Raw genomic sequence first — 57,671 nt, forward strand, 5'->3', positions numbered from 1 at the left:
GCGCCGCCCTCCCAGCGGTCGATCGCGGTGTATGCCAGCTGCCTGGCGCTCTCCACCTCGGCGCGCAGCCGGGAGAGCCGGAAACTGACGTCCTGTCGGCTGCCGATCGGGGCGCCGAAACTGATCCGCTGGTCCAGCCGCTCCCTGGTGCGCTCCAGCAGCCGGTCGGCGATGGCCAGCGCGCGGCAGGCGGAGATGATCCGCTCCTGCTCGAACTGCCGTAGCTGGGTGACCAGTCCGAGCCCGTGGCCGCCGATCCGGTACTCCGTCGGTACGAAGACCCGGTCGAAGTCGACCGTGCCCGCCACCCCGGCCGCCCGCAGTCCGAGCGTCGGGGCACCGGCCGTCACCGTGACGCCCTCGCCGAACGGCACCATCAGCAGCACGTGGCCGAACGGTCCTCGCGCCTCCGGCAGCCGGGCCAGCACCGCGAACGCGTCCGCGTACAGGCCGCCGACCACCCAGCGCTTGCTGCCGGTGAGCAGGTAACCGCCGTCCACCGGCGTGGCGGTGGAGGTCACCGCGGCCACGTCGGAGCCCGCGCCCGGTTCGGAGACCGCGTGCGCCAGCACGTACTCCCCGGTGAGCGCCGGCCGGAGGAAGCGGTCCACCGCGGCCGGGGTGCCGCCCTCGGCGATCATCGGGGCCACCATGTCGTTGTGCACGGTGAGCGTCATCCCGACACTGTCCGAGGACAGGCCGCCCAGACACTCGGCGAACACCACGTGCTCCCAGGCACTGCCGCCGGCGCCGCCGTGCTCACGCGGGAAGCGCAGCCCGAGCCAGCCGCCCGCGCCGAGCCCGGCCAGTACCTCGCGGACCGGGAACCGGCCGGCCGCCTCCCAGCCCGGGATGTGCGGTTCGACCTCGGCGGCCAGGTGGGCGGCCAGGCCGGCCCGCAACTCCTCCTGGGCCGGGGTGAACCAGCCCGTTCTGACACCCTGCAGGACGGTCATCGGGCCCCCACGAGTTCACGCAGCCGGACGGTGTCCGGCTTGCCGGTCGACAGCGCGGGGAACTCGGGCACCAGCACGAACTCGCGCGGCACCATGTAGCGGGGCAGCGCCCCGGCCACGTGCGCGGCCAGCGCCGCCTGGTCCACAGCGGCCCCGGCCCGCAGCCGGACCACGCAGGCCAGCGCCAGGCCGTCCCGCCCGTCCGGGGCGGCGGCCACGAAGGCCTGGGCCACCGCTGGGTGGGACTCCACCGATCCGCGCACCTCGTTCAGGTTGATCCGGTAGCCCCGGATCTTCACCTCGTCGTCGGCCCGTCCGGCGAACGTGATCACACCGTCCGGTCCGCGCCGGCCCAGATCGCCGGTCCGGTAGTGCCGGACCCCGGCCACCTCCAGGAAGGCGGCCGCCTGCTCCTCCGGCCGGTTCAGGTAGCCGGTCATCAACTGGTCACCGGCGATCAGGAGTTCGCCGGGCCCGTGCTCGCTGACGGTGCCGTCCGGGGCCCGGAAGGCGACCGTGACGCCGGGCAGCGGCGTGCCGATCGGGTAGTGCGCGGTCCGACCGGGCTCGCGCTCGGCGATCGGCTGGGCCACCACCAGGCAGGTCGCCTCGGTGGGGCCGTAGCCGTTCACCACCCGGACCTGCTCGGCCGCGGCCAGCCAGGACTGCACGGTGGCCGGGTTGAGCACCTCGGCCCCGGTCATGATCCGGCGCAGCGAGCCCAGCCGACGGCCGGTCAGACCGTCGCCCTGCTGGGCCAGCAGGGTCAGCGTGGAGCCGACCGCCGCCAGGTGGGTGACCCGCTCCCGTTCGATCAGGTCAAGCAGCAGCGCGGGCAGCGGCAACGCCGGGCCCAGGTGCACGGTGGCGCCGTGCAGCAGCGGCAGCAGCAGATCGACCACCGAGACGTCGAAGTGCAGCGCCGAGGTGTTCAGGCAGACCGACTCGGGGCCGATCTCCAGCAGCGGCCCGACCCCCGCGAAGAACGCGTCCAGCGCCCGGTGCGGGATGCAGACGCCCTTCGGACGCCCGGTCGAGCCCGAGGTGTAGAGCACGTACGCCAGGTCCTCCGGGCCGACCTCGGCCGGTCGGTACGGCTCGTCGCCGTGCTGCTCCACCAGGTCCTCGACGGCCAGCAGCCGGACCGGTCCGAGCTCGGCGGTCAGCCGGGGCATCCTGCTCCTCGGCCCCAGCACCGCCGCCGGACCGGCGTCGCCGACCAGGCCGCGCCGCCGGGCCGCCGGGGCGGACGGGTCCAGCGGTACGTACGCCGCACCGGCCAGCAGCACGCCCAGCAGGGCGGTCACCGCCTCGGCCGACTTCTCGCCGTGTACGCCGACCAGGGCGCCCCGGCCGATCCCGCGCCGGTTCAGCCCGGCGGCGACGGCGGCCGCCTCCCGGTAGAGCTCGCGGTAGCCGAGCTGCCGCCCCGAGGTGACCAGGGCGGCCCGGTCTGGCGCCGCCTCGGCGTGCCCGGCCAGCGCCCGGAGCAGACTGCCGGTCACCTGGTGCCCCGGCGGACCACCAGGTCGATCAGTGCGCCGAGGCTCTCCAGGGCGTCCAGGTCGTCCGGCTCGGCGCCGAACTCGACGCCATGGTCGCTGCTCAGACGGACCGTCAGTTCGACAGCGTCCAGCGAGTCCATGTTCAGGGCCCGCATGAAGTTGTCGTCGGCGGCCAGCTCGGCGCCGACCTCGCGCTTCTTGATCACGCCGAGGGTGTGGATCAGGTTGTCCCGGACCGTGTCGGCCACGATGGTGCTCATGTGTTCGCCTTCGTTGTCTGAGTGAGCGGGATGGGAGGAGGGGTGTCCGCCGGGGGGCGGGTGCGGTGGGTGCCCTGGGAGAGGACCGTCCAGGCGACCGCGGCGGTGACCAGTGCGGTGCCCAACAGGGCGCCGGTGGGCAGGTGTTCGTCCAGCAGCAGCCATCCGAGCAGCACCGCGACGACCGGGTTGACGTACGCGTACGTGCCGGCCAGCCGCTGGTCGACCTTGGTCACCAGCCAGATGTAGGCCCAGAAGCCGACCAGCGAGCCGAGCAGCACCAGGTGCGCCCCAGCCAGCCAGAACGACACCGAGGTGAGCGCCTCCGGCCGGATCCGGGCCCACTCGCCGCCGACCGCCGAGGCGGCCAGCAGAGCGAGTCCGCCCGAGACCATCTGGACCGCCGAGCTGAGCGCGGGGCCCGCGGGCGGCCCGGCCGAGCGGTCCGGCCGGGCGGCCAGATGGCCGGCCAGCGCCCAGACCGCTGCGGCGCCCAGCACCTGGAGCGAGGGCAGCAACGGCCCGGGCTGGAAGCCGAGCAGCAGCGCCACTCCGCCCAACCCGCAGGCCACCACGGCGAGATCGGCCGTGGTCGGCCGCCCGCCGGTGGCCGCGCGCAGCACCAGCGTCCAGAGCGGCACGGTGGCGAAGCAGACACCCGCCGCCGCCGAGGGGAGCCGCTGCTCGGCCACGCTGACCAGGCCGTTGGCGCACAGGAAGTGCAGCACCCCGAGCAGGGCGAACCGCCCGGCCCGGCCGCGCAACCGCTCCCGGACGCCGTGCTCGTTCCTGACGCCGTGTTGCTTCCGGACGCCGTACTTGTTCCGCCGACGGGCGGCCCAGGCCACCGCCGTCAGCAGGATCGCCCCGGCGGCGGTGAACCGGACCCCGGCCGCGAACAGCGGGGGCGCGGCACCGACCATCACCCGGATGCCGAGGAACGTCGAGCCCCACAGCACCCACACCGCGAGCAGTGCGGCGATGACCTGGAACCGCCGGTGCGAGCTGGTCACCGGGACCAGGCCAGGCTGTGATCCAGGTACCTGGCCGAGGAGTTGAGCCGCCACAGGGCGCCCCGGGTCATCGCCCGGCGGGTGGCCGAATCGGCCGCCGCGGGCTTGACCACGTTGGCGAACCAGCCGCTGGCGTGGTGGGCGTCCACCCCGATGTGCAGGTCGTGGTAGACGATCGCGGCCGGCGGCAGGTCCAGCCGGCGCCAGGCGTGCAGCACCTGGGAGAACCGGTCGGGCACCAGCCACTCGGTCATCGCCAGGAAGCCGACCGCCTCCGGGAAGAGACTGCGGTAACGGCAGCACAGCACTGCCAGGTTGCCGCTGAGCAGCGCCTCGGCGGTCAGGCCGCCCTCCAGCTCGGCGTCGCTGATCCCGAACGAGTCGATGATCTTGCCGAACAGCAGGGTGTGCACCTGCAGCGGGTCGCCGTTGCCCATCTCGTCCCAGAAGTTGGTGGCGATCTCCAACTTGGCGCCACCGCTGGTCCCGAGCTGCATCAGGGCCAGCAGGTCGTCGAACCGGGAGTCGACCGCCGACTCCTGCACGATGTACCGGCGCAGGTCCGAGGGGTTCGCCTCGTTCCGGACGAACTCGTGGTAGTACGGGTGCTTGAACGCCCGGTGCGCGCGGGTGACTTCCTTCAGCCACGGCACGTAGCTCTCGGCGTCCTCGGGGGCCCCGGCCAGCACCTCCTCGTCCAGCCGGGCGTCCTCGGCGGCCATCGTGTCGAGCTCCAGCCGCCGGGTCACGGCGTGCAGCACGACCGAGCCCTCCGCCGAGGCGCCGCTGGGGAGTTGGAGGTGCAGGGCGTAGATCCGGGACAGCAGGTACTGCTGCGCGAAGAACGCGTCCTCGTCGCCGGCCTCCCGCAGGACGGCCAACGAGCGGATGGCGTCCAGCAGTTCGGCCTGGACGGCGGGCTCGCCGAAGGCCCGGTCCAGCTCCTCGGCACCCCGGGTCAGCCAGGGCAGGAACGACTCGACGAACTCACGGGACGGGCGGGCGCCGAATCCGGGGGCCGGCTCGGCCGCATCGACGGCGGTGACCGGCTGTTCGGCCGTTGCGGTGCTCATGGTTCTCCTCGGGTGTGGGATTCGGACGGACTCAGGCCGAGGGCTGCCGGGCCGCGCGGCGCAGGAAGTAGGCGATCAGGGCCACGCCCACCGCGGTCAGCGCGACGTCCACGCCGACCCCGAGCTGGATGCCGTCCAGCAGGGCCGCGGCGGAGCCGGTGTCCTGGTGACCGGAGGCGCCGAGCGCCACCATCGAGCTGAGCAGCGGGATGCCGAGGGTGAAGCCGATCTGCTGGGTGAGCGTGGTCAGGCCGGTGGCCAGGCCCTGCTCCTCGTTCGGCAGGCCGGAGGTGGCGGTCACGTTGAAGGCGACGATCGCGGTCACGTTGCCGTAGAAGCCGACCCCGAGCACCGCCAGGACCAGGGCGAACCAGCCCTTCTCCGCACCGAGGAAGAGCAGCGGCAGGTTGGCCACCGCCTGCACCAGCAGACCGCCGACCAGCACGTTCCGGCTGCCGAACCGGCCGATCAGCTTCGGCGCGCCGAGACCGGCCAGCACCGCGGCCACACCCGGCACCGCGAAGGCCAGGCCGGTGGCCATCGCCGAGTAGTGCAGCACCTCCTGGAGATACAGCGTCATCATGAAGACCACCGCGGTCTCCATGCCGAAGGCCAGGAAGCCGCCGATGTTGCCCCACTTGACCGAGGGACGGTTGAGGATCCGGACCGAGGCCAGCGGGGCGACCGCCTTGCGCTCGATCAGGTAGAAGGCGGTCAGCAGCAGCGCGGCGACGAGCAGCGAGCCGAGCGCGACCGGGTCGCCCCAGCCGGAGCTGCCGGCGGCGGTGAAGCCGTAGGTCAGCGCGAGCAGGCCACCGGTGACCGTGACGGCGCCGGGGATGTCCAGCTTCACCTGCTCCGGGGTCCGGCTCTCCTTGATCACGGCGGGCGCCACGAACAGCACCAGCAGCGCGATCGGCACGTTGAGCAGGAAGGCCCAGCGCCAGGTCAGCACATCGGTCAGGACGCCGCCGAGCAGCGCGCCGACGGTGAAACCACCGGACAGCAGCGCACCGTTGAGGCCGAGCGCCTTGTCGCGGAGCGCGCCCTCCGGGAAGGCGGTGGTGAGCAGCGAGAGCGCCGCCGGGGTGGCCATCGCGGTGGCCAGGCCCTGCAGCACCCGGGCCACGATGATCAGCTGCTGACTGTCCGTCAGGCCGCCGAGCAGCGAGGCGGCGGCCAGCAGGACCATCCCGCCGAGGAACAGCCGACGGCGGCCGAACAGGTCACCGAACCGGCCGAACAGCAGGGTGAAGCCGGCGGCCGGCAGCGCGAACGCGGTGGCCACCCACTGCAGGTTCGCCTTCGAGAAGGCCAGGTCGGCGCCGAGGTCCGGCAGGGCGACGTTGAGGATCGAGAAGTCGACCGTGAGCATGAACTGAGTGCCCAGCAGCAGGGCGAGGATCAGCTTGTGCTGACCCGACAACCGGGTCGGTGCCGGCGGCGGGTCTGCCACCAGGGGGGTTTCGGCCAGGACAGCCATCGGAGCGGGCTCGCTTTCTTGGAGTCAGTACGACTCCGAAAACGATGCCGGGCCCGGCCGGGCCGCCCCAGGGGTTCCGGGGTCAGCAAGCTGCAGGTGCGGTGGCAGCAACCTGGCAGACTTTGCACTAGTGCATATATGTGTTGCACCTAGTTCAATGGAAGGCTAGCGTTGTCGGCATGACCGCGAAGCTGCCCTCCCCCGTTGTCCTGACCGGCCGTCACGTCCGGCTGGAGCCGCTCACCCCCGCCCACGCCGCCGACCTCTTCGAGGCGGCCGGGGGCGACGAGGAGGTGTTCCGCTGGGTCCCGGTCCCGATCCCCGGCACCCCCGGCGAGATGGTCGCCAACGTCACCGACCGGATCGACGACCCGAGCTGCGACCCCTTCGCGGTCATCCAGCTGGGCACCGGCAAGGCGGTCGGCGTCACCTGCTACTTCGACGCCTCCGCCGGCGACGAGAGCCTGGAGATCGGCGGCACCTGGTACGGCCGCCAGGTCTGGCGGACCGCGATCAACACCGAGTCCAAGCTGCTGCTGCTTCGGCATGCCTTCGAGGAGCTCGGCATGGGCCGGGTCTGCTGGAAGACCGACCACCTCAACGAGCGCTCGCAGAACGCGATCAAGCGCCTCGGCGCCCGGTACGAGGGCACCTTCCGCCGCTCCCGCCAGCGCCGGGACGGCAGCTGGCGGGACAGCGTGTACTTCTCGATGCTCGCCGACGAGTGGCCCGTGGCCAAGGAACGGCTGAGCAACCGCCTCGCGGCGGGCTGACGGGGCAGGGGCCCTCCCGGTCCTACTCCATCCCGGCGAGCACCAGCGGCAGCCGGCTGACCCCGGCCGGGGTGATCCGGACCGGGACGCCCCAGTCCTGCTGGTGGACGTGGCAGGCGGGGTACTCGATCTCCGGGTCGTCGTCGCAGGAGGCGGCCATCGCCGAGACGTGCAGGACGCCCTCGGTGAGCTGGTCCGAGAGGACCAGCTCACGGGTGAGGTCGGAGTCGGCGCCCGCGCCGGAGAGCAGCAGCTCGGGCGGGGTGGAGCTGACCAGCAGGCGGGTGGACGGGCCGTAGCGCTCGTCCAGCTTCTGCCCGCTGGGGGCCTGGAAGACCACCTCCAGGCGGAGCGCGCCCGGCGCCACCTCGGTCGCGGCGCGCTGGGTACGGTGCGCGACCGCGTCCACCCGGACGGCCTCCTCGGGGAGCCGGAGCCTGGTCAGCCGGTGCCGGGCCGACTCCACCACCACGATGTCCTCGCCCACCAGCACCGCGCCGGAGGGCTCGCGGAGATCGGTGGCCAGCGTGCTGACCTCGCCCGTGGCCGGGTCGAAGCGGCGCAGCGCGTGGTTGTACGTGTCGGCGATCGCCACCGACCCGTCGGGCAGCACGGTCACCCCGAGCGGGTGCTGGAGCAGGGCCTGGTCGGCCGCGCCGTCCCGGTGCCCGAAGTCGAACAGACCGGTGCCGACCGCTGTGTGCACGGACTGTGTTTCACGTGAAACCCAACGGACCGCCGAGGTCTCCGAGTCGGCGACCCAGAGCCGCTCGCCGTCCGCCGAGACCGCGAGCCCGGACGGCTGGGCGAACCACGCCTCCGCGACCGGCCCGTCCACCAGGCCCTCGTTGGTGGTCCCGGCCGCGACCGCGACCGTCTCCGCCGCCGGGTCGTACGCCCAGAGCTGGTGCACCCCCGCCATCGCGATCCAGACCCGGCCGTCGAAGAACGCCACGTCCCACGGCGAGGAGAGGTCGACCCCGGCGGCCGGCCCCTCGGTCGGGGAACCCTGCCACCACTGCTTCCCGGTGCCCGCCAGCGTGCTGACCGAACCGTCCGCCAGCCGGACCGCGCGCAGCGCGTGGTTCACCGTGTCGGCCACCACCACGTCGTAGCCGAGCCCCTCGGGCGCCAGCGCCAAACCCTGCGGCTCGCTGAACCGGGGCGCCGTACCGTCCACGAACCCGCGCTCGCCGTCGCCGATCCGCCGCACCACCGTCTCGCCGTCCTCGGCCAGCTCCACCAGCGAGTGGTGCCCCGAGTCCGCGACCAGGTAGTGCCCGTCCGGCAGCCGGACCGCCTTGCCCGGGAACTTCAGGTCCCCCGCCACCGGCTCCGGCGCCACGTACGGGCCGTCGCCGCGCCGCAGCGTCCCCTTGGCGGTGTGCTCCGCCTCCAGCTCCTCGACCAGCTTGGCGATCGCGTGCGCATGCCCCTCACCGGCATGCTGAGCGACCACATACCCCTCCGGGTCGACCACCACCAGCGTCGGCCAGGCCCGCACGGCGTACTGCTTCCAGGTCACCAACTCCGGGTCGTCCAGCACCGGGTGGTGCACCTCGTACCGGGCCACCGCGTCCACCACGGCCTGGTGGTCGGCCTCGTGCACGAACTTGGGCGAGTGGACGCCGACGATCACCACCGTGTCACGGTGCTTCTCCTCCAGCTCCCGCAGCTCGTCCAGGACGTGGAGACAGTTGATGCAGCAGAAGGTCCAGAAGTCGAGGACGAGAATCTTGCCGCGGAAGTCCGCCAGCGACAGATCCTTGCCGCCGGTGTTGAGCCAGCCGCCCTTCCCCACCAGTTCGGGGGCGCGGACACGTGCACGAGTAGCCATGCCCCAATCAAACCTCACGGGCAGTGCCCGCATTCCGGTCGGGGAGCTTCAGCTGGTAGGGCGCGGCCTGCGCTGATGTTTGGCTGCCTTATAGGCGCCGACGGACTTTCGTGAGGAGCGCCAGACTCCATCGGAACCTTGTACGGCGTTCAGGCGGCCACGTTGTGCCGCTTGCCGGAGCGCCGCCAGGGAGAGCTCTTCGTCAACGAGGGCAGCGAGCGGCACCATTCTGGCCGGACCGGCCACGTTCGGGACGATGAAGCGGTTGAGGTTGTCCTCCATCGCCCTGGCGATGAGTTCTCCGAGGGCGCCGCAGTCTCCGGCGTCCGCCCTGCGCAACGCGGTCAGGTACGCCTCCCGCTGCCGCTTGAAGATGATGATCGGCGGGTACCCGAGCCGGACCAGGACGAGGTTCATGACGAGCCGGCCCGTTCGACCGTTGCCGTCGAGGAACGGATGGATCCTCTCGAACTGGTTGTGAATGCCTGCCAGTTCCTCGGGTAGCGGGCGCCCGAGATCCTCGCTTCTCTCGATCTTTTGGCCGAGCGTGCAGACATCACCCACCCACTGCTCGACCTGCGCCGGCACGAGCGGCCACCGTGGAGGCACCATCCCTTCGGCGAAAGCCGCGATGTCGTGCTCGCGGAAGTTGCCAGGCCCTTCGCGATCGCCAGCTTCCGGATGGGGGGCAACGTTCCAGACCGGCGTCATGGCGGCGTGGTGGATATGGCGGATCTCGCTGAGCGTGATGAGCCGGCCGTCGTGCCAGGCATCCGGCTCGAGGGCCTGGCCGTAGACCCATCGAGCCGCGTCGGCATAGCCCTGGACCTCGTTGTACTCGCGAAGCGGCTTCGCTCCGACCGCTCGCCCCTGGTCCAGGAGGGCCTGCACCTCGCGCAGGACCAGCGTGTTGCCCTCCAGTGCCGTGGAGTGGTGCGCCTCCTGGTGCCAGATGTCGTCCCAGATCTCGTGGGCTTCTCTGGGGCTGGGGAGCCCGCCGAAGCGCTCGTTGAGCTCTGTCAGCGCTCCGCTGAGTCGGTTGTAGACGGTGCTGCGGCTGGGCCTGCCTCGTCCGGCCACTGTCGTCCTCGTCCTTCCACAGAGTTGATACATGCCGTCAGGAGCAAATTGAACTTATCAACTCTGCAAGGCCCCGAGCGCGTTACGTGCCTTGTTCACTCTCTCGAGGGCAGTATTTCTCCCGGCGGGATCCGACACGACGTCAGGCGGTGCGAGATGAAGTACGTGGTCAGGGAGCGGCTGTTCTCGATCGGGGACGACTACTGGATCGAGGACGCGGACGGCGACAAGGCGTTCCTGGTGGATGCCAAGGTGATGCGGCTGCGGGACACCTTCGAGCTGAAGGACCGGCAGGGGCGGGTGGTCGCGGTGATCAAGGAGAAGGCGCTGACCGTCCGGGACGCGATGAAGATCGAGAACAGTGACGGGGACGTGGTGGCCACCGTTCGGAAGAAGCTGTTCACGCCGTTCCGGGACAAGTACCACGTGGAGCTGGCGGACGGCGGCGAGCTGGAGATCCACGGGAATCTGATCGACAAGGAGTACCGGGTCGAGGCGCACGGGGAGACCGTGGCCGAGATCTCCCGCAAGTGGTTCCGGCTCAGGGACACCTACGGGGTGAAGGTGGCCGACGCGGCGGACGCCGGGCTGCTGCTCGCCGTGTCGGTCTGCGTCGACCACCTGGTGGAGGAGGACTAGCGGATCAGGTGCGGCAGGAAGCGCGCGCCCTGGTGGGTGATCGGGCTGTCGTCGGTCTCGCGGATGCCGAGGCCGGCGGCCTCGCCGTCGACCACCCAGGTGCCGAGCACCGGGCGGTTGCCGTCGAAGTCCGGCAGTGGGCAGAGCTGCTGGTAGCAGAAGCCCTCGGCGCCGTACCGGTCCGGATCGCCGGCCCACTCGGCCAGCCGGGTCTGGCTGCCGTCCGGCTCGACGATCCGGACGCCCGCGCCCTCGCGGCCGAGCAGCGGCTTCATCGCGTACCCGGTCTGCACCAGCTCGCGCGGGCCGTCCAGGTAGGCGGGCAGCAGGTTGGGGTGGCCGGGGTTGAGCTCCCAGAGCACGGCGAGCAGGGCCTTGTTGGAGAGCAGCATCTTCCAGGCCGGTTCGATCCACAGCGTGTGGCCGGTGGAACCGCCCAGGTCGATCCCGCCGAGCAGCGCCGGGGCGAACTCCTCCTCCGTCAGCCACTCCCACGGGTAGAGCTTGAAGACCGAGCGGATGAAGCGCTGCTCCAGGTCGACGAAACGGCCGCTCAGCCCGTCCAGGCCGATGTCCTCCACGGCGATGCCGACGGTCTCCAACCCGGCCTGCTCGGCGGTCTCCTGGAGGTAGAGGGTGGTCATCCAGTCCTCGCCCTCGGAGTCGCCGCGCGAGTGCGCGAAGTGCACCGGGCCCGGCGGCAGCAGGTGCTTCTGCCGCTGCCAGGAGGCGACCAGCCGCTCGTGCAGCGAGTTCCACTGGTCGGCGCCGGGGAAACGCTGCTCCATCCAGAACCACTGCGGACCGGCCGCCTCGATCAGCGAGGTCGGGGTGTCCGCGTTGTACTCGAACAGCTTGGCCGGGCCGACCCCGTCGTACGCCAGGTCGAACCGCCCGTACAGCGAGGGCTGTTCGTCGCGGCGGCGCCAGGACTCGGCGATCACGGCGGTCAGCCGGGGGTCGGTCAGCCCGTAGTCGGCGTACCGCTCCGTCCGCACCACGTGCTCGACCGCCGCCAGGCAGAGCTCGTGCAGTTCCTCGACCACCTCCTCCAGCGCCTCGACCTCGGGCAGCGAGAACTCGTAGTACGCGCTCTCGTCCCAGTAGGCGTGCGGGCCACCCTGGTTGCAGGGGTCCTGGCAGACCGCGTAGATCAGCCCCTGGCTCTCCACGGTCGGCTGCCAGTCGGGGCGGGGGTCGATGGTGTGACGGCGCATCGGGGGGTCTCTCTTCCGGATCCCGTCGGATCAGCGGGCGGTGTTGGGGTGCGTGCCTCGGCGGTGCCGAGGAGGGAGTCCATGCGGAGCATCGGCGACCGACGAGAAGCCGTCGAGGTGCGTGCCCCGGCGCCGCCCGCCCGGCGGGATCCGGAAGAGAGGCCCCTCAGCCCCCGCCGGAGCCGGAGGAACCGCTGGGGCAGCCGAAGCCGCCGCGCTTGGTGTCGCCCTTGGCGAAGGTGCCACCGGCGGCGATGCCGGCGCCGGAGCCGCAGTAGTACCAGCGGCCGGCCGCGGTCTTGCCGTCGGAACAGGAGTGGTTGTCCAGCACCTTGAGAGTGCCCGGGTCGACACAGCGGCGCGGCGTGCTGTCATCGGACGAGCAGCTGGTCAGCGCGAGGGCCAGGGTGCCGACCATGCCCAGGGCGACGAAGCCCGAGCGTCTGCGCTCGGGTACCGGAGTGGAGGTCATGGCCGACGATGCTACTGGGAAGGTCCGGAAACCGATCCGATGGGATATCTTTTGGCCGGTCCCGGCCCGGGACACCGACTCGTTCCTCCCAGGGGGCTCACCGTGCACGACATCGTCAACGGGCTTGGCGCGGCTGCCGTATTCGGCGCCGTGGGTGTGGTCCTGCTGCTGCTCGGCGTCGGCCTGGTCGACGTCCTGACACCCGGCAAGCTCGGCCACCAGATCTGGGTGGAGCGCAACCGCAACGCCGCTCTGGTGCTCAGCTCCGCGCTGCTCGGGATCGGCGGGATCGTCTTCACCGCGATCATGTACACCTACGACGACTTCGGCAAGGGCCTGGCCGCGACGGCCACCTTCGGGCTGCTCGGGCTGGTGTTGATGGCGGTGGCCTTCTGGCTGCTGGACGTCGTCACCCCGGGCAAGCTCGGCGCCATCCTGGTCGACCCGGAGCCGCACCCTGCGGTCTGGGTCACCGCCAGCTGCAACCTCTCGGTGGCCGCGATCATCGCCGCCTCGATCGCCTGACCTGACCTCGCCCGACCTTGCCTGACCCTGCCTGACCGAGCGTCACGAAGGGGGCATCCACCACCCGGTGGGTGCCCCCTTCGGCGTCGTCAGCCCTCCAGGAACGCCTTGAGCGCCGCCGCCAGCAGGTACGGGTCGTCCGCGCCGCACAGCTCGCGGGCCGAGTGCATGGAGAGCGCCGCGATCCCGCAGTCCACCGTGGTGATGCCGAGCCGGGCCGCGGTGATCGGGCCGATCGTGGTGCCGCAGGGCATCGAGTTGTTGGAGACGAAGGTCTGCCACGGCACGCCGGCCTTCTCGCAGGCGGCGGCGAACACCGCGCGGCCGACCGCGTCGGTGGCGTAGCGGTTGTTGACGTTGACCTTGAGGATCGGGCCGCCGTTCGGCATCGGGTGGTGCCCGGGCTCGTGCCGCTCGCTGTAGTTGGGGTGCACCGCGTGCCCCATGTCGGAGGAGAGGCAGACCGTCCCGGCCAGCGCGCGGGCGCGGTCCTCGGGGGTGCCGCCGCGGGCGTAGACGCTGCGGTCCAGCACGTTGCCGAGCAGCGGGCCCTGGGCGCCGGTGTCGGACTCGCTGCCGGTTTCCTCGTGGTCGAACGCGGCCAGCACCGGAATGTACGGCAGCGCGCCGCCCGCGACGGCGGCCAGCGCGGCGGTGCCGGCGTGCACCGAGAGCAGGTTGTCGAGCCGGGGCCCGGCCAACAGCTCGCGGTCCCGGCCCAGGTAGGACGGGGGCTGGACGTCGTGCGTCATCAAGTCCCAGCCGGCGATGGCGTCGGCGGCCACGCCGGCCCGCTCGGCCACGTACTCGATCAGCGAGCCCTCGTTGACCGCGCCGATTCCCCAGATCGGCGTCAGGTGGCGCTGCTTGTCCAGCTTCAGGCCCTCGTTCACCTGGCGGTCCAGGTGGATCGCCAGCTGCGGCACCCGCAGCAGCGGCTCGTCGATCTGAACCAGCGTCACACTGCCGTCGCGCAGCGCCAGTCGGCCGGACAGGCCCAGGTCGCGGTCCAGCCAGGTGTTCAGCGGGACGCCGCCGTAGACCTCGACCGCGATCTGCCGCCAGCCGGCCGAGCCGGTGTCCGGCACCGGCTTGACCCGCAGGTTGGGCGAGTCGGTGTGGGTGCCGACCACTCGGAACGGCGTCTCCGGGCCTGCACCCTCGGGGACGTACCAGGCGATCAGCGCGCCGCCGCGGATGACGTACCGGCCACCGGCGGCCGCGTCCCAGGCCTCGGTCTCGGCCACTCGACGGAAGCCGACCTTCTCCAGCCGCTCGGCGGCGCTGGCCACCGCATGGAACGGTGACGGCGAGGTGCCGAGGAAGGTGATCAGGTCGTCGGTGTGCGTTCGGTCGAAGGAGGCCGGGCGGGCGGCGGTCGACATGCTGCTCCTGAGTTGAGGGAGGGCGGAAGCCGGATGGGGGACCGGTCTTCGACCCCGAGCATATGCCCGTACACGGACATGACGTTGTGAACTCAACAACGGTGACACAACGGTGAACCACCGGTGCCAAGCCACAGCTGGACCGCCCCGGGCCGAAGCGACGTTCGAGAGAGACACCGCGGGGCCCGGTCCTGGTGGACCGGGCCCCGCGGTGTTGAGGGTGTGTCAGGCGGTATTTCGGGCGGGCCTTAGAAGGCCTCCTCCGCGAGCTCCATGATCTCGTTGTCGACGCCCTCGGCGATCAGTCGCTGCGGGGTGACGGTCGGGAGCACGTTGCGGGCGAAGAAGCGGGCCCCGGCAACCTTGCCCTGGTAGAACGCGACGTCCTTGCCGGTGGCGCCCGCCTCCAGCTTGGCCAGCGCGACGGCGGCCTGACGGAGCAGCAGCCAGCCGACCACGACGTCGCCGGAGACCATCAGCAGGCGGGTGGTGTTGAGGCCCACCTTGTACATGTTCTTGACGTCCTGCTCGACCGAGGAGAGGTCCGCCAGCAGCTTGCCGACGATCGCCTCCAGGTCACCGGCCGCCTTGCCGAGCAGCTCGCGCTCGGTGGCCAGGGCGTCGCCGCCCTCGCCGGCCGCGAGGAACTTCTTGATCTGCTCGGAGACCACGGTGAGCGCCTGGCCACCGTCCTTGACGATCTTCCGGAAGAAGAAGTCCAGGCCCTGGATCGCGGTGGTGCCCTCGTACAGGGTGTCGATCTTGGCGTCCCGGATGTACTGCTCGATCGGGTACTCCTGCAGGAAGCCGGAGCCACCGAAGGTCTGCAGGGACTGGGCGAGCTGCTCGTAGGACTTCTCCGAGCCGTAGCCCTTGACGATCGGCAGCAGCAGGTCGTTCAGGCGCTCGGCGGCGTCGTCGTGCTCACCGCGCAGGCGGGCGGCCACCAGGTCGTCCTGGACCGAGGCGGTGTAGAGCACCAGGGCGCGCATGCCCTCGGCGTACGCCTTCTGGGTCATCAGCGAACGGCGGACGTCCGGGTGGTTGGTGATGGTGACGCGGGGGGCGGCCTTGTCCATGAAGTTGGAGATGTCGGCGCCCTGCACGCGCTCCTTGGCGTACTCCAGCGCGTTCAGGTAGCCGGTGGAGAGGGTGGCGATGGCCTTCGTGCCGACCATCATCCGGGCGAACTCGATGATCTTGAACATCTGGCGGATGCCGTCGACGCTCTCGCCCACCAGCCAGCCCTTGGCCGGGTGCTTGGCGCCGAAGGTCATCTCACAGGTGTTGGACGCCTTGAGACCCATCTTGTGCTCGACGTTGGTCGCGTAGGAACCGTTGCGCTCGCCGAGCTCGCCGGTCTCCCAGTCGAAGTCGAACTTCGGCACGATGTACAGGCCGAGGCCCTTGGTGCCCGGCTTGCCGCCCTCGGGGCGGGCCAGCACCAGGTGGATGATGTTCTCGGACATGTCGTGCTCGCCCGAGGTGATGAAGCGCTTCACACCCTCGATGTGCCAGGAGCCGTCCTCCTGCTTGATCGCCTTGGTGCGGCCGGCGCCGACGTCCGAACCGGCGTCCGGCTCGGTCAGCACCATGGTGGCGCCCCACTGGCGGTCGACCATCAGCTGGGCGACCTTCTGCTGCGCCTCGGTGCCCTCGTCGTAGACGACGCCGGCGAACGCCGGACCGGAGGAGTACATCCAGATCGCCGGGTTGGAGCCGAGGATCTGCTCCGCGTAGGCCCAGATCAGCGAGGACGGGGTGACCTGGCCACCGATGGCCTCCGGGATGCCCAGGCGCCACCACTCGGCGTCCATGTAGGCCTGGTAGCTCTTCTTGAAGGTCGCCGGGACCGGCGCCGTGTTGGTCTCCGGGTCGAAGACCGGCGGGTTGCGGTCGGCGTCGACGAAGGACGCGGCGAGGTCGTTCTCGGCGAGGCGTGCGATCTCGCCGAGGATGTTCTTCGCGGTCTCGACGTCCATGTCCGCGAACGGACCGGTGCCGTACACCTGGTCACGGCCGAACACCTCGAAGAGGTTGAACTCCACGTCACGCAGGTTGGACTTGTAGTGACCCATGACCGTTTCTCCGGTTCGTCGCTTCCGGGGTCCGCCGCCTTCGAGCGCCCCACTTACCCACCAGTAGGCACCATGATGCTACCCGTAAGTAACTTGTTCAAGCCCCTCGACGCGAAAGGGCTATGAACACGGTCACGTCCCCCGATAGCCTTGGCCTTGTGTACGGCTACGAGCAGACCGGGTATCAGGGCGATCCCTACCAGCAGCAGGCGCAGCAGCAGCACGCCCAGCAGCAGGGGATGAACGGCATGCCGGGCCCCGGCCAGTACGGCGAGCAGCCGCCACAGGCCGCCCCCCAGCAGTCTCTCTACCCCGAACCTTCGCCGCCATCCCTCGCGGACGCGGTACGCGCGTTCACCACCGGGTCGATGCCGGTCGAGGACTTCCAGGCGATCTTCATCACCTCGAAGGTGCACTGCCCGCGCGGCGACCGCCCGGGCTTCCTGGCCCTGCACAACACGCCGACACCCGTGATCCCGATGTTCAGCTCGCTCAAGGAGCTGCGCCGGTACGCGGGCAAGGACTCCAAGCACTTCAGCGTCACCGGCGCCGAGGTGCTCGACCTGCTGCCGACCGGCTACGGCTTCGCGCTGGACATGGAGGGCGAGCACCGGATGGTGTTCGACGCCAAGGCCGTGGAGCAGATGGTCGACTTCACCATGCGCCGGATGTACGGCTGAGATTCCCCGAACCACCAGTCCCGACCGGGCCGTCATCATGTGGTTCAATTTTCAACTTGCTTCTTGTTGAGAGTTGAACTACCTTTGCGGATGTAGGCCAGAGACCCCAGAAGGAGGCCGACATGCCCGCCGTGACCGTCGAGAACCCGTTGACCCTTCCGCGCGTCGCCACCCCGGACCCCGCGACCAACGTGTCGCGACCGGTCCTCGCGGTGGTCACCGCTCCCGAGGGCTTCGAGGGCGAGGGCTTCCCGGTCCGCCGGGCCTTCGCGAAGATCAACACCAAGTACCTCGACCCGTTCATCATGATGGACCAGATGGGCGAGGTGGACTACGCCGCAGGCGAGCCCAAGGGCACCCCCTGGCACCCGCACCGCGGGTTCGAGACGGTGACCTACCTGATCGACGGCGAGTTCATCCACAAGGACTCGCACGGCGGCGGCGGACACCTCGGCGGCGGCGACACCCAGTGGATGACGGCCGGCTCCGGCATCCTGCACATCGAGACCCCGCCCGAGTCGCTGGTCCTGACGGGTGGCCTGTTCCACGGCATCCAGCTCTGGGTCAACCTCCCGGCCGCCGACAAGATGACGCAGCCCCGGTACCAGGACATCCACGGCGGGCACGTCAAGCTGCTCACCTCGCCCGACGGCGGCTCGATCCTCCGGCTGATCGCCGGCGAGCTGGACGGCAGCGAGGGCCCCGGTGTCACCCACACCCCGATCACCCTGCTGCACGCCACCGTGACGCCGGGCGCCGAGATCACCATCCCCTGGCGCAAGGACTTCAACGCGCTGGCGTACGTCCTCAACGGCGACGGTACGGTCGGCGCGGAGCGGCGGCCGCTCCGGAGCGGCCAGGCCGCGGTCTTCGGCGAGGGCGACACCCTCACCATCTCGGCCGACGCCAAGCAGGACTCCCGGCACCCCAACCTGGACGTGATCATCCTGGGCGGGCAGCCGATCCGTGAGCCGGTGGCCCACTACGGGCCGTTCGTGATGAACAGTCACCGGGAGCTGGAGCAGGCCATGCGGGACTTCCAGTCCGGCGCTTTCGGTCAGCCGACGGACTGACTGGGCAGGGCGCTCAACCGTCTACTACCCAGGGGCTCGGGGAACTGCGAGGAGATCTAGCGCCGGGGTCACGTACGAAAGTGCCTGACCAGCTACGCGCGGATCACCTTTTCCGAGGTCGGCGTCGCAGTTCCCCGAGCCCCTGGTGGTGCACCTAGATCCGCGCGTACAGGGCCGAGGCGTCGTCGTGGGCCTTGCCGCGGGGCCAGCGTTCGCAGTGGGTGTCGGTGCGTTCGGTGGTGCGGACTTGGGCGATGAGTTCGGCGGGGCCGCGTTCGGCGAGCAGGTGGAGGGCGTCCGACCAGCTGCCGAGGCCGAAGCGTTCGGTGTAGCGGGCGGCACCGTCGCTGAGGGCGGCCACCGCCTGCAGGCCGGCGAGGCGGACGAAGCCGGTCTCGGCGTGGGCGGCGGCCCGGGGCGAGGCGGCGGCGATCCACGGCCCGTTGCCGGAGTTGCGGGCGGCCCGGACCGCCAGGGCGTACCGCATGTGCAGGTCGCGGCGCTCGGCGGAGCCCGGGACGGTGGACCAGATCTGACGGCGGAGCAGTTCGCCGGCCGGGAAGCGCTGGTTGTCACCGATCACCCGGAGCGGCCCGTCCTTGAGTTGCAGGACCAGCATCGAGTCACCGAGCACCAGGTACTCCAGCGAGCTGCCGTGCAGCCGGGCGGCGACCACCATCGCGGCGGGGGTGTTGGGGTGGGCCAGGTCGCAGCGGCCGCCGTGCAGGGCGGCGGTCTCGACGATGGAGTCGGCCAGGCACTCGGCGATCGAACGGTCAGGCCGGTCGGTCAGCCGGGCCAGCAGGTGCACGCCGAGCCGCCGGACGTACCAGGGGGTGCCGTGCCGGCAGCCCGATTCGAGGCCGTCCGGTGCACTCGAACCGTCCAGCAGCACCAAGGCCTCCGGGGAGGTCGCGGCGAAGTCCTCGCTCTGCTGCCCCGGCTTCTGCGGTTCGCTCGCCAGCTCTACCTGCATTCCGCCAGTGTGGCGGCGGAGCGAACGGGCGGACAGGGTTCGGGCGATGATCCCTCGGTGGGATGAGGGGAGTGGCTGTCGGGTGAATCTGGACATACCGTCAGATTTGTCTGCTTCCGCCCTCTCTCCCCGGAGCTCGCTGTGATGGTGCTGGAGTTCTTCGTCCTGGTGATCGCGACCCTCGGCTTCCCGACCGCCGCGCTGCTGTTCCTGATCGGCGGACCGCACTACCGGGACCAGCCACACTGAGGGCGAATGGTGGGACCGATCGGTCCCGGCATGACATGGTGAGACTGGCAACACTGGTCTTCTGGAGGTCAACCCATGAGCAGCGGCACACCCGAATCCGTCGATCCGCAGAGCGCGGAGCAGACTCCCGCCGCGCCCGACGACGTGAAGGCGAAGTTCCTGGCCGCCCTGGAGCGCAAGCAGGGCATCCGGACGGACGGCGCCGGTGGCGGCCCGGGCAGCGAGTCGAAGGTCCACGGCGCCCACGCGGCCGCCGGCGGCAAGCGCAACTTCCGTCGCAAGAGCGGCGGCTGACGGTTCATCAGTGAGGGGCGGCTCCCGGTCCGGGGGCCGCCCCTCACTCATGCCGCCGCAAGGAAGCCCAGCACGTGGTCCAGCACGGTGGGCTCGGCGAGGATCCGACTGTGCCCCAGCCCCCGGGTGGTGAGCAGCTGGAGCCGCTCGCCGTACGCGGCCCGGAACAGGTCGGCCTGGCCGGGGAGCACCACCCGGTCGTCCCGGTCGTGCACCGCCAGCATCGGGAAGTCGAAATCCTCCGGACGGTGCACCGGGTCGAAGTCGGCCCGGTCCCGGCCCACGGCCAGCACCTCGGCGACCCGGCGTTCCAGCTCACCACCGGCCCAACGGCCGAGCCCGAGCTGGGCCCGGAACGCCTTGACCAGGAAGCCGTACTCCGCCACCCCCGCGACCGTCACCACCCGGCCCGCCTTGACCCCCTCGCGCAGCGCCAGGAAGACCCCGGCCGCCCCGAGCGAGTGGGCCACCACCGCCTCGAACGGGCCGTACCGGTCGTGCAGCCGGCCGATCACCTCGCGGTAGTCGAGGATCGTGGTGGTCCGGCCGCCGGAGTCCCCGTGCCCGGGGGCGTCGAAGGCGACCGGGCTCAGGCCGAGCGCCTGCAGGCGGGGGATCATCGGCGCGAACCGGGAGGCCCGGGACCGCCAACCGTGCACCAGCAGTACGGGACGCTCACCGCTCCCCCACCGGTAGCTCGTCACCGACCGGCCGCCGACGGTCAGTTGCTCCGTCACCGCCCGGTCGTGCTGCTCCCGTTCGTCCGGTCTGATCCGGCTGCGGCGGATCGGGCAGTGGAACAGCGCGAAGGCGCCCCAGCCGGCTGCCCGGGGCGAGACCAGCGCGGTGGTGTCGAGCGCGGTACGGAGCAGGGTGGCGGACAGATCCATGGGCACTCCCCCGGCAGGGCTGCGGCCTGGGTGCGCAGCCGGTACAGGAGGAGATATTAGCACGACCGTTCGTGCAGTTTCTCTGCCCGCTTCCCGGCTACGGTGGCCAGGTTGACCCTCGACCTGGTCGAGCCCCCAGAGTCCTCGGCGTGGAGAACGTGATGCGCAGCATCGGAGAGATGGCCCGGCACAGCGGGCTCAGCGTGAGCGCGCTGCGGTTCTACGACGGCGCGGGCGTCTTCGGCCCGGCCTGGGTGGACCCGCAGAGCGGCTACCGCTGGTACGCCGAGGAGCAGGTCAGGGACGCCCGGCTGATCGCCCGGCTGCGGCGGGTCGGCATGCCGCTGCCGGACATCTCCCGGGTGCTGTCGGCCGACCCCGCCGTGGCCCGGCAGACCCTGGACACGCACCTGCGCCGCCTAGAGGACGGCCTGTCCGACGCGCGTCGCGAACTCTCCACGGTCCGCGCACTGCTCGACCAGAGGGAGAACCCGATGAACACCACCCGACTGACCACCCCCGCCCACGAGTTGGCCGCCGCCCTGGACGCCGTACGGTTCGCCGTGGGCAGCGACCCCGAGCAGCCCGCGCTCTGCGGCGTCCTGCTGGAACTCGCGGCGGACGGCCTCCGCCTGGTCGCCACCGACCGCTACCGGATGGCCGTCTCGCTCGCCCCGGCGGCCACCCTGGACGGCCCTCCGGTCAGCGCGATCGCGGCGACGGCCTTCGTGGACGAGGTCCGCGCTCTGCTGGACGGCGCCGACGACGCCCGTCTGACGGTCGACGGCGACCGGCTGACCCTCGCCGTGAGCGGGACCGATCGGGAGGTGACCGGTCGGCGGGTCGACCAGGACTTCCCGGACTACCGCCCGATGCTGCGCCTGGAGCCGACCCGCCGGCTCGCGGTCGACGCCGCCGAACTGCAGGCCGAACTGGCCGCCGGGACCAGCCGGAGCATGACGCGCAGTCAGGACGGCGTGCAGCACCAGGTCTCGGTCCTCACCGTGGGCGCCGACGGCACGCTCGGGGTCGCGGGCGACGATGGTGCGGCAGCGGACGAGGCGCTCCGGGTCGGGGTGAACCGGGAGTTCCTGCTGGAGGCGATCGCCGCGGGTCGCCGGGACCAGCTGACGCTGGAACTCGGGAGCGCCGTGGCCCCGTTGGCGATCCGCTACCCGGACCGGGAGGGGACGTTCTCGCTGCTGATGCCGACCGTGCTGAGCTGAACCCTCAGGCGCTGACGGAGCGGAGGGTGTGCGCGATCGCGGTGGCGGCGCGGACGTAGCGGGTGGGGTCGTCCAGCAGCAGGGCGTGCGCGTTGGACGTCTCCATCAGCCCGACCAGGGTGAAGGCCAGCTGCTCCGGGTCCACGTCCGGGACCAGCTCGCCGTTGGCACGGCCGGTCTGGATCAGGTCCACCAGCAGGCCCTCCCAGTCACGGGCGGCGACGGCCAGCGCATCCCGGATCGGCCCCGGCCTGGTGTTGAACTCGGCCGAGACGGACTGGAAGAAGCAGCCGCCCGGAAAGATCCTGTCCTGGGTGTACGCGAGCCAGCTCTCGCAGAGCAGCCGGAGCCGGGGCAGCCCGGGGGCGGCGTGCTCGGCGGGGACGATCACCGCGTCGTAGAAGATCCGGCGGGCGGCCCGGACGGTCGCGAGCTGCAGCTCCTCCTTCGAGCCGAAGGCGGCGAACACGCCGCTCTTGCTCAGCCCGAGGTCGGTGGCGAGCCGGCCGATCGACAGACTGCCGAGACCCTCGACCGAGGCGACCTCGACGGCTCGGCCGAGCACCGCCCGCCGGGTCTCGTTGCCCCGCTGGACCCGCCCGTCCGTCACTGCTCCGGTCACTGCGCACCTCCGGCTGCCCAGCATAGGCGGCGGCTGTCGGCAGCTGCTCCAGTGCTACGGCCTAGGGGCTCGGGGAACTGCGAGGAGATCTGGCGTTCGGGTCACTGCGAAAGTGCCTGACCATTTACGTACGGATCACCTTGCATGAGGTCGGCGTCGCAGTTCCCCGAGCCCCTGGATGGTGCAACTGAGCGTTCTGCAGAAGGACAGGAGTTGTTCGTCCCGGTCCGCCGGGGCGATCAGTTGAAGGCCGACGGGCAGGCCGTCCACGGTGCCGGCGGGGAGGCTGAGGGCGGGCCAGCCGGCGTGGCTCCAGGGGAGGGACATCACGGCGTCGCCGGTGCTCTCCAGGCCGAGCGGGGCCGGACCGGTGGCGGCGGGGGTGACCCACAGGTCGATGCCCTCCGCCGTGGTGAGTTCGGTGAGGCGGCGGCGGTAGCGGCTGCGGGCGCGCAGGGCGGCGGCGTACGTGGTGGGGTTGATCTCCTGGCCGTGCCGGATCGCCGAGGCGGTCTCGGGCCGGTAGAGGTTGGCGAAGCGGGGGAACAACTCGCGGTGCACCTGGGCGAGTTCGTACCGGCTGATCACCCGCATGTCCTCGGCCGGCTCGGCCGGACTCCACGGCAGCGTCACCTGGCGGGCCGTCAGCCCGAGCCGCTCGAAGACCTCCCGGCCGGCCGGCGAGACCGCCGCCAGGTAGTCGACCGGCACTCCGAGCACCGGTGGCCGGCCTGGCCCGGCGACCGGCTGCCAGCCGTCGCAGAGCACCGCTGCCGCTCGCTCGACCCCCGCCAGGTCCGGCGCGAAGATGCCGAGCGTGTCCAGACTGGGCGCGCTCGCGATCAGCCCGTCCGTCGGGATCCGGCCGTAGGTGGGGCGGAAGCCGACCACTCCGCAGTACGCCGCCGGGCGGATCACCGAGCCGATCGTCTGGGTGCCGATCGCCAGCGGCACCAGCCCGGCCGCGACGGCGGCGGCCGAGCCGCTGCTCGAACCGCCGGGGGTGTGGGCCGGGTTGTGCGGGTTCCGGGTCGGGCCGGGGGCGTTGAGGGCGAACTCGGCGGTCACCGTCTTGCCCGCGATCAGCGCGCCGACGGCCCGCAGCCGCCGCACCACGGTGGCCTCGGGGCCGGCCAGTACGCCCGGCGGCAGGGCCGACCCGGCGTGCGTGGGCAGCCCGTCCACCTGGATCACGTCCTTGATCCCGACCGGCACGCCGTACAGCGGCGGGTACTCCCCGCCGCTGTACCGCCGCTCCAGCTCCCCGGCCTCGGCGGCCAGCCGCAGGTAGCGGCCCGGCTCCGGGGTGAAGGCGTGCAGCAACGGGTCGATCCGGTCGATCCGGGCGCACAGCTCCTCGACCAGCTCCGTCGGCTTCGTGCCTGCGGGCTCCATCCCCGCGGGCTACGGCTGCTCGCGGTAGAGGTGTTCGCTCGGCAGGTAGGGCGCCTCGCGCAGGAACAGTGCCCCGCAGGTGTGGCAGTTGAGGTCCGGCTGCTCGGCCCACCGGGTCGGCTCCCGGGTCTCCCCGCCCGCCTCCAGCTCGTGCCCGCACATCGCGGTGATGGTCTCCCCCACCGTGATGTGCCAGCTCTTCACCCCGCCCGACTTGCCGTCGGGACCGTACTCGGCTCGCATCAGGTGATCCATGCCCCCATGCTCCGAAGGGCACGGAGCACCGGCAATTTCTGATCGCCCGTACGGGAGACCCGCGTCAGCTGACGTCCCACCAGACGGTGGTGTCGGCCTCGATCACCGCACCCCCGGCGCCGGACGAGGCGAGCAGCACCCGGCCGGGCGCCGTCAGCTCGATCGGCGAGCCGGTGACGTTTGCCGTGCAGACGAACGAGCCCGTGTCGCTGTCGCGGCGGAAGGCGATCAGCCCCTGCGGTGCGTCCAGCCAGCTGACCTCGGCCCCGGCACCGAGTGCGGGGTGCTGCCTGCGGACGGCCAGTGCGCTGCGGTAGAGCTCCAGGGTCGAGGTCGGGTCCCCGGTCTGCGCCTCGACGCTGAGCCCGGCCCACTCGGCGGGCTGCGGCAGCCAGCTCGGGCCGCCGGCCTCCGGGCCGAAGCCGTACGGCGCCTCGGTGCCCGACCAGGGGAGCGGGACGCGGCAGCCGTCGCGGAAGCCGTCCTGGCCGGCCTGGCGGAGGAAGGACGGGTCCTGGCGGACGGCGTCGGGCAGGTCGGTCACCTCGGGCAGGCCGAGCTCCTCGCCCTGGTAGACGTACGCGGAGCCGGGCAGCGCGAGCATCAGCATCGTGGCGGCGCGGGCCCGGCGCAGGCCGAGTTCGCGGTCGCCGGGAGTGCGGATCTGGGTGCCCAGGCCGGGCGGGTTGGCGAAGCGGGTGGCGTGCCGGGTGACGTCGTGGTTGGACAGCACCCAGGTGGGCGGGGCGCCGACCGAGCGCATCGCGTCCAGCGAGGTGTCGATCACCTCGCGCAGCGCGTCGGCCTCCCAGCCGGTGGACAGGTAGTGGAAGTTGAAGGCCTGGTGCAGCTCGTCCGGACGGACGTACCTGGCCGTGCTCGCGACGCTCGGGGTCCACGCCTCGGCGACGAAGATCCGCTCGCCGCCGTACTCGTCCGCCACCCGACGCCAGTCCCGGTAGATCTCGTGCACGCCGTCCTGGTCGAAGAACGGCAGCCGCTCCCCGTCGAGCAGGCGCAGCCGGCCCCGCTGCCCGTGGTCGGGCAGGCCCGGGGCCTTGACCATGCCGTGCGCGACGTCGATCCGGATGCCGTCGATGCCCCGGTCGAACCAGAACCGGATGATGGAGCGGAACTCGTCCTGGACGGCGGCGTGGTCCCAGTTGAAGTCGGGCTGCTCGGGGGCGAACAGGTGCAGGTACCAGTCGCCTTCGGTGCCGTCCGGGTCGGTGGTCCTGGTCCAGGCGGGGCCGCCGAAGATGGACTCCCAGTCGTTGGGCGGCAGTTCGCCGTTGACGCCCTTGCCGGGGCGGAAGTGGTAGCGCTCACGCAGCGGCGAGGCCGGGCCCTCGCGCAGCGCGCGCTGGAACCAGTCGTGCTGGTCGGAGGAGTGGTTGGGGACCAGATCGACGATGACCCGCAGGCCCTGCTCGTGCGCGTCCCGGATCAGCTCGTCCGCATCCGACAGGGTGCCGAACATCGGGTCCACCGCGCGGTAGTCGGACACGTCGTACCCGGCGTCGGCCTGCGGCGAGGCGTAGAAGGGCGAGAGCCAGACCGCGTCCACCCCGAGCGCCTTCAGGTACGGCAGCCGGCTGCGGACGCCCGGCAGGTCACCCATGCCGTCCCCGTTCGAGTCGGCGAAGCTGCGCGGGTACACCTGGTAGATCACCGCATCGCGCCACCACCGGGTGGCCGGCTTGGAACGGGGCGCGGGAATCGGAGCTTCCGACAGGGCGTCAACTGCGGTCTGGGGCACGGCGAACTCCTGAGGCTTGGGGTGGCCTTCAGGACCGTAGTGGCGTTCACGCCGGACTGGAATAGTTTGCAGAAACTTTCTGAAAGACTTTGCAGACTGCTCAGGACGCGGCCCGCAGCAGGGCGTCGTCCTGCCACTTGAGGACCTTGTCGAAGCTGACGATGGCTCCGCGCAGCGGGTGGTTGCGGAGCTGGACGTGATCGGTGAGGGCGTGGATCAGGAAGAGGCCGCGGCCGCTCTCGGCGGTGAGGTCGGGGAGGGTATCCAGGTCGATCGGGCGGGCTGTGGTGGGGCGGCCGGCCGGGAGGACGTGGGTGTCGTACGGGCCGGAGTGGTCACCGGTGCGGGGGCGGTGCGCGGTGAGGGCGGGGGCCGGGAGGGTGGCCCGGCCACGGCGGGTGCGACAGCGGCCCGGGGGGCGGATCGCGGGGCCGGCCTGGCGGCGCAGCGGGGGCAGGGTGAAGGGCCGGGAGACGGCGGCGGCCGGGGGGAGGCCGGGGCCGGTGTCGGTGACCTCGATCCGGAGCCGGTCGCCGGAGATCGACGCGGTGACCTGGAAGCCCTCGTCCGGGCGGGTGGAGGTGGCGTGCTCGACGGCGTTGGCGCAGGCCTCGGTGAGGGCGATGCCGAGGTCGAAGGCGACCTGCTGATCGACACCGGCGGAGTCCATCGCGCCGAGCAGGATGCGCCGGGCGAGCGGAACGCTGGCCGGGTCGCGCTTGAGGTGCAGAGTCCACCAGATGTCCACGGGAGGTCCCTCCTGGCTGCGGCTCCACATACAACTAGGTATCTCCGGCCGATTCCGTGGTGAACCGTGCAGAAGGCCAGGTACCGCCCGTTCGGCGGATGGACTGGTGCAGCAGGGTGTGCCCGAACGGCGCACGGCCCGGCGCGCACGCCGGACCCGAACGGGCCAATACGCGGTGCTTTTCCGCCCCTCCCCCAGCTGCCGGTGTAGGCGGTGAGAGGATGGCTCAGCCATGACCGACCACCGCCTCGCCCCGCCCCCGGGTGCCGCCGCAACGGGCCTCCGCGCCCCGGCCGCCGCCTGGGATCTGCGTCTTGCCCGGGCGGTGCTGTTCGCCCTGGTGTGCACGCTGATCGCGGCCGCCGGGCACGCCCTGGTGGGCAACGGCGAGGTCGGGCTGCCCGCACTGGCGATCGGGTTCGCGGCGGTCTGCGCACTGGCGGTGCTGCTCGGCGGGCGGGAGCGTTCGCTGCTCGCCATCGCCGGTGCGCTGAGTGCCGGTCAGCTCGGGCTGCACCTGGTCTTCCACTTCCTGTGCGGTGCCGCGATGCCGGGCATGCACCACGGCGGCGCGCTGACGCTGCCTCAGGTGGCGAGCCGGCTGGTCTGCGACGAGAGCGGTTCCGCCGCCCTGATCGACAACCCCGGTGGGCTGGTCAGCGCCGCCGGCCTCGACCCGGACGCGTACCCGGCGGCCGCGATGCCCGAGAGCGGCGGCTGGCTCGGGCTGACCGGTCCGATGCTGCTCGGCCACCTGGCCGCGGCCGTGCTGGCCGGCTGGTGGCTGCGCCGTGGCGAGGCCGCCCTGTGGCGGCTGCTGCGGCTGACGGCGGACGTGGCGAAGGAGTTCGCGGCCCCGCTGCGGACGGCCTTCGCGCTGGTCATCACCCTGCTGCTGGGCCCGGTGACGACCGGCCGGGGCCGCCCCGGCGCTCCCCGCGCGGGCGACTGGCGGCTGCCCGGCGCGGCCGCCCTGCGGCACAGCCTGCTCCGCCGTGGCCCGCCTGCGGCGGCGTACGCGCGCTGACCTGAGACCTCGTCGGGAGCGCGCGTACAGCCCTGGCTGTCCGTCACTCCCCTCTGCGTACGCGCGCCGCCGTTCCGGCCTGCCCGCGTGCCCGTCTCCCGTTGGAGCCCACTGCCATGCGAATCTCTCCTGCCCGTCGTCTCGCCGCTGCCGCCACCGTCGCCGCCGCGTCCGTGCTCGCGCTGGCCGCGCCCGCCTTCGCGCACGTCACCGTCCAGCCGGGCTCGGTCCAGCAGGGCGGCTACAGCGCCGTTGCCTTCCGGGTGCCGAACGAGAGCGACACCGCCTCGACGGTGAAGCTGGAGATCAACCTGCCGCTGGACCACCCGATGGCCTCGGTGCGCACCCAGCCGATCCCGGGCTGGACCGCCACCCTGGAGAAGTCCAAGCTCGACAAGCCGCTGAAGGCGCACGGCAAGGAGATCACCGAGGCGGTCTCCAAGATCACCTGGACCGCCGACGCCGGCGTCAAGGTCGGCCCCGGCCAGTACCAGGACTTCTCGGTCTCGCTCGGCGCGATGCCGGCCGACACCGAGAAGCTCACCTTCAAGGCGCTGCAGACCTACGACAACGGTGACGTGGTGCGCTGGATCGACGAGGCCAAGGAGGGCCAGGCCGAGCCCGCCAAGCCCGCCCCGGTGCTGACCCTGACCAAGGCCCCCGCCGCCGGTGCCGCCGACCACCACGCCGGTTCCGCCGACACCTCCAAGGACCAGGCCGCCGACCACGCCTCGATGAGCTCGGACGACTCCACCGCCCGCACCCTCGGTGTGGTCGGCATCGTGGTCGGCGTGATCGGCGCCGCGCTCGGTGTGGTCGGCCTGCGCCGCAAGAGCGGCAGCGCCTCCTGATTCCGGGCCGGTCCCGGCCGCCGCGAGCCACCCGGCGGCCGGGACCGGCCACAGCACGCTCCACGATCGGACCTTCGCAATGGCACGTACCCCTTCCCCCCGACTGCTCGGCGCCGCCGCCCTCGCGCTGACCGCCGCCCTCGCCCTGACCGCCTGCGGCTCCGGCGGCAGCAGCGCCGACGGCCCGGCCAAGGTCTCGAAGGAGGCCAGCAACTCCCCGTACCAAGCCACCGTGCTGGGCAAGCACTTCGAGAAGCCCGAGCTGACCCTCACCGACACCTCGGGGCAGACCTTCGACCTGCGCAAGCAGACCGCCGGGCGCCCCACCCTGCTGTTCTTCGGCTACACCAGCTGCCCGGACGTCTGCCCGACCACCATGGGCGACATCGGGGTGGCGATGGCGAAGCTCCCGGCGGAGGAGCAGAAGAAGATCGACGTGGTCTTCGTCTCCACCGACCCCGAGCGGGACACCCCGCAGGTGCTGCGCACCTGGCTGGACGCGATGGGCAAGAACTTCGTCGGGCTGACCGGCGACCTGAACCAGGTGAAGGCCGCCGCCAAGTCGCTCGGCGTCCTGGTCGAGGACCCGATCGTGAACAAGGACGGCAGCGTCACCTCCTCGCACGGCGCCCAGGTGCTGACCTTCCTGCCGCCGGACGACAAGGCGCACCTGCTCTACCTGAGCAGCACCTCGGTGCAGACCTTCGAGCACGACCTGCCGCTGCTGGCCAAGGGGGTCCCGGCATGAGTCCGTTCCGCCGCCGGGCCCTGCTCGGCGCCGGTCTGGCCGCCGCGCTGACCGTCGGCACGGTGCTGGTCGGCTGCGGCTCCGACAGCCCCGCCGCGGTGGCCAGGCTGAGCGTGGTCGACTCCTACATCCCGGTTCCGGCGAGCCCGGGCGGGATGGCCGCCGGGTATCTGACGGTCCGTAACTCCGGGGCGGGCGGTGACGAGCTGGTCGGCGTCCGCAGCCCAGGCGCCACGTCGGTCACCATGCACCGCTCCACCGAGCGGACCATGGAGGAGGTGTCGTCCTTCCCGGTGCCCGCCAACGGCGAGCTGCAGCTGTCCCGGGGCGGCAACCACCTCATGATCATGGGCTGGACGAAGGCACCCGCCGTCGGCGACCGGCTCGAACTCGAACTCACCTTCGCCAAGGGCGAGACCATCGCCGTCCAGGTGCCGGTCGAGTCCCTCACCTACCGACCCGGGAGCCAGTAGCTCATGTGGAAGAGGCTTGGTGTCCTGCTGACGGTCGTGGTCACGGCCGGGCTGCTGCTGATCGGCAGCGCCGGTACGGCGTCCGCACACGCGTCGCTGGTCTCCACCGACCCGGTGAACAACGCGGTGGTGGCCACCGCGCCGGCCGCCGTGACGCTGACCTTCAGCGAGGGCGTCTCGCTCTCTCCCGACTCGGTCCGGGTGCTCGGACCTGACGGCGCGTCGGTGGACTCCGGCGAGCCGGGCCACGTCGACGGCAAGGCCGCCACCGCCCGGGTCGAGCTCCGGAGCGGGATCGCCAACGGCACGTACACGGTGGCCTGGCGGGCCGTCTCGGAGGACTCGCACCCGATCGGCGGCGCCTTCACCTTCTCGGTCGGCGCCCCCTCCGCGACCACCGTCTCGGCCGCCGCGCTCCAGGACGTCAAGCCGGACGGCGTGGTCGCCTTCGCCTACGGCACCGGCCGGACCGTCGCGTACGCCGCCTTCGCGCTGCTGGCCGGGGCGGCCGCGTTCGTACTGATCTGCTGGCCCGCCGGGGCGGCGGTCCGGTCGGTGCAGCGGCTGCTGATGACCGGCTGGGTCGCGCTGCTGGTCTCCACGGTCGCGGTGCTGCTGCTGCGCGGCCCGTACGAGCGGGGCACCGGCATCGGGCAGGCGTTCGACCTCTCGCTGGTGCGCAGCACCCTGGACGAGCGGATCGGGACGGCGCTGTCGGTCCGGCTGCTGCTGCTCGCGGCGGCCGGGGTCTTCCTGTCGCTGCTGGTCGGGCAGTTGGGGCAGGCCAGGCCGGAGACCTTGCAGGACGGGAACGGTGAGCAGGACGAGTTGCGGCAGCTGGAGCAGCGGGCCGCCGACCGCCCGCTCCGGGACGCCCGGCTGGGCCTCGGCGTGGCCGGTCTGGTGCTGGCCGTCGCACTCTCCGCCACCTGGGCCGGGGCGGACCACGCCTCGGTCGGCGAGCAGGTCTGGCTGGCCCTGCCCGCCGCGATGGTGCACCTGCTGGCGATGGCACTCTGGCTGGGCGGGCTGACCACGCTGCTGCTCGCGCTGCGCAACGGGGTCGACGTCCGGACGGTCGAGCGGTTCTCCAAACTGGCATTCGGCGCCGTCGGGGTGCTGGTGCTGACCGGCGTCTACCAGGCCTGGCGCGGACTGGGCAGTTGGGGCGCACTGGTGGACACCGAGTACGGGCGGCTGCTGCTGCTCAAGACCGGCGCGGTGGTCGCGATGGTGGGCGTCGCCTGGTTCTCCCGGGGCTGGGTCGCCCGGCTGCGCTCGGGACCGCTCTCAGTGCCTGCGGCCGGTCCTGTGGAGACCGGGGTGTCCGAACCGGTGGCCGTCGGGGCCGACCCGGTACGGGCCGCGCAACTGGCCAGGCAGCAGGCGGCCCGGGACGAGGCGACGGTGCGTCAGGAACGCGACGGCACGCCCGCGCGGGCGGGGCTGCGCCGGTCCGTCCTGGTCGAGGCCGCGGTCGCGGTGGTCATCCTGGTGGTCACCACGATGCTGACCAACACCCCGCCCGGCAAGGTCGCCGAAGCGGTCGCGGGTGCCCCGGGCAGCGGCCCGGCCGGTGTACCGGGCGCGATCCCCAGCACGGTGCCGGGGAAGACCGTGGAGCTCAAGCTCCCGTACGACACCGGCGGCCGCACCCCGAACGCCAAGGGCACCGCCACCGTCGCCGTCAACCCGGCGGGCGTCGGGCTGAACAGCGTGCAGCTCACCCTGACCGACACCGCAGGGCAGCCGGTCGAGGTGCCCGAGGTGGAGCTCGCCTTCACCCTGCCGGACCGGGATCTCGGCCCGCTCCCGGCCACCCTCAAGGCCGAGGGCCCGGGCCACTGGTCCGGCACCGGCCAACTCCCGCTCGCGGGCAACTGGGTGGTGTCGGTGACCGTACGGTCCTCCGACATCGACCAGGTGACCGAGGTAAAACCGCTCAAGATCGGCTGACACCGTATGACCTCTCTCTCCGGACTGTCCCGCCGTGCCTTGTTGGGCAGCGCCGGGGCCGCCGGCCTGGCCGTCGGGGTGGCCGGTGGCGCGCTGGGGCAGCAGGCCCTGGCCGCCCCCGGGCCCGCCGACGACGGCGCCGCCGTGCTCGGCCTGGCCGCGATCCCGTTCCACGGACCCCGCCAGGCGGGCATCCTGCAACCCGCCCAGGCACGGGTGCAGTTGGCCGCCTTCGACCTGGCCGACGGGGCCGGCCGGGACGGGCTACGGAAGCTGATGCAGCAGTGGTCGGCGACGGCCGCGCGGCTGGCCCGGGGGGAGGAGGCTCCGTCGGCGGAGAACCAGATCGCACTGGACGCCGGGCCCTGTTCGCTGACCTTCACCTTCGGCTTCGGCGCCTCGCTGTTCGACCGGACCGGCCTGACGGACCGTCGCCCGGCTGGCCTCACCCCGCTGCCCGACTTCCCCGGGGACGCCATCGACCGGGCCCGCAGTGACGGCGACCTCTGGGTGCAGATCGGTTCCGACGACGCCCTGGTCGCCTTCCACGCCCTGCGGGTGCTCCAGCGGCAGGCCGCCGGACTGGCCACATTGCGCTGGCAGATGACCGGCTTCGGCCGGACCCCGGGCGCCACCCCGCACCCGATGACCGGCCGCAACCTGATGGGTCAGGTGGACGGCACCAACAACCCGAAGCCGGGCCAGGACGGCTTCGAGGAGAAGATCTTCACCGGCGGCGCCGGCTGGCTGAACGGCGGCACCTACGCGGTGGTCCGGCGGATCAGGATGCTGCTCGACAACTGGGAGAGCCTGCCGACGGACCGTCAGGAGCGGGTGATCGGGCGACGGAAGTCGGACGGCGCCCCGCTCTCGGGCGGGACGGAGACCACTGCCGTCGACCTTGCCGCCCGGGGTGCGGACGGCGCGCTCGCGGTGGCGGCCGATGCCCACATCCGAGTGGCGGCACCCGCTTCGAACGGCGGGGCGACGATGCTGCGGCGCGGGTTCTCGTACGCGGACGGCGCGTTGGCGGACGGGTCGCCGGACGCGGGGCTGCTCTTCGTCGCCTTCCAGGCCGACCCGATGACGGGGTTCGTGCCGGTGCAGCGGAAGCTGGCGCGCGGGGACGGACTGTCCCGGTTCCTCCGGCACGAGTCCAGCGGGCTCTACGCGGTGCCGCCGGGGGCGCCCGAGGGCGGCTACGTGGGGCAGACGCTGCTCGACTGATGCCCCGCCGTTGAGGGACTCGGCTCACTTCAGCACATGCTCGATGTAGTCCCGAGCCGTGCGGGGACGGGTGAGTGAAGCGGCCTGCCCCGCCCAGAGGTTGACGTAGTCGCTGCGGCCCTGGGCCGCGGCCGCTCGGCGGATCGGGAGCATCAGGGCGTTCTGCAGCGGGTAGGGCGGGACCTCGTGCTCGTGGGCGGCCAGGTCGCGGACCAGGCGGTTGGGGATGCCCCGGGCCGGGCGGCCGGAGAACAGGCGGGTCAGGACGGTGGTCCGGGCCTCGGGACTGCCCAGGGCGGCCTTGTGCACGGCACTGGCACCGGATTCGGCGGTGGCCAGGAAGCCGGTGCCGATCTGGACGGCAGCGGCGCCGAGCGTACGGGCGGCGGCCACCCCCCGGGCGTCCGCGATGCCGCCGGCGGCGACCACCGGAATCCGTACCGCGTCGGCCACTTGGGGCACCAGGGAGAAGGTGCCGACCAGCGACTCGGCGACGGGCCGGAGGAACGAACCCCGGTGGCCGCCCGCGTCCGAGCCGGAGGCGACCACCACGTCCAGACCGGCCGCCTCCAGAGCGACCGCCTCGTCCACGGTGGTGGCGGTGCCGATGGTGACGATCCCGGCCGCCCTGGCCCGGTCGAGCACCCACTGCGGGGGGATACCCATCACGAAGCTGACGGCGGGCGGTGCGGCGGCCAACAGGGCCTCGACCTGCTCAGCGAAGTCCGGTGCGGGCTCCGGGTGTTCGGGCAGGTCTGTGGTGAGCTCCGCCGGCAGCAGCCTCAACCGGCGGGCGTGCTGCGCGAGTTGGTCCTCGGTCAGGCGGAGTTCGGACTCGCCGGGCTGTGGCACCCAGAGGTTGACGGCGAAGGCACCCCGGGTGGCGGATCTCAACTCGGCCACCAGTGCGGTGATCTCGTCCGGCTGCAGGATGTGCGCACCGTACGAGCCGAGGCCGCCGGTGTCCGCGACGGCGGCGGCGAGCGCGACCGAGGAGAGACCGCCACCGAACGGGCCCTGGACGATCGGGTGGGTCAGGCCGAGCAGCCGACGCAGGCGGGGGTCGGCGTCCGGGTGGTCGATGGCGGGGTGCTCGGCGGCCGGGTGGTCGGCGGTGGTCATGCGGCCACCGCCGCGAGGGCGCGGGTGCCGGCCGCGTACCGGGCGGCGGTCTCGGCGACCCGGCGGCCGAGGTGTTCGGCGGTGGCCAGGTCGGCCTTGCCGGGGTGCTCCTCCGGACCGAGGTCGGACGGGGCCTGGGCCATCGCGCCGAGGAAGCCGCCGAGCCGGTTGAGGTCCTCGGGGGTGCCGGTGGAGCTGTACAGCCAGGCCGGCGGCAGGCCCAGGCTGACCCAGTTCATCCCGTGCTGGGCGGCGAACACCGCCATCGAGGTCAGGGTGTTGAGCTTGTCGCCGTTGACCCCGGCCGAGGTGGTGAAACCGGCCGCCAGCTTGCCGGACCAGCCCTGCTCGGCCCAGACCTTCCCGCTGGCCTCGGCGAAGGCCTGGAAGACGGCGGACGGGCTGCCCATGTAGGTGGGCGAGCCGAGCACGATCGCGTCGGCGGCGGCCAGCTCGGACCAGAGCCGGTCGTCCAGCCGGCTGAGGTCGAGCAGTGAGGCCCGGGCACCGGGGAGTGACTCGACGCCGGCGGCGACGGCCTCGGCCTGGCGGGCGGTGTGGCCGTAGCCGCTGTGGAAGGCGATCGCGACGGTGACGGCAGATTCGGACATGGCGGTTCCTCGGTTCTCTGAGCGGTGGTGCGGAGTGCTTGTCGAGGACACTAGACGACCGGTCAACTATCTGGCAATCAGTAGTTGACCGCTCGTATACTCCGAGCCATGGGACGCACGAGCACCGCACGGGACCGCCTGCTGGACGCCGCCTGCGAGCTACTGAAGAGCCGGGCCTACAGCAGCATCGGGGTGGCCGAGATCTGCACCAGGGCCGATGTCCGGAAGGGCAGCTTCTACCACTTCTTCGAGTCCAAGCAGGCCCTCACCCTGGCCGTGGTCGAAAGCCACTGGGCCGCCCAACGGGCCGACTGGATCGGCATGTTGACCGCCCCCGGGGTCACCCCGACAGCGCGACTGGAGCGGCTGTTCAGCAGCATGGCCGAGGTGCAGCGCGCCGCGCAGGCGGAGTTCGGCGCGGTCAGCGGATGCCTGCTGGCCAACCTGGCCCTGGAGCTCAGCACCCAGGAGCACGCGGTGCGGGAGCGGCTGGCGGAGATCTTCGAAGAGGAAATCGAGCTGGTGCACGGCGTGCTGACCGAGGCCGCGACCGCCGGGGAGATCCCGACCGCCACCAGGGCGAACGCCCGGGCGGCGGTGGCCCAGCTGGAGGGCATGGTGCTGTTCGCCAAGGTCACCGACGACCCGGCCGTCCTCGACGGGCTCTGGCCGCAGGTTGCCCAGCTGCTCGGAGCCAAGCCCGCCGTTGACCAGAGGACGGACGCTTCGGTGACCGGGTCGCGGACTGACTAAGGTGGGTTGGTCGGGCAGCACCAGATGCATTTCGTACGGAGGCGGCATGTCGGCCACCCGCTACACCTACCTCGGTCCCGCCGGAACGTTCACGGAGGCGGCGCTGCGTACGCTGCCGGAGGCCGCGACCCGGGAGCTGGTGCCGATGGCTTCGGTGCCGGCCGTACTGGACGCGGTTCGGGCGGGCGAGGCGAGCGGTGCGTTCGTGCCGGTCGAGAACTCCGTCGAGGGTGCCGTCACCGCCACCAGTGACGAACTCGCCACCGGCACGGCCCTGATGATCTACCGTGAGGTGCTGCTGCCGATCTCGTTCGCGCTGCTGGTGCGGCCCGGGACGGCACTGGACGACATCAAAACCGTCACCAGCCACCCGGTGGCCCAGCCCCAGGTGCGACGCTGGCTGGCCGCGAACCTGCCGGACGCCCGCTGGGAGTCGGCCGCCTCCAACGCGGACGGCGCGCGGCTGGTGCAGGAGGGCCGGTTCGACGGGGCGTTCGCCGGGGAGTTCGCGGCCCCGATCTACGGTCTCGAACCGCTGGTCACCGACATCCACGACGCGGCCAACGCGACCACCCGGTTCGTCCTGGTGGGGCGGCCGGGACGGGTGTCCTCGCCGACCGGGGCGGACAAGACCTCGATGGTGGTCTGGCTGCCGGACGACCACCCGGGCGCGCTGCTGGAGCTGCTCCAGGAGTTCGCGGTGCGCGGCATCAACCTGATGCGGATCGAGTCCCGGCCGACCGGCGAGGGGCTCGGCAACTACTGCTTCCTGATCGACTGCGAAGGGCACCTGAGCGAGCGCCGGGTGAGCGAGGCGCTGATGGGGCTGCGGCGGATGTGTCCGCAGGTGCGGTTCCTCGGCTCCTATCCCCGGGCGGACCAGGGTCAGCCGACCGCGCTGCGGCCCGGCACCTCGGACCAGGATTTCAGCCTCGCCGCGGACTGGCTCTCCCGGGCACTGGACGGGCGCGGCGAGGTCTGAGGCCACCCCGCTCGAAGATGATCTGAATCGGTCATTTCATGCCCGGAAATGCCAGTTCTCGACACGCCGGTAGCTTCACCCGGCCGGTCGACTGACCGTTCCGTACCGCCGCCCGCCGCAGTCGTCGGCGGGCGGACGGCTTCGTCCACAGTCCCCCGATCCATCCACAGGCGGGCCCAGGCCGAGTTATCCACAGTTATCCACAGGCTTGGGGACGAGTCGACAAACCGGCATATCCACTGGCCGGGCCGGTCAGATCATCCGCTTCTCCGTCAGAGCCGACTAATCGGACCAGAGTCATCCTTCCTCTGGCAAATCACCCGTCCGAGTGCGCGAATTCCCTCACCTGAGAGGAGGAATCGAGGTTTGAAACCTCAATTCCTTCGCAGATCACCGGCCCAGCCTGCACATCCCGGTCATCCACAGGCCCGGAGTCGAGCCTGTGGAAATCCGGCGCCCGGCGACCTCTGCACAGCAGTTATCCACAGGTTGACGGCAGTTATCCACAGGCTCAGCGGGCCAGCCACACCGCGCTGACCTGCGCCGGGGCGAATGGACGGGGGCAGGATGCCAGAGAAGCGGGCAGAAAGCGACATATACGACAGGAAGCTGCCACTCGAGCCCTTCCAGCCCCTCCGGCCCCAGCGGACCCGAACAGCGACAGCAAATCAGGTACCGGTCCGGCAGCCCTGCCCCGGTAGGCTTGCCACGTGATTGACCTTCGCCTGCTCCGTGAGAACCCCGACCGAGTGCGCGCCTCGCAGCGTGCCCGTGGTGAGGATGTCGACCTGGTCGACGCCCTCCTCTCCGCCGACGAACGGCGCCGCTCCTCGGGCAGTCGCTTCGACGAACTGCGCAACGAGCAGAGGACGCTCGGCAAGCAGATCCCCAAGGCCCAGGGCGACGAGAAGGCCGCGCTGCTCAAGCGCACCGGCGAACTCGCCACCCAGGTCAAGGCAGCCGAGGCCGAGCAGCGCGAGGCGACCGAGGAGGCCGATCGGCTGATCCGTCAGCTGGCCAACCTGATCGACCCCGCCGCCCCGGTCGGTGGCGAGGAGGACTTCGTCACGCTGGAGGAGATCGGCACCCCGCGCGACTTCGCGGCCGAGGGCTTCGAGCCCAAGGACCACGTCGAGCTGGGCAAGGTCCTCGGCGCGATCGACACCGAGCGCGGCGCCAAGGTGGCCGGCTCGCGCTCCTACTACCTGACCGGTGTCGGCGCGCTGCTGGAGCTCGCCCTGGTCAACATGGCGGTCGCGCAGGCGGTCGAGGCCGGCTTCACCCCGATGATCACCCCCGCCCTGGTCCGCCCGGCGGCCATGGACGGCACCGGCTTCCTCGGCCAGGCCGCGGAGAACGTCTACTTCCTCGAGGAAGAGGACCGCTACCTGGTCGGCACCAGCGAGGTCCCGCTCGCCGCGTACCACATGGACGAGATCATCGACGCGGACAAGCTGCCGCTGCGGTACGCCGGTTACTCGTCCTGCTTCCGCCGCGAGGCCGGCACCTACGGCAAGGACACCCGGGGCATCATCCGGGTGCACCAGTTCGAGAAGGTGGAGATGTTCGTCTTCACCACGCCCGAGGACGCCGAGGCCGAGCACCGTCGCCTGCTCCAGTGGGAGAAGGACTTCCTCAACGCGCTCGAACTCCCCTACCGGGTGATCGACGTCGCCTCCGGCGACCTTGGCTCCTCGGCGGTGCGGAAGTTCGACATCGAGGCCTGGATCCCGACCCAGGGCAAGTACCGCGAGGTCACCTCGACCTCGAACTGCACCGAGTTCCAGTCCCGCCGACTCGCCATCCGGCTGCGCGAGGAGGGCGGCAAGGTCCGTCCGCTGGCCACCCTGAACGGCACCCTGGTCGCCGTCCCGCGCATGATCGTGGCGATCCTGGAGAACCACCAGCTGGCCGACGGTTCGGTCGCCGTACCGGAGGCGCTGCGGCCCTTCCTGGGCGGACGAGCCGTCCTGGAACCGGTCAAGTGACCTCCGGGCCCTACCGGTTGGTCGCGACCGACCTGGACGGGACGCTGCTGAACTCGGCGGAGACCGTCACCCCGCGCACCCGCGCCGCGCTGGCCCAGGCCGTCGCGGCCGGGGCGCTGCACATCATCGTCACCGGCCGGTCCGCGGTCTGGGCCCGGCCGGTGTTCGACGAGATCGGCTACACCGGGCTGGCGGTCTGCGGGCAGGGCGCCCAGGTCTACGACGCCGGGGAGCACCGGCTGCTCACCTCGCTGACCCTGGACCGCCGGGCGGCGGCGGAGGCGATCGCCAAGATAGAGGCCGAAATCGGCACGCTGGCGATCGCGGCCAACCAGGACGGGCTGGACGGCGAGGTACTGGCCGGTCCCGGCTACCAGCTGCAGACCGGCTCGGGGCTGCCGATCCGTCAGGTCGGCACCGAGGAGCTGCTGGTGGCTCCGATCAGCAAGCTCTACGTGCAGCACCCCGGGCACGGCGACGACTCCCTGGCGGAGGTGGCCCAGCGGGTCGCCGGTGACCTGGTCGGCGTCACCATGGCCGGGGCCGGGATCGTGGAGCTGCTCCCGCTCGGCCTGACCAAGGCCACCGGGCTCGCGGTCGCGGCGCACCGGCTCGGCGTGAAGGGCTCCGAGACCATCGCGTTCGGGGACATGCCCAACGACGTGCCGATGTTCGGCTGGGCCGCACACGGGGTGGCGATGGCCAACGGGCACGAGCAACTGCTCGCGGTCGCGGACGAAGTGACGGTCGGCAACGACGAGGACGGCGTGGCCGTCGTGCTGGAGCGGCTCTTCCCTTAGCGGAGGCACACGCTGCGGCAGCCAGGGGCTCGGGGAACTGCGACACCGACCTCGGACAAGGTGATCCGTACGTAGGAGGTCAGGTACTTTCGCAGTTCCCCGAGCCGTAGATGCTCGGGCGCCTGCCTAGCCGCCCGCCGGGCCGTAGGAGACGTCGTCGCAGGCGGCGGTGTCGGCGGGGCGGGCGGCTTCGGCGATGCTGCTGGGGATGGCCGTCGGGGTGGTGGCGGGGGTGCCGGCGGCTCCGTGGGCGGCGGCGTAGTCCTTGCCGAGGACCAGGTTGATGCCCGCCCTGGTGGAGGACTCCAGGGTGGCGCCGGGGAAGAGGTCGGCGACGGTCTGGGCGGAGGCCTTCTGACCGGGGCCGTACTGGACCACGGTGGTGGCATGGGTCTGGGTGGAGGCGTTGCCGACCGTGCCGACGGTGAACTTGGACTCCTTGAGGGCGTTCACCGCCCCGGTGGTGAGCCCGGCCGTGGTGGTGCCGTTGTAGACCGAAACCTTGATCCCGGTGCCCTTGACGGGGGCCGGCGGGGCGGCCGGGGCCGAACTGACCGGCGCGGCCGGAGCCGAACTCGGCGCGGGGACAGCGACGTTGGCGTCCTGGCCGTCCAGCGTCCTGCCGGACTTGAGCGCCTGCCAGAGCACGTCGACGTCCGGCTTCACCAGGGCCACCCGGGAGCCGTCGAAGCGCCAGGGGGTGGTGATGAACTGGATGTTGTGCAGGTCGATGTTCTTCATCGACATCGCGAACGAGAGCAGCTTGGCGGCCGAACCGAGGCCCTCGTCCACGATCAGCGACTTGGTGGCCGCGTTGGCCAGCGGGAGCAGGGTGGTGGCGTCCATGCCCTTGCTCTTGACGTCCTTGATCAGGGCGGACAGGAAGGCCTGCTGACGCTTCATCCGGCCGATGTCGGAGCCGTCGCCCACGCCGTGCCGGAGCCGGACGTAGTCGAGCGCCTTCTGACCTGAGACGGTCTGCTCGCCCTTGGGGAAGATCTGCTTGCCCTTGTGGCCGAGATTGGGGTTGAGGTTTCCCTCGTAGATGGCGTTCGGCAGGCAGACGGTGACACCGCCGACCGCGCTGGTCATCGCGGCGAAGCCCTGGAAGTTGACCACGATGGTGTGGTCCACCCGGAGGCCGGTGAGTTTCTCCACGGTGTTCTGGGTGCAGGCTGGGTTGCCCGCATCGGTCTCGCCGACCGAGAAGGCGGAGTTGAACTGGATGCTCGTCTCCTCCTTGGTCCACTTCCCGTTCGGCAGCTTGCACTTGGGGCGGGCAACCATCGCGTCGCGGGGGAAGGAGACACCCACCGCGTGCTTCCGGTCGGCGTAGACGTGCAGCAGAATCGTGGTGTCCGAGCGGGCTCCGCCGTCCTCGCCGCCACCCAGGTCGGCGTTGCCGCCGGCCCGTGAGTCGGAGCCGATCAGCAGCACGTTGATCGGGGTGTTGCCGTTCGCGTCGGGAGCGGCCGCGTCCGGGCGGTCCGAGCTGAGGCCGTCGCTGTCGAAGGTGCTGATGTTGCCGTTCAGCTTCAGGTAGATCGCGCCGCCGGTGAGCACCACCAGAGCGAGCGCCCCGGTCGCCACCCAGGCCACGACCTTCTTCTGGTTGCGCTTCTTCCCGCCCGGACCCGCCGGCCCGCCTCTGGCGCCGCCCTTGCCCTTGGCGGCAGCCCTGTCGGCCGCCCGCCCGCCCGGCCTGGCAGGCGGCGGCACCTCGGCCCGGCCCTGCTGCTGCGCGCGCCGGGCCTCGGCGCGGCCGCCCTGCTGGCCCGGTACGGCCTGGCGGGGCTCCTGACGGGGTGTCGGCTGCGGCTGGTAGTCCCGGGGCTGCTGAGCGGCCGGCTGCTGCTCCTGGTACGGGTCGCGGTAGGGCGCGCCGTAGGAGACGTCGTCACGCCACCATTCGGCGTCGTGGTCCGACGACCCCGGCCTCTGGCCAGACATACGCACACCTTCCGCCGGCAGGCAGGGACAGCTCGATCGACAACGCTCCCGTGCGGTCTGTTGTCGGAAAGAACCGCATACAGCCCTTCGGAGCTTCTGCGGAGCATATAAAGGCAACATTGCGGAGTCACGGGCCGGGCTGCCCTCTTGGACGGGCAGCCCCCGGATCAGTCCTCGAAGATCTCCTCGAAGGACTCCTCGACGACCTCGTCCACGAACTCCTCCAGCACCAGGCCGCCGACCACGCCCACCGCCGCACCGGCCGCCAGGCGGCCGCCGTGCGAGCTGTGCGCCAGCGCCTGCTGGATCCAGTCGTCCACCACCGCGGTCAGGTCCTGCCCGGCCGAACTCCGGTCGAGTACATGATGGTTGATCACATCACTGCTGCGGCGGTCGAGTTCGAGCACCACCTCGACCCGGTCGGCGGCGGCCAGGAAGGTCAGCTCCAGTGCCTTGAACAGGTGCGCGTACTGCGGTCCGGCCAGGTACTCGATCTCCTGGTAGAACGGCAGGCTCTGCCCGGTGCCCCGGATCCGCCCGGACTCCAGGTCGGCGCTGTGGAAGCGGAAGCCGAGCGCCGCGAACGCCTCCAGCACCCCGCGCTGGAGCGGCAGCGGCTCGACCCCGAGCGGGTCGACGTCGCCCTTGTCCCGGGCCCCGCTGATCTCCACCTCGGTCCGGACGCCGAGCGACATGCCGTGCAGGTGCTGCCCGGCCACCACGGTCACCGGCGTCTCGTACGGCGCCGGGACCGCGAACGGGATCGAGCGCTGCTCACCGGCGGCCAGGGTCAGCGGCGGACTGACCGAGTAGCGGGCGAACGAGGCCAGGCCGTCGCTCTCGCCCTCCGAGTGCTCGATCTCCACCCGGGCCACCAGGGTCAGCGTGATACCGGAGATCTTCGCCTCCTGGCTGCCGCCCACCAGGTTGACCTGCCCCTGGATCAGCCCACCGGGCTGCACCGCCGGCGTCGCCAGGACGGTGTCGACGGTGGGCCCACCGACGCCGAGCGCACCGAGCAGCTTCTTGAACACCATGGGGCGGTACTCCAACTCCGGGAAAGGGAAAGGCGTACGGAGAAACGCAGGCTACGGCCCTGCGGTTCCCCACAGCCACGCCCGCCCCACGAAACGGCAGAGCGGGCCCCCGGCAGGATGCCGGGGGCCCGCTAGGGAACGTGACGGTCAGCAGCGACCGGTCAGTTGACGGAGCCCTCCGACTCCGACTCCGCCCATATGGGTCGCGCGACCGCGACGTAGCAGAACTGGATCACCAGCTGCACCACGAGGGGGATCCAAGAGATCGCCTGCAGGAAGAGCAGCGCACTCAGCGAGAGCCCGATCGCCAGCAGGACGCGCAGCGGAAGCCGGGGCCAGCTCGAAACCAGCAGGTTCGCGAAGGACACCACGATCAACGCCGGAACTCCCATGAAAAGCGACAGCGCCACCAGTGGCTGGAGCAGGCTCCCGTCCATGAAGGGCACCCAGTGGGTGGGAGCCACTGCTACCCAGACGACGGCGTTGATGGCGAGGTACTTGAGAATCTCCCTCAGGAATTTCACTGCTCAGCACGCTGCCATCGGGTTCTCGCACGGCCACGGCGAGACCCGGACGATGCGGATCACCTGGGGTCCGTTCTCCCGGCTCATGTCCGGCTCGATCTTGCTCAGCGGCGCATTACTCCGTTTACCGGAGTGCTGTGAGTAGAGAATCTCCCCTGGCTGCAGGCCGGTGATGACCGCGGCATGGTGGATCTCGCCCGGCTTACCACCCTTCGAGCCGTCAGCGTACTCCCAGAACATGAGGTCTCCCGGTGCCGCCTTGCTGACCGGAACTTCGTAACTTCCGGTGCTCTCGAGGAAATTGAAAAGGCCCCCTGCCACCGTCCAGGTCTTCGATCGCTTCTGCAGGCGGAGCTGGTCATCCGTGAGCCCGGAGATCCAGTCAGGAATCCAGTCCGACCCGTTCCACCACTGGTCAGGGGTGTCACTCGCGTGCCCGCGGAAGGCTGACTTTCCGTCCCACTTCCCCGGCATTCCGGCGGCCGCGAGTGCGTCGGAGACGAAGTTGGTGCAGTTGTCGCCCGTGGTCGTGTCGATCTCCTCATCCCCGTGCTTCTGCGCCCAGTCCACCAGCGTCTGGTAGTTCAGGTACCTGTTCGACCGGCCGGCATTGGTGTTGTCGGTGTTGACGTCCTCGAGGGTTCCTCCCCAGTTCATCGTGGTGTCGGCGAAGGTGGTGCCGCTGGCCGGCTCACCGATCCAGGCGTCGTCACTGTTCTCGAGGACCCGCAGCCCCGACGGGTCGCTCGCGTTGGTCGGGTTGTTGTTCGTGTAGGTGTAGCCCGTCAGCGACTGCGGGTCCTTGATGTTCAGGTCCGGGTCGACGCTGATGAACTTGCCGATCGTCGGGTCGTACTCGCGGGCCCCGATCTCGGTCAGTCCGCTCGCGGGGCTGAGCGGCATGTCCAGGAACCCGTGGTTGTCCGGCCAGGTGCCTCCGGTGGTGGTGCCGCGGAGGTTGCCGTACGGGTCCATGGAACGCCGGGCCAGCGCCAAGGTGGTGGTGTTGACCGACAGTTGCTGGCTGTTGTGCAGGTCGCCGACCAGGTAGCAGGTGCCTGCGGTGGTGCCGTCGGAGACCCCTACGGTCAGCGCCCCCAGGCTGTAGTAGCGCTTGGTGGTGACCACGCCGCCCGAGGTACGGGTGATCTCCTGACCGGGCAGGTACAGGGTGGTCGAGCCCGGATCGCGCCGGAGGAGTTCCTTGCCCTCCGGCGTGTAGATCCAGGAAGTCAGACCGCCCGGACCCGTCAGGGATGAGGGCTTACCCTCCTCGTTCCAGACGATGGTCTGACTGCCCGTCGGCAGGGCACGGGTGAGCGTGTGGCCGACGTTGTCGTACGTGTAGCCGGTCGGACCGGCCGCGCCACCTGTGGTCCCGGCCAGGCGGTGTCCGCCGGCGGTGTAGTTGTAGGTGGTGGTCACGTTCGACCCGCCAGCCCCCGGCAGCGTGTGGGCGACCTGGGACAGCCGGTCACCGGCCGCGTCGAAGGTCCACGTGGTCCAGTAGGGGTTGGGGCCGCCGATCACGGAGTTGCCCGCCGAGGTCGGGTCGTTGGTGCAGTCCGCCGCAGCCGTCCAGGCCGTGTTGAGGCGGCCCAGCGCGTCGTAGCGGAAGCACTGGTTGTCGACCGGCGCGGTGCCCTTCGGTCCCCGGGTGTCGGTGACGGAGGTGAGCTGGCCGGCCTCATTGTACTGGTACTCGGTGTCGTCCAGCTGCGGGACGGCCACCTGGGCGGTCAGGCTCGCCTTCTTGACCTTCAGGGTCTGCAGGTCGTAGGTGTACGACAGCTTGGCGTTGTTGGTGGACCCGCCGTACGTGACCTGGCTCGGCAGCCCGTACCCGGTCAGGGACTGGGAGGCCATCACCGAGGTGCCGTGCACCTTGACCGGGTTGCCGAGCTGGTCGTAGGTGTTGTTGATGATCTCGGCCGGCATGCCGGTCACCGGGGCCGGGGTGACGGTGAGCAGCAGGTTGGTGCTGCTGTAGCCGTACCGGGTGATGTAGGTCTTGTTGAGCCCGGTCTCGTAGGCCGGAACGACCGTCAGCTGGCTGATGGCGTTGCCGGCTCCGTCGTAACCGGTGGTGCCGGTGACGTAGTTGCCGTTCGTGGTGTAGCGGGTGGCGTTGGTGAGCTTGCCGGCCTGCAGGGTGTCGTAGAGCCAGGACGCCAGCTTGGTGCCGGAGGTCGAGCCCGAGTACAGGGCGGTCCGCCGGCCGAGCAGGTCGTACGTGTAGGCCAGGGTCTGCCCCCGCGAGTCCGTGCTGGAGCTGAGCTGGCCGGCGTTGTCGAAGGCCGAGCTGGAGCTGCCCGTGTCCGGGTCCTGCTGGCCGGTCCGCCGGCCCAGCGTGTCCAGGGTGAAACTCCAGCTGAAACCGCCGGACTGGAGCGAGGTCTGCCGCCCGAGCGCGTCGTAGCCGTACACGGTCGGTTGGAACGAACCACCCGACACCACACTGCCGTTGACGGTCGGGGCGCTGGTGTACTGGTCCAGCTCGATGTTGCGACCACGGGCGTCGGTGACGACGGTCTCGATAGTGCCACCCTGCGGCGGGATCGTCGTGGTGCGGTCACCGCCGTAGACCGTCTGGGAGGTCTTGGTGACCGCGCCGCTCCGGTAGGCCGTGGCCGTGGTGATCCGGCCCGAGCCGTCCAGCGTGTTGACCGTCCGGTCGTCCACGGAGTCGATGGCGACCTGCCGGACGATGCCGCTGGGTGCCTCGGAGATCAGGTAGTGGTTGTTGGTCGCGACCGTCCAGCCGTGGCCGTCGTAGAAGGTGTCGGTGACCTGGGAGCCGCCGTTCTCCGACGTCACCTGGGTCTGCACGGTCCGGCCGAGCGCATCGAACAGCTTGGTGGACATCACGTAGTTGGTGCCGGTGCCGTAGTCGACCAGGTCGTTGGCCGTCACCACCTGCGGGCCCATCACCTGCATGAGGTAACTGTAGGTGTGACTGGGAGTCACCTGCCCCTGGGTGCGGCCCGGCTTCCATACCTGGGTGAGCCGGCCCAGGGCGTCGTACGTCCCGCTGGTGACGTGCCCGGCGACGTCGGTGACGGAGACCTTGCCGCCCCGGTCGGGGGCGAGGACCGTGGTGGTCTTCTGACCGAGCGGGTTGGTGGAGACGGTCTGGGTCAGCACACCGCCGGCGGCCGGGGTGTACACCGCGGAGGTGGTCCGGCCCAGGGCGTCGCCCGAACTCGCCACCCGGCCCGAGGAGTCGTACGTGTTGGTGGCGCTGGTGAAGAAGCTGCCGTTGTTGAGCGTCTCGACCTTGGTCGGGTCGCCGGCACCGGGCAGCGCACCGAGAGTGCTCGAACCGTCGTAGTACGTCCGGGTGTCGGCCTGGATGTTCGACTGGGCGGTGCCGACCGGCGGGCAGGCCTGCTGACTGATGATCACCTCGGAGGCACGGTTGCGCACCCAGTTGGTGGTGTTGTCCGCATAGGTGGTGACGGTGCACAGTTCGGGCACGGCGTCGCCCGACTCGTCCTTGCGGGTCACCCGGCCTGTCGAATCGTAGCCACTGGTCGTGGTCACGGTGCGCACACCACCTGCGGCGAGGTCGGTCAGCGTACGGGACTTGGCGACCTGGACCAGGTTCGCGGTGAGCGGCTTGAGGCCGTCCCGGTTCCGGGTGGCGGTCGTCGCCAGCACCACGGGATCGGTGAAGGTCCGGCTCAGTCGGGCTCCCCCGTCGCCGTTGTAGCTGGTCGCTTCGAACGCCTGGCCGACGAGCGCGCCGTCGTCGTTGACCGACTCACCGAGCGAGTTGGTGACCGCGGCGGTGCGGATGCCGTTGTTCGGCAGGGTGTCACCGTTCATGCCGCGGAAGTACGTGGTGGCCGCCTTCGTCAGCTGCTCGCCGTTGGAGGCGTTGCCGGTCTTGGTGTGCACCTCACCGTAGCCGCGGAACTGGCCGTAGGTCCGGTTCGCCGGCTTGACCACCTCGTTGTCGTCGAAGTGCCAGGCGGCCGCACCGATGTACGAGTACATCGTCTTCTGCATCGGCGTCAGGCCGGACGGGTCGTGGATGTCGACCTCGGCGACGACGTACTTGTTGAAGTAGTCGAGGATCGGTTCCGAGTAACGAGGGGGAGTCCAGTACGTGGGCATGCACTGGGAGGTGTTCTGCGAAGGGTCCGCCGGAATCGTGGCCTTCGAACAGGTGGTGCTGTAGGTGATGCCGATGACCCCACCGGTGTCGGTGCTGATCGAGGTCAGTCGCCAGTGCGGCATCCCCGACATCGTGGTGTAGTCCAGCACCCGGTTGACCATCGCCTGGCCGTAGAACGTGATCGGCAGCATGGGGATGGACGCACCGGTCTTGTCGTACCCGGTGCGCTTGATCGCGGTGAGCCACAGTTCCGGATCGGCGTCGGGCGGGAATGCTTGGTCAAGATTGTAGGAGTCGACCTTGGTGTATCCACCCGAGCCGTTCGTGTACTGGGTGGTGATATTGGTCAGCCGCTTGGTCGACCAGAAGGTGGGCGAGTGCGTGTTGCAGGTGGTGCCCGAGGTGCACTGCTGGTCCACCGGGACGTCCGGCCACTTGGTGGCATTGGCGGCGGTCATCTGCGACGGGTCGCAAGAGAACGAGCCGTCGGGCGTGCAGCGCTCGGCCGTGGTGAAGACGATCTGGTCGGCTGCCGGAGCGGCGTAGACCGTGCCGTTCTCGCTCCGGAGGCCGTAGTCGATCCGGTTTAGATAGCCGCCCCGGACGTAATTCGTCCCGGTGGTGGAGTTGTTCTGCCCGTACTGGTTCGTCTCGGGCGTGTAGTAGTACATGCTGGCATTCCCGTGGATATCCTCGACGTAGTCGAGATTCCACCGCCAGCCCTGCGTGCAGGCCGATGAGGAGAATCCGGCGGACGAATAGCACGGGTCGCCGGAATGGGCCCCGTAGACCGGCGCCGTCCAGGTCGAATTCGTGGTCCCCTGATTGGTGTAGCCGGGTCCGCTGTTCCGACCGAAGAAGTACTGGGTGCCGTCGGTCGTGGTGACCTTGAAGTACTCACCGTTCAGTGCGCCGTTGGAGCTGCCGGTGAGCATCTCCACCCGGTCCCCGCTGTCCGACTGCGCGTGCAGCGTGTGCGTGGTGTCGTCGTAGACGAGCGCATCGGATTTGCCGTTGAGACTCAGCGTGAGGATCTGGCCCGCCCAGCACTGGTCACCCGTCTGCGAAGCGGTCGGCAGGTCGGTCAGCGCCGAGCACGAGCGGTAGGTCCGCTCCACGAACCCGGGGGAGTACTCCCAGCCCTCACCGATCCAGGAGGACTGGTTGTTGGTGGTCCCGGTGCGGCCGTCGATGGACGAGGAGGAGTACGAGAGCGCGACGTTCGGTGCGGCACCGGCCGCGACCGGAGGCACCGCGATCGGGTACGTCCAGGTGAAGCCGCCGGTTGAGCCGCCCGCGGACCAGGTACCGGACGGGCTGAGCGAGGTCGCGGTGAAGTCGCCGCCGGTGCCGGAACTGCCCGGCACCGCCGCCATGACCATCGACGGGGCTGCCACCGTTCGCGCGGCGAACGGCGAGGCGGTCTTCGCGGGAGCCGGCGCCGGCGCCTGGATCTGGGTGGTCAGCGTGCTGTGCGCGGTGTCGTTGCGCGAGCCGGTTATCGGCGTCTGCACCTGACAGGCCGGGACCTGTGGCGTCGTCAGCGCGCAGGCGGGCAGCTGGACCAGGCGCAGTCGGCCGCCGAAGTCCGCACCGCCGGCATCCCGGAAGGCCGAGTAGTCGAGCGTGGCCTCCATCGGGCCGACGGCCGAGGCATCGGCGGGGGTCAGCGAGAGCAGCACACCGTTCACACCGACCTGACTGGCCGTCGCACGGTCGTGCAGCTGCACGTGGATCTTGGGCGAGCCGGCCGCGGCACGAGGCGCCGCCACGGCCCCGGGGCCGGCCGAACGGAGACTGAGCGGCACGCCGGCCGACGGCTTCACGTCGAGCTGGACATCGGCGGCGGAGGCGGACGGCCAGGCCGCCGCCTTGGGCCGGGCACCGGGCAACTGGCCCTTGATGGCCGAGGCCCGCCCGTCCTTCAACGGGAACGGCTTGCTCGGAATCCGGTGGTCCGGCGTGGCCGACGGGTGCGGCGTCGCAGCGAAGGAAACCTGCGGGCTTGTGGTCATCGCAAGGGCGAGGACGGCGACGGCGACCGTCCTCCGTATACCCCTGCGTGAAACCACAGGTCTGAATTTACCTGTAGTCACGAAAAAACCCATCCAAATATCATAAATTGGACACAATTACCAAAGTAGCAGTCGGACTTTAGCGTCGGGAGAGCGCAGCGGCAATGCATAAATGGCTTGTGAGCAGCCAACTCCGGACGCTAGCCTGTGCCGCTAACCGGATTCCCGGATGGCCGCCGACTGTTTGTGGGGCATCGGGGTTCGGGCCCGGGGGCGGTCGGTGTTTCTTCAACCACCGCTCTCGAGGAACACCTGAAGATGAGACGTACCAGCAGAGCTGCGATATTCAGGCGAACGAGTCTGAGTCTGATAGCAGCCGTCGCGGCATTCACTGTCGCCGCGCCGGTCGCGGCCGCGGCACCGACTCCGAAACCCGCACCTTCGTCGGAGCGGACGGAACCGCCGAAGCCCGCGGACAACACGCCCCCGCCCGGTGTGTCCACCGCCAAGGCGCCGGCCGCCCCGGCCGCGCCGGATGCGGGCCTCGCGGTGGCGAAGGCGAAGAAGAGCAAGCAGCCGGCCGAGATCCCCTCGCAGACCACCGAGTACGACCAGGTCATGGCACAGCCGGACGGCAGCTTCCTGCTGCAGACCTACGTGCATCCCGTCCGGGTGAACCAGGGCTCGGGCTGGGTGCCGGTGGACACCACGCTGGTGCAGCGGGCCGACGGCTCGGTGGCGCCGAAGGCGGCGTCGGGCAGTGCCGTGTTCTCGGGCGGCGGCAACGGCCCGGCGGTCACGCTGTCGCACGGGGACCAGAAACTGGCGGTCTCCTGGCCCGCCCCGCTGCCGAAGCCGGTCCTGAACGGCGCGTCGGCGACCTACCCAGGTGTGCTGCCCGGCGTCGATCTGCAGCTGACCGCGACCTCGGACTCTTACACCGAGGTGCTGGTGGTGCACGACGCGAAGGCGGCGGCCAACCCGGCTCTCAAGTCGCTGCGCCTCACGGTGGACGGCACGAACCTGACGGTGAAGGCGGCCGCGGACGGTTCGCTGTCCGCGCTCGACACTGCGGGTAAGGAGGTCTACCGCTCACCGGCCCCCACGATGTGGGACTCCTCCGACGAGCCGAAGCTGGGTGACAAGCCCACCGCCACCTCCCAGGGGTCCGGAAAGCTCAGCAAGCTCGGGGTGAAAGCGGAACCGAAGGCGGCCGCCGCGCAGACCAAGGCCGCCGGGGCCGCGAAGGCACTCCCGGCCACCCAGACCACGGAGGTGACGCTCACTCCGCCGGACACCGCGCTGACCGGGCCCGATGTGAAGTACCCGCTGTTCATCGACCCGTGGTTCGCGCCGGGTGCGGGCAACTCCTCGGGCTACTGGGTGAGCGTCTCCAACAAGGGCTACAACTACTACAACTCGTCCTCCGAGGACGCCCGCACCGGCTACTGCGGCTGGAGCAACTGCAACTACGACGTGCTGCGCTCGTACTTCAACATGAACACCTCGGGCATCCTGCCCCGGAACGGCGTGCGGCCCAGCCTGACCAGTGCCCGCTTCTACATCACGCAGACCCACGTGGGCGCCTGCAGCACCCAGCCGACGGACATCAACGCGTCCGGCTGGGTGGACGGGGGCACCAACTGGCCCGGTCCGCTCGGGCGTCACCTGGACCAGCAGTGGTCGGACGCGGGCGGCAACTCGGACTGTCCGAAGAGCGCCAAGGAGTTCTCGTTCAACGTGGCGAGCGGTGTGCAGGACGCGATCAACAACAGTTGGTCCTGGACGACGTTCGGCCTGCACGCGGACAACGAGGGCGACCGCAACCAGTGGAAGAAGTTCGACCACAACCCGCACCTGGACATCGCCTACAACTACCCGCCCGGTGCGGCGGGCAACCTGTGGGTCGGCGGTGAGTTCAACTGCAACGGCGTCAACTACGTCAACAACAACACCAACTTCACGGTGAACGCGCAGGCCACCGACCAGAACCCCAATCCGCTCCCGCTGAAGTACTGGTTCGAGGTGTGGAACGAGAGCAGCAAGCTCTCGTGGAACTGGAACTACGCCCCGGTCCAGACGACTTCGGGCGCGGTCGGCTCCTGGCAGTCCAACTACGGCACCTACCCGAACGGCAACTACCGCTTCCGGGCCGCCGTGGAGAACGTGCCCCCGCAGGGCGATCCGGCTGCGCCCGCCTGGTCGAGCACCGGCGCGCTGGGTGACAGCAACGACAACTACAACAACTCGATGGCGCCGGCGACGCTGCACGCGTTCACCGTCCTCAACGAGACGATGCCCTCACCGTGGCTCGGCAGCTACGACTTCCAGGTAGACCAGAACGGCAACCCGGTCTGGGGCCTGCCGCAGGGCACCGCTGGGACCTTCCTGCTGGGCAACAGCGGCAACTCGAACACCGCCGGGTACTCCTACGCCTTCGACTCCGGCGGCTCGGTCGACGCGCTGACCAACTCCACCTGCAACTACAACAGTCAGCGCTCGGCCGGCGGCGCGGTCTACGGCCTGATACCAAGCGCCGGCGGCACCACCGCCCTCGCGATGCCGTCCGGGCTGAGCGTCGGTCACCACACGCTGTGGGTGAAGAGCTTCGACGCCGCGCACAACATGTCCCCGACCGCGGCCGCCTACGAGTTCTTCGTCTCCCCGAACTACAACTCGGGCCCGGTGAAGTTCGAGGTCGAGGACGCCTCGAAGGTGACCGTCACCACGGGTGCGCCGCAGGGCGTCGTCACCGCTCCCGCCACACTGGTCCAGGACTGGGGACCGACCGCCTGGTCGAACAGCAAGCAGGTGCTCTTCGAGGGCAACGAGGTCGGTGACACGTACTCGATGTCCTTCAACACCACCCTGGACGCGGACTACTCGCTGGGACTCGGCCTGACCCGGGCGACCGACTACGGGAAGCTGAAGGTCGACCTGGACGGGACCGTCCTCGCGGGTACCGACACCAGGCCCTTCAACGGCTACGCGCCCTGCTGCGACACCAAGCACCTGGCGTTGGGCGGGGCACGGCTCACGCCCGGCACGCACAGGATGACGGTGACCGTCGTGGACACCGATCCGGGCACGGCCGGCAGCGGTCACCGCTACTGGGCGGGCATCGACTACATCAATGCCGTCCCGATCAACAACGCGACCTTCGCCGGCTTCTCGGCGGCGATGAACAACCGCGGCATCAGTGACGACGCCAACCCGGGGGCGGCCAACCTCGACTTCTCGTTCCGCAACGCCGGAGGCGACGTCGGCGGCACCACCGGTAGCGGCAACTCGCTCTCGAAGCAGACCCTGACCGCGGCCGGCCTCGGCGCCGGCGCGAAGTTCACCGCGTCCGGTTTCGACTTCACCATGCCGTCGCCGAACGCCGCCGCCAAGGACAACGTCATCGCGATGGGACAGACCATCACGTTGGACGCGTCCCAGCAGGTGCCGGCCAACTCGGTCGCCCTGCTGGTCACCAGCACCTGCGGCACCGCGCCGCAGTCCAGCGCCACCGTGACCTACGCGGCCGGTGGCCCGGCGCCCGACAAGCCGGTGACCTCGCCCGTCCCGGACTGGGTGGCCGGTACCGACAAGACCGCGGCCTACAACCTGCCGTACCTCAACTGGCCGGGAGGCGGCCACGGGCCGGCCGCCCGGCTGTACCTGCTGGTGCTCCCGGCCAACCCGGCGGCGAAACTCAACAGCGTCACCCTCCCCAACTACGGCTCCACCATGGTGCCCGGAACCTGCCCGAACGCGGTGCACGTCCTGGCGATCGGCGTGCGCCCGACGTCCGCCGGCCAGGTCCTCACCAGCGCCGACACCAGCGCCGGCAACCACCCGCTGACCCAGACCGGCGCCGTCTCCTTCAGCCCCGACCACGGCAGCACCGCCACGACCGGTGGTTCCGCCGTCTTCGACGGTACCGGCGGCACCCTGCGGACCAGCGGTCCGGTCCTGGACACCATGACGAGCTTTACGGTGTCCGCCTGGGCGAAGCCCAACGCCACGCCGGCCGGCGTCTGGCAGTCCCTGGTGGAGCAACAGGGCACCAACATCGGCGGGTTCACCCTCGGCTACAACCCCGAGACCAACCGCTGGAACTTCAGCCGACCCACCAGCGACACCATGAACCCGCAGTCGGTCGGGACGTGGTCGTTGGCAGCGCCACAGCTCGGGACCTGGACGCACCTCACCACGGTCTACGACAACAGCGCCGGCAAGCTGCTGCTCTACGTGGACGGGGTCCTGCAGAGCAGCATCGCCTACACCTCACCGGTGGCCGCGAACGGTCCGCTGGTGATCGGGCGAGGGCTCTACAACGGGGGCGCCACGAACTACTTCCGGGGCTCGCTCTCGGACGTGCAGGCCTACCAGCGGGCCCTGACCGCGAGTGACATCAGCACCCTGGCCGCCTCCCCGGCACCGGACGCACTCGCCACGCCCGCAGGTCTCTGGCCGCTCTCCGACTACGGCCGCACCTGGATCGGCGCCTGGGCGACCACTCCCACCGGTGGGGCGACGGCGGCCAGCGGCAACCTGTTCGCCGGTCAGACCGTCCGTCAGGTGATCCACCCGAGCACCATGGGGGCAGGCCCGGACCGGAAGGTCCGCGTCCGGCTGACGAACCGTTACGGCACCGGCCCGGTGACCGTCAACACCGCTTCGGTCGCGTTGGACGGCGGCAACGGTGTCAACGCCAAGCCGGCGGTGGCACTCACCTTCGGCGGGGCGGCGAACAGGGCCGTCACGATCCAGGCCGGTGCTGAGGTGTTCAGCGACCCGGTGGCCGTCTCGGCCCTCGGCGGCAGCGGGGACCTCGCGATCAGCCTCTACCTGGCGAACGGGGCCGCCACGGCGCCGAAGTCGGACGCCGCCGCCGTGAACAGCCTGACCTCTCCCGGCGACCGCACCACCGACACCTCCGGGGCGTCCTGGTCCTCGCGCGATGGCTGGTACTTCCTCGGCGGTCTCGACGTCACCACCGGTGACGCCGGGCAGGGCACGATGGTGGTCCTCGGCGACCAGAACGCACTGAACACCGCCGGGGTGACCGGTTGGGCGGACAAGCTGCCCGGGTCCATCGCCGCAGCGCAGCTCGACCCGACACAGATCCCGGTGCCCCAGGGCCTGGTGAACCTCTCGGGCCGCTCGACCACGGTGGCCGGGGTGGCCAACTCGCTTGGCCAGCGCCTCCACAACTGGTGGCGCCTCGCCGACGGCAGCGGCACCATCGGCAAGGACCTGGTCGGGGCGAACCCGGTGAACTTCACCGGTGCCACCTGGTCGACCGACCACCCGTCCAGCACCAGCGGCTCGGTGAGCCTCACCGGCGCCGGTTTCGGCACGGTGTCCGGAGCGATGGTCGACACCACCAAGCACTTCTCGGTCTCCGCCTGGGTCAAGCCGGTGGAGCTCGGTGGTGTGATCCTCTCCCAGAAGGGCAACAACTCCTCGGGCTTCATCCTGTGGCCGGACGCCGACAATCACTGGCACTTCGGGATGGCCACCGCGGACAGCGGCTGGAGCTACGACCAGGTCATCTCCAACGGGACGGTCGCCCTCGGGACCTGGACCCACCTGACCGCCACCTACAACGGCAACAACGGCGCTATGACGCTCTATGTCAACGGCCAGCCGGTCGGGAGCGGTTGGCACGGCGCCAACCTGGCCACCAGCGGAGACGTGCTCATCGGCGCGTACCAGTACCTCGGGGACGTGTACTCCCGACTCAAGGGCAACGTGGCGGACGTCCAGATCTTCCGCGAGGCGCTGCCCGCCAACGACGTCGCACTGCTCGCGGCGGGCGCCGGATCCGACCTCCAGGCCGGGAACCTGCTGAACGCCGGCGCCCTGGACCAGCCGAACCTGCACACGGTGGTGCTCGCCCTCGGCGCGAACGACCTGGCGCACGGTGACACTCCGGCGGTCATCGAGGCGAACATCCAGTCGCTGGTGACCGACATCAAGACCGGCCTCAAGCAGTTCAAGCGCCCGGACGGCTCGGACCTCGTGCACGTGATCGTGACCACCGTGCCCGCCCAGGGCTGGACGGCCGAGGACCCGCGGGAGATCGCCAGGGTCCAGCTCAACAAGGACATCACGGAGAACAAGATCTCCGCGACTGACGGTATGGAGGACATCAGCACCGTCGCCGCGGCGGCGAACAGCACCGACCGGAACGTGGTGAGCTCGGCGATCGCCGACCACTTCGTATCGGACATCCAGAGCTACGTGATCACCCTGTAGCGGCTGCCGTCCTGAGACAGGGCCCCCTCCCGACCACGGTCGGGAGGGGGCCCTGTGCGTCCGTCGGGCCCATGCCAGCCCAGTTGTAGGATGACCGGGCAAGTAGTTGTAGGATGACTGGCGTCCACCCGCGAGAGGAGCCCCCGATGAGCCGTGACGGACTGCAGGCCGCCGGGCGCCGTTCCCTGGTGGACGAGACGATCGAGCAGCTGCGGGAGCAGCTGAGCGCCGGCAGCTGGCCGGTCGGGGGGAAGATCCCGACCGAGCACGAGCTGGCCGAGCGGCTCGGGGTTGGGCGCAACACCGTCCGGGAGGCGATCCGGGTGCTGGCGCACGCGGGGATGCTGGTCTCCCGGCAGGGCGAGGGCACCTTCGTCCGGAGCACCAGCGACCCGGCCTCGGTGCTGCGCGGGGTGCAGCGCTCGGGCGTAAGGGACGTGCTGGAAGTCCGGGCCGCGCTGGAGACCGAGGCTGCCCGGCTGGCCGCGCTCCGGCACACCCCCGAGGACATCGCCCGGATGCGGGCCGCGCTGGCCCGGGAGGCCGAGATCATCGCCACCGAGCCCGAGCGGACCGGGCGGGAGGCCACCGTCGAGCACGACCTGGAGTTCCACACTGCCGTGGTGGAGGCTGCACACAACCCCGCGCTGACCGAGGTGTACCGCTACTTCGGCGCCTCGGTGCGCGAGTCGATGCGGGCCTCGTTCGGTGACCACGAGATGCCCGAGGTGGTGGTGGCCACCCACCAGGCCCTGGTCGACGCGATCGAGAGCGGCGACCCGGAGCTGGCCGAGGCGGCCTGCCGGGCCCTGCTGGCCGAACCGATCGGCGCCGTCGAGCAGCTGCTCGCCGCCATCGCCGCGCGGAAGTGACGACCGGCCAACTCCCGTCGTCCTGCCCGTAGTTCACCCATGCCCGGAGAGAAAACAGTCCCATGACGGTCACCCAGGCCCAGCCGGTCGCCGCACCGAAGGTCCGTACCCGCACCAGCCTCGCGCACCCCGCCCTGCTGCTGTTCGGCATCGTGCTGGTCGCGCTCAACATGCGGGCCTCGCTGGCCGCGGTCTCCCCGCTGCTCGGCGAGATCCAGCGCACCTTCGGCCTGTCCGCCACCGCGAGCGGCCTGATCACCACCGTGCCGGTGCTGTTCCAGGGCCTCGGCGCCCCGCTGACGCCCCGGCTGACCCGGCGGTTCGGCGCGGAGAAGGTGGTGCTGGGCGCGGTGCTCACGCTCGGTGCGGGCATCCTGCTCCGGGTGCTGCCCAACTCCTTCGCGCTGTACGCGGGTTGCATGGTGATCGGGGTCGCCATCGCGGTGCTGAACGTCTCGATGCCCGGTCTGGTCAAGCGCGAGTTCCCGGGCCGGGCGGCCGCCATGACCGGCGTCTACTCGACCTCGATGCTGATCGGTGCCACCCTCGCGGCAGCCGTCTCGGTGCCGCTGGAGAAGGTGTTCGGCGGCGGCTGGGAGGGTTCGCTCGGCGCCTGGTCGCTGCTCGCCCTGGTGGCAGCGGTGGCGTGGCTGCCGCAGGTGCTGAGGTCCCGTCAGGAGCGGGCCGCCGTCGCAGCGGCGCCGGTCGGGAAGCCGATCGAGGGGGTCTGGAAGTCGGGGTTGGCGTGGCAGGTGAGCGCCTTCATGGGCATCTCCTCGCTGATGGTCTACACCCTGATCGCCTGGCTGCCCACCATCCTGGTCGACCACGGGATGGCCCGGGGCGAGGCCGGGCTGGTCTTCGCGTTCAGCAACCTGGTGCAGGTGGCCGGGGCCTTCCTGGTCCCGCTGATCGCCGGCCGGATGACCCGTCAGCGCGGCCTCGCCGTCTCGATGGCCGCCCTGAACGCGACCGGCGTGGTCATCCTGCTGCTGGCCCCCGTCTCCGGCGCCTGGGTCTCCGCCACCGTGCTCGGCCTCGCCCAGGGCGGTTCGCTCGGACTGGCGCTCGCGTTCCTGGTGCTGCGGACCGACAGCGCACTCGGCGCCGCCCAGCTCGGCGGCATGTCGCAGGCGGTCGGCTACCTGGTCGCCGCAGCCGGCCCGGTCGGCGCAGGAGCGTTGCACCAGCTCACCGGCGGCTGGGAGCTGCCGCTGGCCCTGCTGCTGGTGATGGCCGTCCTGGCCGCCGCCGCAGGCTGGGGCGCGGGGCGCAACCTCGTCCTGCGCTAGGCCCTCCGGGCATCAGCCGTCTACGGTCAGGGGCTCGGGGAACTGCGAGGAGGTCTGGCGTGCGGGTCACTGCGAAAGTGCCCGACCACATCCGCACGTTGAACGCTCCTGAGGTCGGCGCCGCCGTTCCCCGGGCCCCTGGTGGTGCACCGTGTGCGCGAGCTCCTACTCGTCGGAGGAGAGCGTCAGCCCCGCGAGCTTGACGGTGGCCAGGGCGGTGGCGGCGAGCGCGACGACGATCAGCAGCGGTACCGCGACGCCGAGCGAGACCGGGGCGGTGATGACGCCGTCGGTCGCGATGGTCTTGGCGATGCTCAGGCCCCACTGCTGGATGCTCAGGGTGCGGGCGCCCTCGACGAAGTTGCCGATCAGGCTCTCCCAGACCAGCGCGTACACCAGGCCGACCACCACCGCGTTCCGGGTGACCACGCCGAGCAGCAGGAAGACGGCGCAGTACACCGCCCCGGCGACCATCGTGCCCACCGCGTAGGCGACCGCCAGGTTGTCCTGGGTGCCGACCAGGATGAACCCGGCCAGCAGGGCGGGGAGTGCGGCGAACAGCCAGGTGGTGCCGATCGCCACCGCCAGTTTGGTGGTGATGATCTTCCACC

General features: G+C 70.9%; 46 protein-coding genes (2 of these 46 cut by a window edge). 20 read left to right on the forward strand and 26 right to left on the reverse strand.

The window, feature by feature from the left end:
• The 6 genes in view from ASC99_RS21125 to ASC99_RS21150 are tightly spaced (at most 31 nt apart) and all read right to left on the reverse strand, a layout consistent with a single transcriptional unit that may run on beyond the window.
• Window positions 1–956: the 5' portion of an acyl-CoA dehydrogenase family protein gene (locus ASC99_RS21125; protein ID WP_057234359.1), read on the reverse strand. The gene continues 217 nt to the left of window position 1, outside the view; the window shows 956 of its 1,173 coding nt (coding positions 1–956); it begins with the start codon at window positions 954–956; the stop codon falls past the left edge of the window.
• Window positions 953–2,461 carry an amino acid adenylation domain-containing protein gene (locus tag ASC99_RS21130; RefSeq protein ID WP_057234361.1) on the reverse strand — a complete coding sequence of 503 codons (1,509 nt, stop codon included), beginning with the start codon at window positions 2,459–2,461 and terminating at the stop codon, window positions 953–955. The genes ASC99_RS21125 and ASC99_RS21130 overlap by 4 nt, the downstream gene beginning before the upstream one ends.
• Window positions 2,458–2,721, reverse strand: a complete 264-nt coding sequence (locus tag ASC99_RS39465) for an acyl carrier protein (RefSeq protein ID WP_057234363.1) — start codon at window positions 2,719–2,721, stop codon at window positions 2,458–2,460. The genes ASC99_RS21130 and ASC99_RS39465 overlap by 4 nt, the downstream gene beginning before the upstream one ends.
• Entirely contained in the window at window positions 2,718–3,734 is a 1,017-nt protein-coding gene (locus ASC99_RS21140) for an EamA family transporter (protein WP_057234364.1), read from the reverse strand. The genes ASC99_RS39465 and ASC99_RS21140 overlap by 4 nt, the downstream gene beginning before the upstream one ends.
• Window positions 3,731–4,807 carry an iron-containing redox enzyme family protein gene (locus ASC99_RS21145; protein ID WP_082598498.1) on the reverse strand — a complete coding sequence of 359 codons (1,077 nt, stop codon included), beginning with the start codon at window positions 4,805–4,807 and terminating at the stop codon, window positions 3,731–3,733. The genes ASC99_RS21140 and ASC99_RS21145 overlap by 4 nt, the downstream gene beginning before the upstream one ends.
• A gap of 31 nt (window positions 4,808–4,838) precedes the next feature.
• Window positions 4,839–6,290: an MFS transporter gene (locus ASC99_RS21150; protein WP_057234366.1), complete on the reverse strand. Its 1,452-nt coding sequence runs from the start codon at window positions 6,288–6,290 to the stop codon at window positions 4,839–4,841.
• A 179-nt stretch (window positions 6,291–6,469) separates the two neighbouring features.
• On the opposite strand from ASC99_RS21150, the gene ASC99_RS21155 reads away from it, so the two are divergent.
• Window positions 6,470–7,063: a GNAT family N-acetyltransferase gene (locus ASC99_RS21155; RefSeq protein WP_057234368.1), complete on the forward strand. Its 594-nt coding sequence runs from the start codon at window positions 6,470–6,472 to the stop codon at window positions 7,061–7,063.
• Between the two features lie 22 nt (window positions 7,064–7,085).
• Here the strand turns inward: ASC99_RS21155 and ASC99_RS21160 are convergent, their stop codons facing one another.
• Together ASC99_RS21160 and ASC99_RS21165 are read right to left on the reverse strand one after the other, a co-directional pair.
• Window positions 7,086–8,900 carry an NHL domain-containing thioredoxin family protein gene (locus ASC99_RS21160; protein WP_057234370.1) on the reverse strand — a complete coding sequence of 605 codons (1,815 nt, stop codon included), beginning with the start codon at window positions 8,898–8,900 and terminating at the stop codon, window positions 7,086–7,088.
• Window positions 8,901–8,948: 48 nt separating this feature from the next.
• Window positions 8,949–9,980, reverse strand: coding sequence for a Fic family protein (locus ASC99_RS21165; protein WP_057234372.1), 1,032 nt, complete (start codon window positions 9,978–9,980; stop codon window positions 8,949–8,951).
• A gap of 156 nt (window positions 9,981–10,136) precedes the next feature.
• Here ASC99_RS21165 and ASC99_RS21170 point away from each other — a divergent pair, with 156 nt between their 5' ends.
• Entirely contained in the window at window positions 10,137–10,619 is a 483-nt protein-coding gene (locus ASC99_RS21170) for an LURP-one-related/scramblase family protein (protein WP_057234374.1), read from the forward strand.
• On the opposite strand, the gene ASC99_RS21175 is transcribed toward ASC99_RS21170, so the two are convergent.
• Together ASC99_RS21175 and ASC99_RS21180 are read right to left on the reverse strand one after the other, a co-directional pair.
• Entirely contained in the window at window positions 10,616–11,836 is a 1,221-nt protein-coding gene (locus ASC99_RS21175; protein WP_057234376.1) for a glutathionylspermidine synthase family protein, read from the reverse strand. The genes ASC99_RS21170 and ASC99_RS21175 overlap by 4 nt on opposite strands.
• Window positions 11,837–12,002: 166 nt before the next feature.
• The gene (locus tag ASC99_RS21180; protein WP_057234377.1) at window positions 12,003–12,308 is read right to left on the reverse strand and encodes a hypothetical protein; all 306 of its coding nucleotides are present in this window, start codon (window positions 12,306–12,308) and stop codon (window positions 12,003–12,005) included.
• Window positions 12,309–12,410: 102 nt separating this feature from the next.
• On the opposite strand from ASC99_RS21180, the gene ASC99_RS21185 reads away from it, so the two are divergent.
• Window positions 12,411–12,833: a DUF350 domain-containing protein gene (locus tag ASC99_RS21185; protein ID WP_057234379.1), complete on the forward strand. Its 423-nt coding sequence runs from the start codon at window positions 12,411–12,413 to the stop codon at window positions 12,831–12,833.
• A gap of 89 nt (window positions 12,834–12,922) precedes the next feature.
• Here the strand turns inward: ASC99_RS21185 and ASC99_RS21190 are convergent, their stop codons facing one another.
• Window positions 12,923–14,218, reverse strand: a complete 1,296-nt coding sequence (locus ASC99_RS21190) for a M18 family aminopeptidase (RefSeq protein ID WP_057234381.1) — start codon at window positions 14,216–14,218, stop codon at window positions 12,923–12,925.
• A gap of 248 nt (window positions 14,219–14,466) precedes the next feature.
• Window positions 14,467–16,296: an acyl-CoA dehydrogenase gene (locus ASC99_RS21195; protein ID WP_057234382.1), complete on the reverse strand. Its 1,830-nt coding sequence runs from the start codon at window positions 16,294–16,296 to the stop codon at window positions 14,467–14,469.
• A 158-nt stretch (window positions 16,297–16,454) separates the two neighbouring features.
• Between ASC99_RS21195 and ASC99_RS21200 the strand changes: the two genes are divergently transcribed.
• Complete coding sequence (locus ASC99_RS21200; protein WP_057234384.1) at window positions 16,455–16,976, forward strand: SseB family protein; 522 nt, start codon at window positions 16,455–16,457, stop codon at window positions 16,974–16,976.
• Window positions 16,977–17,098: 122 nt separating this feature from the next.
• A complete protein-coding gene (locus tag ASC99_RS21205; RefSeq protein ID WP_057234386.1) occupies window positions 17,099–18,049 on the forward strand; it encodes a pirin family protein in 951 nt (316 codons plus the stop codon).
• Between the two features lie 154 nt (window positions 18,050–18,203).
• Here ASC99_RS21205 and ASC99_RS21210 read toward each other — a convergent pair whose 3' ends face one another.
• On the reverse strand, window positions 18,204–19,025 hold the full coding sequence (locus ASC99_RS21210; protein WP_057234388.1) for a hypothetical protein: 822 nt from the start codon (window positions 19,023–19,025) through the stop codon (window positions 18,204–18,206).
• 324 nt (window positions 19,026–19,349) lie between these two features.
• Between ASC99_RS21210 and ASC99_RS21215 the strand changes: the two genes are divergently transcribed.
• Window positions 19,350–19,568 carry a DUF5302 domain-containing protein gene (locus ASC99_RS21215; RefSeq protein WP_057234390.1) on the forward strand — a complete coding sequence of 73 codons (219 nt, stop codon included), beginning with the start codon at window positions 19,350–19,352 and terminating at the stop codon, window positions 19,566–19,568.
• Window positions 19,569–19,615: 47 nt separating this feature from the next.
• Here the strand turns inward: ASC99_RS21215 and ASC99_RS21220 are convergent, their stop codons facing one another.
• A complete protein-coding gene (locus tag ASC99_RS21220; RefSeq protein WP_063857140.1) occupies window positions 19,616–20,458 on the reverse strand; it encodes an alpha/beta hydrolase in 843 nt (280 codons plus the stop codon).
• A 161-nt stretch (window positions 20,459–20,619) separates the two neighbouring features.
• Here ASC99_RS21220 and ASC99_RS21225 point away from each other — a divergent pair, with 161 nt between their 5' ends.
• On the forward strand, window positions 20,620–21,684 hold the full coding sequence (locus ASC99_RS21225) for a MerR family transcriptional regulator (protein ID WP_057234391.1): 1,065 nt from the start codon (window positions 20,620–20,622) through the stop codon (window positions 21,682–21,684).
• 4 nt (window positions 21,685–21,688) lie between these two features.
• Here the strand turns inward: ASC99_RS21225 and ASC99_RS21230 are convergent, their stop codons facing one another.
• From ASC99_RS21230 to ASC99_RS21250, 5 genes are all read right to left on the reverse strand, one after another.
• Complete coding sequence (locus ASC99_RS21230) at window positions 21,689–22,306, reverse strand: TetR/AcrR family transcriptional regulator (RefSeq protein ID WP_235502830.1); 618 nt, start codon at window positions 22,304–22,306, stop codon at window positions 21,689–21,691.
• A gap of 135 nt (window positions 22,307–22,441) precedes the next feature.
• Window positions 22,442–23,701 (reverse strand): amidase, encoded by a 1,260-nt coding sequence (locus ASC99_RS21235; protein WP_057234395.1) that lies wholly within the window; start codon window positions 23,699–23,701, stop codon window positions 22,442–22,444.
• Window positions 23,702–23,710: 9 nt separating this feature from the next.
• Window positions 23,711–23,956, reverse strand: a complete 246-nt coding sequence (locus ASC99_RS21240; RefSeq protein ID WP_057234397.1) for a hypothetical protein — start codon at window positions 23,954–23,956, stop codon at window positions 23,711–23,713.
• Between the two features lie 64 nt (window positions 23,957–24,020).
• Complete coding sequence (locus ASC99_RS21245; protein ID WP_369824338.1) at window positions 24,021–25,715, reverse strand: glycoside hydrolase family 13 protein; 1,695 nt, start codon at window positions 25,713–25,715, stop codon at window positions 24,021–24,023.
• Window positions 25,716–25,815: 100 nt separating this feature from the next.
• Window positions 25,816–26,463 (reverse strand): ATP-binding protein, encoded by a 648-nt coding sequence (locus tag ASC99_RS21250; RefSeq protein ID WP_057234399.1) that lies wholly within the window; start codon window positions 26,461–26,463, stop codon window positions 25,816–25,818.
• Window positions 26,464–26,695: 232 nt separating this feature from the next.
• Between ASC99_RS21250 and ASC99_RS21255 the strand changes: the two genes are divergently transcribed.
• The 6 genes from ASC99_RS21255 to efeB all read left to right on the forward strand — a co-directional run bounded on the left by ASC99_RS21255 (window position 26,696) and on the right by efeB (window position 32,745).
• Window positions 26,696–27,490 (forward strand): hypothetical protein, encoded by a 795-nt coding sequence (locus ASC99_RS21255; RefSeq protein WP_057234401.1) that lies wholly within the window; start codon window positions 26,696–26,698, stop codon window positions 27,488–27,490.
• Window positions 27,491–27,606: 116 nt separating this feature from the next.
• Window positions 27,607–28,341: a YcnI family protein gene (locus ASC99_RS21260; protein ID WP_057234403.1), complete on the forward strand. Its 735-nt coding sequence runs from the start codon at window positions 27,607–27,609 to the stop codon at window positions 28,339–28,341.
• A gap of 79 nt (window positions 28,342–28,420) precedes the next feature.
• Window positions 28,421–29,089, forward strand: a complete 669-nt coding sequence (locus tag ASC99_RS21265) for an SCO family protein (protein WP_057234405.1) — start codon at window positions 28,421–28,423, stop codon at window positions 29,087–29,089.
• Window positions 29,086–29,562: a copper chaperone PCu(A)C gene (locus ASC99_RS21270; protein WP_057234407.1), complete on the forward strand. Its 477-nt coding sequence runs from the start codon at window positions 29,086–29,088 to the stop codon at window positions 29,560–29,562. The genes ASC99_RS21265 and ASC99_RS21270 overlap by 4 nt, the downstream gene beginning before the upstream one ends.
• Window positions 29,563–29,565: 3 nt before the next feature.
• Window positions 29,566–31,518 carry a FixH family protein gene (locus ASC99_RS21275; protein ID WP_057234409.1) on the forward strand — a complete coding sequence of 651 codons (1,953 nt, stop codon included), beginning with the start codon at window positions 29,566–29,568 and terminating at the stop codon, window positions 31,516–31,518.
• A gap of 6 nt (window positions 31,519–31,524) precedes the next feature.
• On the forward strand, window positions 31,525–32,745 hold the full coding sequence (efeB, locus tag ASC99_RS21280; RefSeq protein WP_057234411.1) for an iron uptake transporter deferrochelatase/peroxidase subunit: 1,221 nt from the start codon (window positions 31,525–31,527) through the stop codon (window positions 32,743–32,745).
• A 24-nt stretch (window positions 32,746–32,769) separates the two neighbouring features.
• Here the strand turns inward: efeB and ASC99_RS21285 are convergent, their stop codons facing one another.
• On the reverse strand, window positions 32,770–33,867 hold the full coding sequence (locus tag ASC99_RS21285) for a nitronate monooxygenase family protein (RefSeq protein WP_082598501.1): 1,098 nt from the start codon (window positions 33,865–33,867) through the stop codon (window positions 32,770–32,772).
• The gene (locus ASC99_RS21290; protein WP_057234413.1) at window positions 33,864–34,478 is read right to left on the reverse strand and encodes a flavodoxin family protein; all 615 of its coding nucleotides are present in this window, start codon (window positions 34,476–34,478) and stop codon (window positions 33,864–33,866) included. Before ASC99_RS21290 ends, ASC99_RS21285 begins: the two co-directional genes overlap by 4 nt.
• 108 nt (window positions 34,479–34,586) lie before the next feature.
• On the opposite strand from ASC99_RS21290, the gene ASC99_RS21295 reads away from it, so the two are divergent.
• The 4 genes from ASC99_RS21295 (at window position 34,587) to ASC99_RS21310 (ending at window position 39,001) form a co-directional block, all read left to right on the forward strand.
• Window positions 34,587–35,231 (forward strand): TetR/AcrR family transcriptional regulator, encoded by a 645-nt coding sequence (locus ASC99_RS21295; protein WP_057234416.1) that lies wholly within the window; start codon window positions 34,587–34,589, stop codon window positions 35,229–35,231.
• Between the two features lie 46 nt (window positions 35,232–35,277).
• Window positions 35,278–36,213 (forward strand): prephenate dehydratase, encoded by a 936-nt coding sequence (gene pheA / locus ASC99_RS21300; RefSeq protein WP_057234418.1) that lies wholly within the window; start codon window positions 35,278–35,280, stop codon window positions 36,211–36,213.
• Between the two features lie 710 nt (window positions 36,214–36,923).
• Entirely contained in the window at window positions 36,924–38,201 is a 1,278-nt protein-coding gene (serS, locus tag ASC99_RS21305; RefSeq protein ID WP_082598502.1) for a serine--tRNA ligase, read from the forward strand.
• Window positions 38,198–39,001: an HAD family hydrolase gene (locus ASC99_RS21310; RefSeq protein WP_057234422.1), complete on the forward strand. Its 804-nt coding sequence runs from the start codon at window positions 38,198–38,200 to the stop codon at window positions 38,999–39,001. The genes serS and ASC99_RS21310 overlap by 4 nt, the downstream gene beginning before the upstream one ends.
• A gap of 126 nt (window positions 39,002–39,127) precedes the next feature.
• On the opposite strand, the gene ASC99_RS21315 is transcribed toward ASC99_RS21310, so the two are convergent.
• The 4 genes from ASC99_RS21315 to ASC99_RS21330 all read right to left on the reverse strand — a co-directional run bounded on the left by ASC99_RS21315 (window position 39,128) and on the right by ASC99_RS21330 (window position 48,647).
• The gene (locus ASC99_RS21315; protein ID WP_057234424.1) at window positions 39,128–40,951 is read right to left on the reverse strand and encodes an LCP family protein; all 1,824 of its coding nucleotides are present in this window, start codon (window positions 40,949–40,951) and stop codon (window positions 39,128–39,130) included.
• A 167-nt stretch (window positions 40,952–41,118) separates the two neighbouring features.
• Complete coding sequence (locus tag ASC99_RS21320; RefSeq protein ID WP_057234426.1) at window positions 41,119–41,988, reverse strand: sporulation protein; 870 nt, start codon at window positions 41,986–41,988, stop codon at window positions 41,119–41,121.
• A gap of 161 nt (window positions 41,989–42,149) precedes the next feature.
• A complete protein-coding gene (locus ASC99_RS21325; RefSeq protein ID WP_057234428.1) occupies window positions 42,150–42,512 on the reverse strand; it encodes a hypothetical protein in 363 nt (120 codons plus the stop codon).
• 3 nt (window positions 42,513–42,515) lie between these two features.
• Window positions 42,516–48,647, reverse strand: a complete 6,132-nt coding sequence (locus tag ASC99_RS21330) for an RHS repeat-associated core domain-containing protein (RefSeq protein WP_057234430.1) — start codon at window positions 48,645–48,647, stop codon at window positions 42,516–42,518.
• Between the two features lie 495 nt (window positions 48,648–49,142).
• On the opposite strand from ASC99_RS21330, the gene ASC99_RS21335 reads away from it, so the two are divergent.
• From ASC99_RS21335 to ASC99_RS21345, 3 genes are all read left to right on the forward strand, one after another.
• Complete coding sequence (locus ASC99_RS21335; RefSeq protein WP_057234432.1) at window positions 49,143–54,896, forward strand: LamG-like jellyroll fold domain-containing protein; 5,754 nt, start codon at window positions 49,143–49,145, stop codon at window positions 54,894–54,896.
• Between the two features lie 146 nt (window positions 54,897–55,042).
• Complete coding sequence (locus ASC99_RS21340; protein ID WP_057234433.1) at window positions 55,043–55,768, forward strand: FadR/GntR family transcriptional regulator; 726 nt, start codon at window positions 55,043–55,045, stop codon at window positions 55,766–55,768.
• Window positions 55,769–55,830: 62 nt separating this feature from the next.
• Window positions 55,831–57,060 (forward strand): MFS transporter, encoded by a 1,230-nt coding sequence (locus tag ASC99_RS21345; RefSeq protein ID WP_057234435.1) that lies wholly within the window; start codon window positions 55,831–55,833, stop codon window positions 57,058–57,060.
• Window positions 57,061–57,225: 165 nt separating this feature from the next.
• On the opposite strand, the gene ASC99_RS21350 is transcribed toward ASC99_RS21345, so the two are convergent.
• Window positions 57,226–57,671: the 3' portion of an ABC transporter permease gene (locus ASC99_RS21350; protein ID WP_057234437.1), read on the reverse strand. The gene runs 265 nt beyond the window's last position; the window shows 446 of its 711 coding nt (coding positions 266–711); its start codon lies beyond the right edge, outside the window; it ends in the stop codon at window positions 57,226–57,228.

It is taken from the genome of Kitasatospora sp. Root107 (genome assembly GCF_001424875.1).
In the GTDB taxonomy this organism is placed as follows: Bacteria; Actinomycetota; Actinomycetes; order Streptomycetales; family Streptomycetaceae; genus Kitasatospora.

What these genes read in the sequence shown, in the direction of transcription:
- ASC99_RS39465 (WP_057234363.1), bottom strand. Translation starts at nt 2,721, where the DNA reads ATGAGCACCATCGTGGCCGACACGGTCCGGGACAACCTGATCCACACC.
- ASC99_RS21145 (WP_082598498.1), bottom strand. Translation starts at nt 4,807, where the DNA reads ATGAGCACCGCAACGGCCGAACAGCCGGTCACCGCCGTCGATGCGGCC.
- ASC99_RS21150 (WP_057234366.1), bottom strand. Translation starts at nt 6,290, where the DNA reads ATGGCTGTCCTGGCCGAAACCCCCCTGGTGGCAGACCCGCCGCCGGCA.
- ASC99_RS21155 (WP_057234368.1), top strand. Translation starts at nt 6,470, where the DNA reads ATGACCGCGAAGCTGCCCTCCCCCGTTGTCCTGACCGGCCGTCACGTC.
- ASC99_RS21160 (WP_057234370.1), bottom strand. Translation starts at nt 8,900, where the DNA reads ATGGCTACTCGTGCACGTGTCCGCGCCCCCGAACTGGTGGGGAAGGGC.
- ASC99_RS21170 (WP_057234374.1), top strand. Translation starts at nt 10,137, where the DNA reads ATGAAGTACGTGGTCAGGGAGCGGCTGTTCTCGATCGGGGACGACTAC.
- ASC99_RS21175 (WP_057234376.1), bottom strand. Translation starts at nt 11,836, where the DNA reads ATGCGCCGTCACACCATCGACCCCCGCCCCGACTGGCAGCCGACCGTG.
- ASC99_RS21180 (WP_057234377.1), bottom strand. Translation starts at nt 12,308, where the DNA reads ATGACCTCCACTCCGGTACCCGAGCGCAGACGCTCGGGCTTCGTCGCC.
- ASC99_RS21190 (WP_057234381.1), bottom strand. Translation starts at nt 14,218, where the DNA reads ATGTCGACCGCCGCCCGCCCGGCCTCCTTCGACCGAACGCACACCGAC.
- ASC99_RS21195 (WP_057234382.1), bottom strand. Translation starts at nt 16,296, where the DNA reads ATGGGTCACTACAAGTCCAACCTGCGTGACGTGGAGTTCAACCTCTTC.
- ASC99_RS21205 (WP_057234386.1), top strand. Translation starts at nt 17,099, where the DNA reads ATGCCCGCCGTGACCGTCGAGAACCCGTTGACCCTTCCGCGCGTCGCC.
- ASC99_RS21210 (WP_057234388.1), bottom strand. Translation starts at nt 19,025, where the DNA reads ATGCAGGTAGAGCTGGCGAGCGAACCGCAGAAGCCGGGGCAGCAGAGC.
- ASC99_RS21215 (WP_057234390.1), top strand. Translation starts at nt 19,350, where the DNA reads ATGAGCAGCGGCACACCCGAATCCGTCGATCCGCAGAGCGCGGAGCAG.
- ASC99_RS21220 (WP_063857140.1), bottom strand. Translation starts at nt 20,458, where the DNA reads ATGGATCTGTCCGCCACCCTGCTCCGTACCGCGCTCGACACCACCGCG.
- ASC99_RS21225 (WP_057234391.1), top strand. Translation starts at nt 20,620, where the DNA reads ATGCGCAGCATCGGAGAGATGGCCCGGCACAGCGGGCTCAGCGTGAGC.
- ASC99_RS21235 (WP_057234395.1), bottom strand. Translation starts at nt 23,701, where the DNA reads ATGGAGCCCGCAGGCACGAAGCCGACGGAGCTGGTCGAGGAGCTGTGC.
- ASC99_RS21240 (WP_057234397.1), bottom strand. Translation starts at nt 23,956, where the DNA reads ATGGATCACCTGATGCGAGCCGAGTACGGTCCCGACGGCAAGTCGGGC.
- ASC99_RS21255 (WP_057234401.1), top strand. Translation starts at nt 26,696, where the DNA reads ATGACCGACCACCGCCTCGCCCCGCCCCCGGGTGCCGCCGCAACGGGC.
- ASC99_RS21260 (WP_057234403.1), top strand. Translation starts at nt 27,607, where the DNA reads ATGCGAATCTCTCCTGCCCGTCGTCTCGCCGCTGCCGCCACCGTCGCC.
- ASC99_RS21265 (WP_057234405.1), top strand. Translation starts at nt 28,421, where the DNA reads ATGGCACGTACCCCTTCCCCCCGACTGCTCGGCGCCGCCGCCCTCGCG.
- ASC99_RS21270 (WP_057234407.1), top strand. Translation starts at nt 29,086, where the DNA reads ATGAGTCCGTTCCGCCGCCGGGCCCTGCTCGGCGCCGGTCTGGCCGCC.
- ASC99_RS21275 (WP_057234409.1), top strand. Translation starts at nt 29,566, where the DNA reads ATGTGGAAGAGGCTTGGTGTCCTGCTGACGGTCGTGGTCACGGCCGGG.
- efeB (WP_057234411.1), top strand. Translation starts at nt 31,525, where the DNA reads ATGACCTCTCTCTCCGGACTGTCCCGCCGTGCCTTGTTGGGCAGCGCC.
- ASC99_RS21285 (WP_082598501.1), bottom strand. Translation starts at nt 33,867, where the DNA reads ATGACCACCGCCGACCACCCGGCCGCCGAGCACCCCGCCATCGACCAC.
- ASC99_RS21290 (WP_057234413.1), bottom strand. Translation starts at nt 34,478, where the DNA reads ATGTCCGAATCTGCCGTCACCGTCGCGATCGCCTTCCACAGCGGCTAC.
- ASC99_RS21295 (WP_057234416.1), top strand. Translation starts at nt 34,587, where the DNA reads ATGGGACGCACGAGCACCGCACGGGACCGCCTGCTGGACGCCGCCTGC.
- pheA (WP_057234418.1), top strand. Translation starts at nt 35,278, where the DNA reads ATGTCGGCCACCCGCTACACCTACCTCGGTCCCGCCGGAACGTTCACG.
- ASC99_RS21315 (WP_057234424.1), bottom strand. Translation starts at nt 40,951, where the DNA reads ATGTCTGGCCAGAGGCCGGGGTCGTCGGACCACGACGCCGAATGGTGG.
- ASC99_RS21320 (WP_057234426.1), bottom strand. Translation starts at nt 41,988, where the DNA reads ATGGTGTTCAAGAAGCTGCTCGGTGCGCTCGGCGTCGGTGGGCCCACC.
- ASC99_RS21330 (WP_057234430.1), bottom strand. Translation starts at nt 48,647, where the DNA reads ATGACCACAAGCCCGCAGGTTTCCTTCGCTGCGACGCCGCACCCGTCG.
- ASC99_RS21340 (WP_057234433.1), top strand. Translation starts at nt 55,043, where the DNA reads ATGAGCCGTGACGGACTGCAGGCCGCCGGGCGCCGTTCCCTGGTGGAC.
- ASC99_RS21345 (WP_057234435.1), top strand. Translation starts at nt 55,831, where the DNA reads ATGACGGTCACCCAGGCCCAGCCGGTCGCCGCACCGAAGGTCCGTACC.